Origin of the sequence: Alloalcanivorax gelatiniphagus (genome assembly GCF_005938655.1) — a bacterium.
Classification (GTDB): domain Bacteria; phylum Pseudomonadota; class Gammaproteobacteria; order Pseudomonadales; family Alcanivoracaceae; genus Alloalcanivorax; species Alloalcanivorax gelatiniphagus.
On sequence record NZ_VCQT01000015.1, the window covers coordinates 1 to 51,215 of the forward strand.

Annotated in this window: 33 protein-coding genes; 25 read left to right on the forward strand and 8 right to left on the reverse strand. The window is 65.5% G+C overall.

Going from position 1 to position 51,215, the window contains the following annotated elements:
- Positions 1 to 156: 156 nt before the first annotated feature.
- The 3 genes from FGS76_RS03140 to FGS76_RS03150 are packed head-to-tail and all read right to left on the reverse strand — an operon-like array spanning position 157 to position 6,092.
- A complete protein-coding gene (locus FGS76_RS03140) occupies positions 157 to 1,629 on the reverse strand; it encodes an efflux transporter outer membrane subunit (protein WP_276607920.1) in 1,473 nt (490 codons plus the stop codon).
- Complete coding sequence (locus FGS76_RS03145; RefSeq protein ID WP_138771176.1) at positions 1,626 to 4,775, reverse strand: efflux RND transporter permease subunit; 3,150 nt, start codon at positions 4,773 to 4,775, stop codon at positions 1,626 to 1,628. The genes FGS76_RS03140 and FGS76_RS03145 overlap by 4 nt, the downstream gene beginning before the upstream one ends.
- 27 nt (positions 4,776 to 4,802) lie before the next feature.
- Positions 4,803 to 6,092 carry an efflux RND transporter periplasmic adaptor subunit gene (locus FGS76_RS03150; RefSeq protein WP_138771177.1) on the reverse strand — a complete coding sequence of 430 codons (1,290 nt, stop codon included), beginning with the start codon at positions 6,090 to 6,092 and terminating at the stop codon, positions 4,803 to 4,805.
- A 167-nt stretch (positions 6,093 to 6,259) separates the two neighbouring features.
- On the opposite strand from FGS76_RS03150, the gene FGS76_RS03155 reads away from it, so the two are divergent.
- From FGS76_RS03155 to FGS76_RS03235, 17 genes are all read left to right on the forward strand, one after another.
- Positions 6,260 to 6,910, forward strand: coding sequence for a TetR family transcriptional regulator (locus FGS76_RS03155; RefSeq protein WP_138771178.1), 651 nt, complete (start codon positions 6,260 to 6,262; stop codon positions 6,908 to 6,910).
- A 164-nt stretch (positions 6,911 to 7,074) separates the two neighbouring features.
- Positions 7,075 to 8,277: an acyl-CoA dehydrogenase family protein gene (locus FGS76_RS03160; protein ID WP_138771179.1), complete on the forward strand. Its 1,203-nt coding sequence runs from the start codon at positions 7,075 to 7,077 to the stop codon at positions 8,275 to 8,277.
- A 167-nt stretch (positions 8,278 to 8,444) separates the two neighbouring features.
- Positions 8,445 to 9,209, forward strand: coding sequence for an SDR family NAD(P)-dependent oxidoreductase (locus FGS76_RS03165; protein ID WP_138771180.1), 765 nt, complete (start codon positions 8,445 to 8,447; stop codon positions 9,207 to 9,209).
- A 97-nt stretch (positions 9,210 to 9,306) separates the two neighbouring features.
- Positions 9,307 to 10,362, forward strand: coding sequence for a phosphotransferase family protein (locus tag FGS76_RS03170; RefSeq protein WP_138771181.1), 1,056 nt, complete (start codon positions 9,307 to 9,309; stop codon positions 10,360 to 10,362).
- 105 nt (positions 10,363 to 10,467) lie between these two features.
- On the forward strand, positions 10,468 to 11,265 hold the full coding sequence (surE, locus tag FGS76_RS03175; RefSeq protein WP_138771182.1) for a 5'/3'-nucleotidase SurE: 798 nt from the start codon (positions 10,468 to 10,470) through the stop codon (positions 11,263 to 11,265).
- A gap of 256 nt (positions 11,266 to 11,521) precedes the next feature.
- Positions 11,522 to 13,198, forward strand: a complete 1,677-nt coding sequence (locus FGS76_RS03180; RefSeq protein WP_138771183.1) for a long-chain fatty acid--CoA ligase — start codon at positions 11,522 to 11,524, stop codon at positions 13,196 to 13,198.
- Positions 13,199 to 13,388: 190 nt separating this feature from the next.
- On the forward strand, positions 13,389 to 14,246 hold the full coding sequence (locus FGS76_RS03185; RefSeq protein ID WP_240692394.1) for a branched-chain amino acid ABC transporter permease: 858 nt from the start codon (positions 13,389 to 13,391) through the stop codon (positions 14,244 to 14,246).
- Positions 14,246 to 15,277, forward strand: a complete 1,032-nt coding sequence (locus FGS76_RS03190; RefSeq protein ID WP_138771185.1) for a branched-chain amino acid ABC transporter permease — start codon at positions 14,246 to 14,248, stop codon at positions 15,275 to 15,277. The genes FGS76_RS03185 and FGS76_RS03190 overlap by 1 nt, the downstream gene beginning before the upstream one ends.
- Positions 15,270 to 16,052, forward strand: a complete 783-nt coding sequence (locus FGS76_RS03195) for an ABC transporter ATP-binding protein (protein WP_240692390.1) — start codon at positions 15,270 to 15,272, stop codon at positions 16,050 to 16,052. The genes FGS76_RS03190 and FGS76_RS03195 overlap by 8 nt, the downstream gene beginning before the upstream one ends.
- Positions 16,039 to 16,746, forward strand: a complete 708-nt coding sequence (locus FGS76_RS03200) for an ABC transporter ATP-binding protein (RefSeq protein WP_138771186.1) — start codon at positions 16,039 to 16,041, stop codon at positions 16,744 to 16,746. Before FGS76_RS03195 ends, FGS76_RS03200 begins: the two co-directional genes overlap by 14 nt.
- Before the next feature lie 91 nt (positions 16,747 to 16,837).
- Complete coding sequence (locus FGS76_RS03205; RefSeq protein ID WP_138771187.1) at positions 16,838 to 18,001, forward strand: ABC transporter substrate-binding protein; 1,164 nt, start codon at positions 16,838 to 16,840, stop codon at positions 17,999 to 18,001.
- Between the two features lie 247 nt (positions 18,002 to 18,248).
- Positions 18,249 to 20,333, forward strand: a complete 2,085-nt coding sequence (locus tag FGS76_RS03210; RefSeq protein ID WP_138771188.1) for a 3-hydroxyacyl-CoA dehydrogenase NAD-binding domain-containing protein — start codon at positions 18,249 to 18,251, stop codon at positions 20,331 to 20,333.
- An 85-nt stretch (positions 20,334 to 20,418) separates the two neighbouring features.
- Complete coding sequence (locus FGS76_RS03215; RefSeq protein ID WP_138771189.1) at positions 20,419 to 21,618, forward strand: acyl-CoA dehydrogenase family protein; 1,200 nt, start codon at positions 20,419 to 20,421, stop codon at positions 21,616 to 21,618.
- A 13-nt stretch (positions 21,619 to 21,631) separates the two neighbouring features.
- Entirely contained in the window at positions 21,632 to 22,783 is a 1,152-nt protein-coding gene (locus tag FGS76_RS03220) for an acyl-CoA dehydrogenase family protein (RefSeq protein ID WP_138771190.1), read from the forward strand.
- Between the two features lie 155 nt (positions 22,784 to 22,938).
- The gene (locus FGS76_RS03225; RefSeq protein WP_138771191.1) at positions 22,939 to 23,970 is read left to right on the forward strand and encodes an NADP-dependent oxidoreductase; all 1,032 of its coding nucleotides are present in this window, start codon (positions 22,939 to 22,941) and stop codon (positions 23,968 to 23,970) included.
- 9 nt (positions 23,971 to 23,979) lie between these two features.
- Positions 23,980 to 25,428, forward strand: coding sequence for an MDR family MFS transporter (locus FGS76_RS03230; protein ID WP_138771192.1), 1,449 nt, complete (start codon positions 23,980 to 23,982; stop codon positions 25,426 to 25,428).
- Positions 25,428 to 26,348 carry a ketopantoate reductase family protein gene (locus FGS76_RS03235; RefSeq protein ID WP_138771193.1) on the forward strand — a complete coding sequence of 307 codons (921 nt, stop codon included), beginning with the start codon at positions 25,428 to 25,430 and terminating at the stop codon, positions 26,346 to 26,348. The genes FGS76_RS03230 and FGS76_RS03235 overlap by 1 nt, the downstream gene beginning before the upstream one ends.
- 366 nt (positions 26,349 to 26,714) lie before the next feature.
- On the opposite strand, the gene FGS76_RS03240 is transcribed toward FGS76_RS03235, so the two are convergent.
- Complete coding sequence (locus FGS76_RS03240; RefSeq protein ID WP_138771194.1) at positions 26,715 to 27,470, reverse strand: class II aldolase/adducin family protein; 756 nt, start codon at positions 27,468 to 27,470, stop codon at positions 26,715 to 26,717.
- A 149-nt stretch (positions 27,471 to 27,619) separates the two neighbouring features.
- Complete coding sequence (locus FGS76_RS03245) at positions 27,620 to 28,585, reverse strand: zinc-binding dehydrogenase (protein ID WP_138771195.1); 966 nt, start codon at positions 28,583 to 28,585, stop codon at positions 27,620 to 27,622.
- A 176-nt stretch (positions 28,586 to 28,761) separates the two neighbouring features.
- Between FGS76_RS03245 and FGS76_RS03250 the strand changes: the two genes are divergently transcribed.
- Positions 28,762 to 29,718 (forward strand): MBL fold metallo-hydrolase, encoded by a 957-nt coding sequence (locus FGS76_RS03250; protein ID WP_240692393.1) that lies wholly within the window; start codon positions 28,762 to 28,764, stop codon positions 29,716 to 29,718.
- A gap of 312 nt (positions 29,719 to 30,030) precedes the next feature.
- On the opposite strand, the gene FGS76_RS03255 is transcribed toward FGS76_RS03250, so the two are convergent.
- On the reverse strand, positions 30,031 to 31,182 hold the full coding sequence (locus FGS76_RS03255) for an acyl-CoA dehydrogenase family protein (protein WP_138771197.1): 1,152 nt from the start codon (positions 31,180 to 31,182) through the stop codon (positions 30,031 to 30,033).
- 323 nt (positions 31,183 to 31,505) lie between these two features.
- Here FGS76_RS03255 and FGS76_RS03260 point away from each other — a divergent pair, with 323 nt between their 5' ends.
- Positions 31,506 to 32,711: a 3-oxoadipyl-CoA thiolase gene (locus FGS76_RS03260; protein WP_138771198.1), complete on the forward strand. Its 1,206-nt coding sequence runs from the start codon at positions 31,506 to 31,508 to the stop codon at positions 32,709 to 32,711.
- 70 nt (positions 32,712 to 32,781) lie between these two features.
- Here FGS76_RS03260 and FGS76_RS03265 read toward each other — a convergent pair whose 3' ends face one another.
- Together FGS76_RS03265 and FGS76_RS03270 are read right to left on the reverse strand one after the other, a co-directional pair.
- Complete coding sequence (locus tag FGS76_RS03265) at positions 32,782 to 33,198, reverse strand: GntR family transcriptional regulator (RefSeq protein ID WP_138771199.1); 417 nt, start codon at positions 33,196 to 33,198, stop codon at positions 32,782 to 32,784.
- Positions 33,185 to 33,469, reverse strand: coding sequence for a hypothetical protein (locus FGS76_RS03270; protein WP_138771200.1), 285 nt, complete (start codon positions 33,467 to 33,469; stop codon positions 33,185 to 33,187). Before FGS76_RS03270 ends, FGS76_RS03265 begins: the two co-directional genes overlap by 14 nt.
- A gap of 132 nt (positions 33,470 to 33,601) precedes the next feature.
- Here FGS76_RS03270 and FGS76_RS03275 point away from each other — a divergent pair, with 132 nt between their 5' ends.
- The 6 genes from FGS76_RS03275 (at position 33,602) to FGS76_RS19410 (ending at position 51,089) form a co-directional block, all read left to right on the forward strand.
- Positions 33,602 to 34,402: an AraC family transcriptional regulator gene (locus FGS76_RS03275; RefSeq protein ID WP_138771201.1), complete on the forward strand. Its 801-nt coding sequence runs from the start codon at positions 33,602 to 33,604 to the stop codon at positions 34,400 to 34,402.
- Between the two features lie 71 nt (positions 34,403 to 34,473).
- Positions 34,474 to 34,929 (forward strand): MarR family winged helix-turn-helix transcriptional regulator, encoded by a 456-nt coding sequence (locus FGS76_RS03280; protein ID WP_138771208.1) that lies wholly within the window; start codon positions 34,474 to 34,476, stop codon positions 34,927 to 34,929.
- A 367-nt stretch (positions 34,930 to 35,296) separates the two neighbouring features.
- A complete protein-coding gene (locus FGS76_RS03285; RefSeq protein ID WP_138771202.1) occupies positions 35,297 to 35,725 on the forward strand; it encodes an organic hydroperoxide resistance protein in 429 nt (142 codons plus the stop codon).
- A gap of 119 nt (positions 35,726 to 35,844) precedes the next feature.
- Positions 35,845 to 36,621, forward strand: coding sequence for a sulfate transporter CysZ (gene cysZ / locus FGS76_RS03290; protein WP_138771203.1), 777 nt, complete (start codon positions 35,845 to 35,847; stop codon positions 36,619 to 36,621).
- A gap of 532 nt (positions 36,622 to 37,153) precedes the next feature.
- Positions 37,154 to 38,716: a ShlB/FhaC/HecB family hemolysin secretion/activation protein gene (locus FGS76_RS03295; protein WP_138771204.1), complete on the forward strand. Its 1,563-nt coding sequence runs from the start codon at positions 37,154 to 37,156 to the stop codon at positions 38,714 to 38,716.
- 28 nt (positions 38,717 to 38,744) lie between these two features.
- A complete protein-coding gene (locus FGS76_RS19410; protein ID WP_170214387.1) occupies positions 38,745 to 51,089 on the forward strand; it encodes a two-partner secretion domain-containing protein in 12,345 nt (4,114 codons plus the stop codon).
- The last annotated feature ends 126 nt before the right edge of the window (positions 51,090 to 51,215 follow it).

Below are 51,215 nucleotides of genomic sequence, written 5' to 3' on the forward strand. Positions count from 1 at the left end.
GTGCGATGAACCAAAAAAAAGACGCTATATACCCTGTTGCGCCGCATTTTTCATCGCCAAAGCGGGGCGGAGGGGAGCGCCGATAAAAAAAAGCACCCAATCGGGGTGCCTGGTGGGACAGTCCGCCGCCGGGGCGGGGCGGGCGGGCCGCGGGCGTTAGCCGCGCGGCGCGTCTTGGTTGGCGGTGGCGTGGCCGACCAGGGTGGCCTGGTCGGCCTGCTCGCCGCCGCCCAGGGCCCGATACAGGGTCACCCGATTGGTGAGTTTATTGAGCGTCACCGCCACCCGCTGCTGACGGGCGTCGAGCAGGTTGCGGCGGGCATCCAGCACCGCCAGGTAGTCGTCGGCGCCTTCCCGGTAGCGCGCTTCGGCCAGAGCCAGGGAGCGCTCGGTGGCGGTCACCAGGGCGCTCTGGGCCTGTTCCTCCTGGCTCAGGCTGTTCCGGGCGGCGAGGGCGTCGGCCACTTCCTGGAAGGCGGTCTGGATCGCCTGCTCGTAGCGCGCCACGTTCTGATCGCGGCGCACTTCCGCCACGTCCAGGTTGGCCCGGTTGCGGCCGCCGCTGAAGATCGGCAGGGACACGCTGGGCGAGAATGACCAGGCCTTGGAGCCACCCTCGAACAGACCGGACAGCTCGGCGCTGGCGGTGCCGGCGGAACCGGTCAGGCTGATACGCGGGAAGAACGCCGCCCGCGCCGCGCCGATATTGGCGTTGGCGGCACGCAGTGCGTGTTCCGCGCGCAGAATGTCCGGGCGCTGGCGCAGCACCGAGGAGGACAGGCCGGCGGGCACTTCCGGCAGCACCGCCACGGTGGGGTCATCCAGATCCTCGCCGGCCAGCGCCGGCAGGGGCGCGCCCACCAGCACCGCCAGGGCGTTGCGGTCCGCGTCCACCCGGCGCTGGAAGCGTGCCTGGTTGGCGCGGGCGGTTTCCAGGGCGGCCTCGGCCTGGCGCAGGTCCAGTTCCGAACCCAACCCCAGATCGACGCGGCCGCGCACCAGATCCACGGACTGCTGCTGAGCGCTCAGGGTCTCCTGGCTGATGCGCAGGCTTTCCCGGTCCGCCATCAGCGTTAGCCAGGCGTTGGCCACTTCCGACACCAGGGTGATGCGGGCACTGCGCCGCGCTTCCTCGGTGGCCAGATAGCTTTGCAGCGCCGATTGTTTAAGGCTGCGCACCCGGCCGAACAGATCCAGCTCATAGCTGGCCACGCCCACATTGACCCCGTACTGGCTCTGCACGGTGCTGGCGCCGGTCTGGTTCAGGTCCGCCGGCAGCCGCTGGCGGGCGCCCTCGGCGTTGGCGCTGATCGACGGCAGCAGGGCGGCGCCCTCGATGCGGTAGCGGGCGCGGGCCTCGGCCACGTCCAGCATGGCCAGGCGCAGGTCCCGGTTGTTGTCCAGGGCGGTGTTGATCAGTTGCCGCAGCTGCGGGTCCGGGAACAGGGCCCGCCAGCCCGGCAGCATGACGCCGTCGCCGGGGGCGCCGCTGTCACCCACCGTGGCCGGCACCGGCGAGGCCGGTTGCCGGTAGTCCGGGGCCAGGCTGCAGCCGCCCAGGGCGAGGGCGGCCAGCAGGGGCAGGGTATAGCGGTTCATATGGCCGATGGCTTTACCTTTGCGGCTCATTGCTGTGCCTCCCGGTCCTCCAGCGGAGTGCTGCCGTCTTTCTTGCCGGTCATCGGTATGCCGGAGATGCGGCGTACCAGGGCATAGAACAGCGGGATAAAGAAGATCGCCAGGACCGTGGCCGCCACCACGCCGCCGAACACGCCGGTACCGATCGCGTTGCGGGCGCCGGAGCCGGCGCCGCTGCTCAGCATCAGCGGCGTGACACCGAGACCGAACGCCAGTGAGGTCATCAGAATCGGGCGTAGCCGCATGCGGGTGGCTTCCAGGGTGGCCTTGAGCAGGGAGTAGCCCTGGTCTTCCAGGTCCTTGGCGAACTCGGCGATCAGAATGGCGTTCTTCGCCGACAGCCCCACCGTGGTCAGCAGACCTACCTGGAAGAACACATCGTTGTTGAGGCCACGCAGGGTCGCCGCCAGCACCGCGCCGATCACGCCCAGGGGCACCACCAGCATCACCGCGAACGGAATCGACCAGCTCTCGTAGAGCGCCGCCAGACACAGGAACACCACCAGCAGGGACAGCGCATAGAGCGCCGGTGCCTGGGCGCCGGCCTGCTGCTCCTGGAAGGAGAGGCCGGTCCATTCGAAGCCGAAGCCGTTGGGCAGATCCCGGGCCAGCCGTTCCATGGTGGCCATGGCTTCACCGGTACTGACGCCGGCGGCGGCGTTGCCCTGGATGTTCATGGACGAGACGCCGTTGTAGCGCTGCAGCTGTTGGGGACCGTAGCTCCATTCGCCGTCGGAGAAGGTGTCGAAGGGCACCATCTCGCCGACGCCGTTGCGCACGTACCAGTTGTTGATGTCATCGGGCAGCATGCGGAAGGGCGCGGCGCCCTGCACATACACCCGCTTGACCCGGCCCCGGTCGATGAAGTCGTTCACATAGCTGGAGCCCCAGGCCACCGACAGGGTGTTGTTGATTTCCGCCAGGGGCACGCCCATGGCCTGGGCTTTCTGACGGTCCACCTCGAGATCGTAGGTGGGGGCGTCCGGCAGGCCGTTGAAGCGCACCTGGCTCAGGGTGCCGGCCTGGTTGGCGGCGCCGAGCAGTTGGTTACGCGCCTGCACCAGGGCGTCGTGCCCCTGGCCGCCACGGTCCTGCAGCTGGAAGTTGAAGCCGCCGGAGGTGCCCAGGGCCGGGATCGCCGGTGGGTTGAGCGCGAAGATGATGGCCTCGCGGATCTTCGAGAAATAGCCCATGGAGCGGCCGATGATCTGCTGCACGCCGTCGGTGCTCAGGTCCCGCTCTTCCCAGTCCTTGAGCCGCACGAAAGCAATGCCGGAGTTCTGGCCACGGCCGGCGAAGCTGAACCCGCCCACGGTGAAGATGGAGGTGACCGCGTCTTCCTTGTTCATGTAGTAGTCTTCCATCTTGCCGAGCACGTCCATGGTCTGCCCCAGGGGCGAGCCCACCGGCAGCTGCACCTGGCTGAGCAGGATGCCCTGGTCCTCTTCCGGCAGGAAGGCGCTGGGCAGGCGGCTGAAGGAGAAGCCGAGCACCGCCACGATGGCCACGTAAATCAGCAGATAGCGGCCACGATGGCCGATCATTTTCTCCACCCGGCTCTGGTAGCCGTGGCTGGCACGGTTGAAGTTGCGGTTGAACCAGCCAAAGAAGCCTTTCTTCTCCTCATGCTGGGCCGCGGAGGGCTTGAGCATGGTGGCGCACAGCGCCGGAGTCAGGATCAGCGCCACCAGCACCGACAGGGTCATGGCCGACACGATGGTGATCGAGAACTGGCGGTAGATGGCGCCGGTGGAACCGGGGAAGAACGCCATCGGCACGAACACCGCCGACAGCACCAGGGCAATACCCACCAGGGCGCCGGTGATCTGGTCCATGGACTTGCGGGTGGCCTCCAGCGGCCCCAGGCCGTCTTCTTCCATCACCCGTTCCACGTTCTCCACCACCACGATGGCGTCGTCCACCAGCAAGCCGATGGCCAGCACCATGCCGAACATGGTCAGGGTGTTGACGGTGAACCCGAACGCGAACAGCACCGCGAAGGTACCCAGCAACACCACCGGCACGGCGATGGTGGGAATCAGGGTGGCGCGGAAGTTCTGCAGGAACAGGAACATCACCAGGAACACCAGGGCGATGCCCTCGAACAGGGTCTTCACCACCTCCAGGATGGAAATCTTCACGAACGGCGTGGTGTCGTAGGGGTACGAAATTTCCATGCCTTCCGGGAAGAACTGGCTCAGCTCGTCGAGCCGCGCGCGCACCCGGTCGGCGGTGTCCAGGGCGTTGGCGCCGGACGCCAGGTTGATGCCGATCCCGGACGCCGGCTTGCCGTTGAAGCGGGCGTCGAAGTTGTAGTTTTCCGAGCCGAGTTTTACCTCGGCCACGTCACGCAGCCGTACCCGGGAACCGTCGTTGTTGACGCGCAGCAGGATTTCGCCGAATTGCTCCGGCGTCTCCAACAGGGTCTGAACGATGATCGAGGCGGTGAGCTCCTGGTCTTTCACCGCCGGCTGGCCACCCAACTGGCCACCGGTGACCTGGTTGTTTTGCACCGTGATCGCCTGGATCACATCGGTGGTTGTCAGGTCGTACTGGTTGAGCTTGTTCGGGTCCAGCCACACGCGCATGGCGTACTGGGCGCCGAACAACTGGGTGGTGCCCACCCCTTGCACCCGGCTGAGCGGGTCCTGGACGTTGGCGCCAAGATAGTCCGACAGGTCGGTGCGGCTCATGCTGCCATTGTTGGAGGTGGCGGCCAGCACCATCAGGAAGGAGTCGGACGACTTGCTCACCTGCACGCCCTGTTGCTGCACCACCTGGGGCAGGCGCGGCGTGGCCAGCTGCAGTTTGTTCTGCACCTGGACCTGGGCGATGTCCGGATCGGTGCCGGCGGCGAACGTCAGAGCGATCTGCGCGGTGCCGGTGGAGTCGCTGGTGGAGTCGATGTAGAGCAGGTTATCGATGCCGTTCATCTGCTGCTCGATGACCTGGGTCACCGAGTCTTCCACCGCCTCGGCGGAGGCACCGGGGTAGCTGGCGCGGATGGTCACTTCCGGCGGCGCCACCGTCGGGTATTGCTCCACCGGCAGGTTGTAGATCGACAACGCCCCGGCGAGCATCATGACGATGGCGATCACCCAGGCGAAGATGGGTCGGTCAATAAAGAATCTGGCCATGATTGTCCCTGTTGCGTGGGCGGTCGGTTATTGCGCGTCTTGGCCGGCGTCGTCGCCGGCCTGCTCAGAAGGGGCCTGTTCAGAAGCGCCCTGATCCGGGGCGTTCTGGTCCGCGGCCTTGCTCTCGGCGGGCGCCTTGCCGTCGCCGGAGTCGCCTGCGGAGGCCGCTTTGGCGCCGTCGTCCTGGGCCTCGACGTTGACCGGCTTCACCGGGGCGCCGGGGCGGATCTTCTGCAGGCCTTCCACGATCAGGCGGTCGCCGGCCTTCAGGCCGTCGCGGATCAGCCACTGGTTGCCCACTGCCCGTTCGGTGGTCACCTGCCGTTGTTCAACCTTGTCGTCGGCGCCGATCACCAGGGCGGTGGCGTTGCCGTTGGGGTCCCGGGTGACGCCTTTCTGGGGCACCAGGATGGCATTGCTCATCTCGCCCTGGGGCAGACGGGCGCGCACGAACATGCCCGGCAGCAGATCGCTTTCCGGATTCGGGAACAGGGCGCGCAGGGTCACCGAGCCGGTGCTTTCCTCCACCGCGAACTCGGAGAACTGCAGCACGCCTTCCCGGTCGTAGGAGCTGCCGTCTTCCAGCAGCAGGGTGACACGGGCCTTATCCTCGCCCACCTTCTGCAGGCGGCCGGCTTCCAGGGCGGCGCGCAGCTGCCGCAGGTCCCGGTTGGACTGGGTCAGGTCCACATAGATCGGGTCCAGCTGGCGAATGGTGGCCAGTGCCTGGGCCTGGCTGGCGGTAACCAGAGCACCGGCGGTCACCGAGGAACGGCCGATGCGGCCGCTGATCGGTGCTTCGATGGTGGTGTAGTCCAGATTGATGCGGGCGCTGTCCAGGGCGGCACGGGCGGCGGCCACCTGGGCCTGGTTTTCGCCCAGGGAGGCCTGGGCCTCGTCGTATTCCTGCTGGCTGACCGCTTTCATTTCCAGCAGCCGTTCGAAACGCTGGGCGCGCAGACGGGTGGACTTGAGCGTGGCCTGAGCCCGGGCCAGGTCGGCCTTGGCGCTTTCCACCTGGGCCTGGTAGAGGCTGTCATCGATGCGATAGAGCGGGTCGCCGGCCTCGACTTCCTGACCTTCCTCGAACAGCCGTTCCTCAATGATGCCGTTGACCTGGGGCCGGATTTCCGCCACCTGATAAGGGGTGGTGCGCCCGGGCAGTTCGGTGGTCTGGGTGAAGGCCCGGGGTTGCACGGTAATGAAACCGGCCTCCGGCGGGCCGCCGGCCTGTTGCTGCTGGTTGCCGTCATCACAGGCGGCAAGCACCAGGGAAAAAAGAACAATAAAGGGGAAGGACACCGAACCTCTGCGCATGGAAACCTCGGTTCTATTCGTTCGCGTCTGATTGGAAGCGTTTCAAAGTATGAAGGCTTGGGAGTATACATACATCCAAGAACGTATGTATAGTGGAGCCCATGAAAAAATGGTGTGCGCGGCCCGCTGCCCGCACGCGGCTTATTCGAACCACCCCGAGACCGTATATGGCCAGACGGACCAAGGCGGAAGCGCTGGAAACCCGCGCCCAGATCATCGATGCCGCCGAGCATGTGTTCCATCGCAAAGGCGTGGCGCGCACCTCGCTGAACGATATCGCCCAGGAAGCGGGCGTTTCCCGGGGTGCCATCTATTGGCACTTCAAGAATAAGCACGATGTGTTCGAGGCAATGTTAAGCCGCCACCGCCTGCCCACCGAAACCCTGTCCCAACGCGCCGGAGACCCGGACGAAACCGATCCCCTGGGGCGCCTGCGGGAGGTGCTTGTGGACGCCTTGCAGCGTACCGTCCACGACCCGGGTTACCGCAGGGTATTCGAGATTCTGTTCTATAAATGTGAATTTACCAAGGATACCGACCCGCTGATGTCGCGGGTGCAGGAGAGTTTCCTGGACAGTGCCGCCAAGATGCACCGCACCCTGCGCAACGCCATCGAGCGCGGCCAGTTGCCCACCACCCTCAATGTGGACCGGGCGATTACCCTGTTGCACGTGCAGATGACCGGGCTGCTGTACACCTGGCTGCTGCTGCCGGACAGTTTCGACCTGGAAACCGAAGCCACCGATTTCGTGGACTGCTACATCGCCAGCCTGCGCCAGTGTCCGACCATGTCCGGCGTGCCGGACGGGGAGCACTGAGCCGCTCCCCCGGCGGTGCCCGGTGAATTCAAAACGCCATTCCGATTTATTTGACGATGTGGTCGCGGCGTGCCACATTCTCCCGACATACCAATAAGTATGTCCGCTGGAACCCCCTTCCGGCGGGCCTCGGAACCTATTCCGGAATGACTCTAGGAGAGCCCATGCTGCCCCTTTCCGACCGGGCCCAGGCCCTGCACGACCAGCTCGTCGCTTTTATGGACCAGCACATCTACCCCAACGAGGCGCTTTACGCCGAGCAGATCAACACCGGCGAAAACCGCTGGGCGCCGCCGCCCATCGTCAAGGAACTGAAAAAGAAAGCCAAGGCCGAGGGCCTGTGGAACCTGTTCCTGCCGGAAAGCGAGCTGGGCGCCGGCCTCAACAACTACGACTACGCCCACCTGTGCGAAATCATGGGCCGCAGCGGCATGGCCCCCCAGGTATTCAACTGCGCGGCGCCGGACACCGGCAATATGGAAGTGCTGGCCCGCTACGGCAGCCCGGAACAGCAGGAACAATGGCTCAAGCCCCTGCTGGCCGGCGAGATCCGCTCCTGCTTCTCGATGACCGAACCGGCGGTGGCCTCCTCCGACGCCACCAACATCTGCACCGAGATCAAGCGTGACGGCGACGAGTACGTCATCAACGGCCGCAAGTGGTGGTCGTCCGGCGCCATGTCCACGGACTGCAAGATCGCCATCGTGATGGGCAAGACCGATCCCGAGGCGCCGCGCCATCAGCAGCAGTCCCAGATTCTGGTGCCCCTGGACACCCCCGGCGTGACCATCGAGCGCGCCCTGCACGTGTTCGGCTACGACCACGCGCCCAAGGGCCACGCGGAAATCGTCTACGACAATGTGCGGGTGCCGGTGGGCAACCTGATCCTCGGCGAGGGCCGTGGCTTCGAGATCGCCCAGGGCCGCCTGGGCCCGGGCCGTATTCACCACTGCATGCGTACCATCGGCCTGGCGGAACGGGCCCTGGAAGCCATGTGCCAGCGGGTCGAGGCCCGTGAAGCCTTTGGCCGCAAGCTGTCCCAGTTCGACTCCATCCGCAAGGACATCGCCCGCTCGCGCCTGGAAATCGAACAGGCCCGGCTGATGACCCTGAAGGCGGCGCACATGATGGACACCGTGGGCAACAAGGTGGCCCGCCAGGAAATCGCCATGATCAAGGTGATTGCCCCGGAAATGGCCCTTAAGGTGGTGGATCGGGCGATTCAGGTGCACGGTGCCCTGGGTGTCTGCCAGGACAGCTTCCTGGCCTCCGCCTGGGCCAACCTGCGCACCCTGCGCCTGGCCGACGGCCCGGACGAGGTGCACCTGGACACCATCGCCAAGCTGGAACTGGGGCGGTACCGATAAACACAGTTGCAAGTTGAAAGTTACAAGTTGAAAGGGGTCATGCCGGCCGGCCCGGTTCGAGCGCCGCGGAAAGCGTGGCCGCGGGCACGGCGCGGCAGACCCTGAGTGCCGTACCTCGCGTTGTAACTTTTAACTTTGAACTTTGAACTTCGCCAAGGAGAACAACAATGAGCAAACTGTTCGATCTGACCGGCAAGGTCGCGCTGATCACCGGTTCCACCCGGGGTATTGGTAAATCCATCGCCGAGGAAATGGCCCGGGCCGGCGCCAAGGTAGTGATTTCCAGCCGCAAGCCGGAGCCGTGCCACGAGGTGTGCGAGGCGATCAAGGCGGAAGGTGGCGAGGCCATCGCCGTGCCCTGCAACGTGGGCAAGAAAGAAGACCTGATGAACCTGGTCGACGAAACCCTGGCCGCGTTCGGCAAAATCGATATTCTGGTGTGCAACGCCGCCACCAACCCGGTTTACGGTCCCACCGCCGAACTCACCGACGAGGCCTGGGACAAGATCATGGACACCAACGTCAAGGGCACCTTCTGGCTGTGCAACCGGGTGCTGCCGGAGATGGACAAGAACGGCGGCGGCAATGTGGTGATCATTTCCAGCATCGCCGGCCTGCGCGGCAACACGGTGATCGGCACCTACGGCGTCTCCAAGGCCGCCGAGGCCGCCCTGGCCCGTAACCTGGCGGTGGAGTGGGGCCCGCGCAACATCCGCGTCAACGCCATCGCCCCCGGCCTGGTGCGCACCGACTTCGCCAAGGCGCTCACCGAGGACCCGGAACGCCGCAAACGCGCCGAGGAACGCACCCCGGTACGCCGCATCGGCGAACCGGTGGACATCGCCGGCGTGACCCTGTTCCTGTCCAGCGACGCCAGTGCCTATGTCACCGGCCAGACCATCGTCGCCGACGGCGGCGAAACGATCTGCTAACCAAAGTTGAAAGAAGAAAGTGAAAAGTTGAAAGGATAAAGACCAAGCCGCTTTTTAACTTTTAACTTGTAACTTTCAACTTGTTTTCGAGGTTCTTATGGAAGGTCAACCGGAGATCGTGCCGGTCCTGGACGCTCATCGCATCGACGAGAAGCGCCTGGCCGACTATCTCAAGCAACGGGACCTGCTCGACGGTCCTCTGACGGTGCGCCAGTTTCAGGGCGGCCAGTCCAACCCCACCTATTTGCTGGAAAGCGGCGCGCGGCGCTATGTGTTGCGCAAGAAGCCGCCGGGCAAGGTGCTGCCCTCCGCCCACCAGGTGGACCGGGAATACCGGGTCATGAAAGCCCTGGGCGAGCACAGCCAGGTGCCGGTGCCGGCCATGCACGTGCTGTGCGAGGACGATGGGGTGATCGGCACCAGCTTCTACGTGATGGACTTCGTGCCGGGGCGGGTCTATTCCCACCCGCAGCTGGAAAGTCTGAACAAGGAACACCGGGGCCAGCTCTATCAGGACATGATCGACACCCTGGCGCGGCTGCACCGGGTCGACCACCAGGCCGCCGGCCTGGGGGACTTCGGCCGGCCCCAGGGCTATGTGACCCGTCAGGTGAAGCGCTGGAGCGCCCAGTACGAAGCGTCCAAGACCGACGAGCTGCCGGCCATGGACAATCTGATGGCCTGGCTGGCGGACAATATTCCCGACGACGACAGCGCCGCCATCGCCCACGGCGACTTCCGCCTGGGCAACCTGCTGGTGGACAATCAGCAACCGCGGGTGGTGGCGGTGCTGGATTGGGAGCTGGCCACCATTGGCCATCCGCTGGCGGACCTGGCCTACTGCTGTCTGCCCTACCATCTGCCCCACGGGGTGAATGGGGTGCGCGGCCTGGACGGCCTGGACCTGACCGCCCGGGGCATTCCCGACGAACACACCCTGCTGGAGCGCTACTGCGAGAGCGCCGGCCGTGACGGCATCAACGACTGGCCGGTGTTCCTGGCCTTCGCCCTGTTCCGCACCGCGGCGATTCTGCAAGGCGTCCACGCCCGCGCGCTGCAGGGCAACGCCAGCAACCGGGATGCCCTGGAAGTGGGCAAACGCGCCGGCCTGATGGCCGAACGGGGCTGGCAGATCGCCCGGGCACATAGATGAAACGTTAATGAAGCATTGTAGGAGCAGCTTCAGCCGCGATGGTTTGGGCGTTGTCCACCTATCGCGGCTGAAGCCGCTCCTACGGTGATTGACATGAGGTCGGTAATGAAAACGTTCCGCAAGATCCTGGTCACCAACGACGATGGCATCGACGCCCCCGGTCTGCGGGTGGCCGAGGCGGTGGCCGCCGAGCTGGCCGACGAAGTGTGGACGGTGGCGCCGGAGCATGACCAGAGCGGGGTGGGGCAGGGCATCTCCCTGCACACGCCGCTGCGCGTGTACCACCACGGTGAGCGGCGCTTCGCGGTGTCCGGCACGCCGGCGGACTGCGTGATGTTCGCCCTGGCCGAGTGGTTCGCCGAGGAGGCGCCGGACCTGGTGCTGTCCGGGGTCAACTGCGGGGCCAACCTGAGCGATTCGGTGATGTACTCGGGCACCGTGGGCGCGGTGCTGGCGGCGGCCCACCTGGGGCTGCCGGGCATTGCCCTGAGCCAGGCGTTCGTCGGTGACCGGGAGGCCATCGACTACACGCCCACCGAGCGCCATTCGGCGGCGCTGATCCGCGAACTGTGGGCCGCCGGCGCCGACCGGGACGGCTATCAGCGGGCCTGCTGGAACCTGAACTTCCCGGACCGGCCGGTGGCGGAACTGCGCGGCAGCCGTTTCACCCGGCAGATCGGCGGCGGCATCGCCGGCCCGCGCCTGGTGCATGGCACCGACGGGCGCGGCCTGACCTACCACTGGCTGTCCTTTGAGCGCCGGCCGGGCAGCATCGAACACCCGCAATCCGATGTGGTGGCACTGCGCGACGGCTTCGTCTCGGTGATGCCGCTGCAGCCCACCCGGTGCGACGACGCCCTGGCGGATCACTATTGGGAGCAGGGCGAACGGCCGCTGCCTTGATCGCCGGGCGGCCGTCCGTTTTGCGAAATGATATTCCAAAATAATATTGACGGTCCCGGGAGGCCATGTCAGATTGGCTGCCTGCCCGCGTTCCGGGCGTCGGTTTTTTCACGCCCGCCGGCCGGTATCACCATGCCGGCCGGCGGCGTATTTTGATAGCTTAATCTCACAGCTGATTCCACAGCTGATTTCTACAACAAGGGCGCGGCCTGGTTCGCGCCGTGAAACGGTATGACTTTTTAGGGAGAGTACAGGCATGTTCGATCGGCATTTTGCCGTCTGGCCGGATGGGGCCCCCCATCATCTGACCCTGCCGGAAACCAGCCTTTACGAGAATCTGGCGATTTCCGCCCTTCGTTACCCGAACGAAAACGCCATCATTTACTACGATCGGCCGATTACCTACCGGGCACTGAAGGACGAGGTGGACGCGCTGGCCGGCCAGCTCGAGCATCTGGGCGTGGAGAAGGGTGATCGCGTGCTGCTGTTCATGCAGAACGCGCCGCAGTTCATCATCGGTTACTACGCGATCCTGCGTGCCAACGCCATCGTGGTGCCGATCAACCCGATGAACCGCACCGCCGAGCTGGAACATTATCTGGAAGACACCCAGGCCGCCGTTTGCCTGTGCGGTCAGGAAGTGTTCGGGCAGATCGAATCGCTGATCGGCCATGAACGCCTGCGCCATGTGATCGTGGCCGCCTACGGCGAGTACGCCGCCACCGACACCGACCTGGAGCTGCCCGCCGAAGTGCGCGCCGCCGCCCAGCCGGTGAGCGGTGAGGGGGTGATCTCCTGGCGCGCCGCCCTGGACGCCGGCTATCGCCCCGGCGATCTGCTGGTGGGCGCCGACGATCTGGCCGTGTTCCCCTACAGTTCCGGCACCACCGGCGCGCCCAAGGGCTGCATGCACACCCACCGCTCGGTGATGGCCACCTGCGTGCACGGCGCCGCCTGGCGGCCCGGCGGCGGCCGCGAGGGCGTGACCCTGGCGACCCTGCCGTACTTCCATGTGACCGGCATGCAGGGCGCCATGAACAGCCCGATCTTCCAGGGCTCCTGCATCGTGCTGATGACCCGCTGGGACCGCCGCACCGCCGCCAAGCTGATCGAACGCTACCGGGTCACCAGCTGGACCAACATCGTCACCATGGCCATCGATCTGCTGTCCGACCCGGACGTGGAATCGTTTGACCTGTCCAGCCTGCAGAACATCGGCGGCGGCGGCGCCGCCATGCCGGAGGCGGTGTCCGACAAGCTGTTCAATCTCACCGGCCTGCGCTACATCGAAGGGTACGGCCTGTCCGAGACCATCGCCGCCACCCACATCAACCCGGCGGATCACCCCAAGAAGCAGTGCCTGGGCATTCCGGTGTTCGACACCGACTCGCGCATCATCAACGAGGAAACCGGTGAGGAACTGGGCGTCGGTGAAGTGGGCGAGATCGTCTCCAACGGCCCGCAGGTATTCCAGGGCTACTGGAACCGTCCCGAGGAAACCAAAAAAGCCTTTATCGATCTGGACGGCAAACGCTTTTTCCGCACCGGCGACATGGGTTACTACGACGAGCAGGGTTATTTCTTCATCGTCGACCGGGTTAAACGGATGATCAACGCCTCCGGTTTTAAAGTTTGGCCGGCGGAGGTCGAAAGTCTTATGTACCGTCACCCGGCGATTCAGGAGAGCTGCGTGATTTCCGCCCCCCACGAGCGCCGCGGCGAAACCGTCAAAGCCTGCGTGGTGCTGACCGCCGCCGAAAAAGGCAAGGTCTCCGAGGAGGACATCATCGACTGGTGCAAGGAGCAGATGGCCGCCTATAAGGTACCGCAGATCGTTGAATTCCGTGATGAACTGCCGCGCTCGCCCACCGGCAAGGTAATGTGGCGCTCGTTGCAGGAAGCGGAGTGGGAGGCCCACAAAAAGCAGGCGTAAAGTCCGCATAACGAAACTTTATTTTAAAATATTGACGCCGATGCTGGCCGCTGCTAGCGTCGTTGGCGGTTTTTAGTGAGCCGCTTTTAATCACAAGAAAAACGAAATCGTAACGATGCGGCCCGGACGACGGGACTTCCGGACGGGCCGCGCGGCGATTTCATAACAACGAGGAGTTCGAGCCTTGGACGTGTTTCTGCAGCAAGCGCTGAATGGCCTGACGCTGGGTAGCATCTACGGGCTGGTGGCCCTGGGGCTGACACTGGTTTACGGCATTCTGCACGTTCCCAATTTCGCCCATGGCGCGCTGTACATGGTGGGCGCCTACGTCAGCTATTTCATCATGGTCGAACACGGCCTCAACTACTGGGTGGCCATGGCCGGCGCCGGGATAGTGGTGGCGGCGCTCTCGGTACTGTGTGAGCGGCTGGTGTTCCACCCCCTGCGGCATTCGCCGCCAATCCACGACAAAATCGCCGCCATCGGTATTCTGCTGTTTCTGGAAGCCGTGGTGCAGATGCATTGGGGTGCCGACTTCCGTCGCATGCCCACCCCCTACACCGAGATTTACCATTTCGGTTCCCTGACCCTGCCGGCCCAGCGTTTGCTGATCATCATCGGTGCCTTCTCGCTGATGGGTGCCTTGCACCTGTATCTGAAGAAGACCATGACCGGTTCCACCATCATTGCCATGGCGCAGAACCGGGAAGGTGCTTTCCTGGTCGGTATCGATGCCAACCGGGTGGCGATGATGACCTTCGCCATCGCCGGTTTCCTGGCGGCGGTGGGCGCCACCCTGTTCGCGCCGATCAACCTGGTGTACCCGGCCATGGGCCACCTGGTGATCATGAAAGCCTTCGTGATCATCATTCTGGGCGGCATGGGCAGCATCCCCGGTGCCATCGTCGGTGGTCTGATCATCGGCTTCGCCGAGGCGCTGGGCGGTTACTACCTGTCCGGCACCTACAAGGACCTGATCGCCTTCGTGCTGTTGGTGGCCATCCTGTCCATTAAACCCACCGGCCTGTTCTCCAAGGGGGTGCGCTAATGGATCGCATCATGAATTTCTTCGCCAGCCCGGCCATGAAAATCGTGCTGATCGCCGCCGGCATCCTGTTCCCCCTGGTGGCCACCAGTGAATACCAGATCTATGTGATGGCGCTGGCCTTTATCTGGGCCATCGCCGTGTACGGCCTGAACATCATCACCGGCTACTGCGGCCAGCTGAACCTGGCCCATGGCGGCTTCTTCGCCATCGGCGCCTACGCGGTGGGGCTGCTCACCGTGGATTACGGCTGGGCGTTCTGGCCGGCGTTCATCGCCGCCGGTGTGATCGGTGCCTTCCTGGGCTTCCTGGTGGGGGTGGTGTCGCTGCGCCTGAAGGAGCATTACTTCGCCATCTTCACCCTGTGCGTGGGCTTCATCATCTTCCTGCTGATCGAGAAATGGGAAGAAGTCACCCACGGTACCCTGGGGGTGATCAGCATCGCGCCGCCGGAGGGTTTCGGCCTGGTGGACTTCACCGAAACCATCCCGTTCTACTACCTGGTGCTGTTTTTCCTGGTGCTGGCGATCTGGTTGATCAGCCGCATTTCCCGCTCCCTGGTGGGGCGCACCTTCCTGGCCATCCGCATCAGTGACGATCTGGCCCAGTCCCTGGGCATCAACCTGATGCGCAACAAGGTACTGGCGTTCGTGCTGTCCACCACCTATGCCGGCCTGGCCGGTGCCCTGCTGGCCGGCGTGGTGCGCTTTATCGGCCCGGACCTGGCGGAAATCACCCACACCTTCGACGTCATCACCTACCTGCTGGTGGGCGGCATCGGCACCCTGATGGGCCCGCTGGTGGGGACCCTGCTGATCACCTGGATCACCCAGGCGGTGCAGTCCTTCGAGGAGTACCGGATGATCGTGTTCGGTCCGCTGCTGGTGCTGCTGGTGATCTTCATGCCCCGTGGCATTGTCGGCACCTTCCTGACCTGGCGCGGCCGTCGTCTGGCCAGCCGCGCCCCGGCCAAACACAGCGCGTCCCGCGTCGAGAAGAAAAAGAACCAGGAGGAGGCCGGTACCCATGGCTGAGCATCCGCTGCTGAAAATCAGCAATCTGACCAAGCGCTTCGGCGGTCTCGCCGCCGTCAATGACGTCAGCGTTACCTTCGAGGCCGGCAAGATCAACGCCATCATCGGGCCCAACGGCGCCGGCAAGACCACCTTCTTCAACCTGGTGGCCGGCGCCATGCCGCCCAGCGAGGGCAGCATCGAATTCCAGGGCATGGACGTGACCGGCATGTCCCCGGACCGCATCGCCCGGCTGGGCATCGCCCGTACTTTCCAGACCACCATGCTGTTCGATCAGTCCACGGTGCTGGACAACCTGATCGTTGGCCACCGGCTGCGTACCCAATCGCGGCTGTGGGACGTGATCATCAACTCCAAGCGCCTGCGCGACGAAGAGAAGAAGTGCCGCGCCCGCGCCGAGGAAGTGCTGGATTTCGTCGGCCTGTCCCACCTGGGCAACCGCTATATCCTCGACATCAGTCAGGAAGAGCGTAAGCGGGTGGCGTTCGCCCTGGCCATGGCCACCGACCCGGAACTGGTGCTGCTGGACGAACCGGCCGGCGGCATCAACCCGGAGGAAACCGAGAACCTGGCCGCGCTGATCCGCAAGATGGTGGCGCACGGTATCAGCGTCTGCCTGATCGAGCACAAGATGGACATGATCATGAGCCTGGCGGACAAGATCATGGTGCTCGACCACGGTGAAAAAATCGCCGAGGGCACGCCGGAACAGATCAAGAACGATCCGGTGGTGATCGAAGCCTATCTGGGGAGTGACGAAGATGTTGAAGCTTGAGAACGTTGACGCCTGCTACGAAGGCTTCAAGGCCCTGGATGGCGTTTCCATGAACGTGGAAGCCGGCGAACTGGTGGTACTGCTGGGCGCCAACGGCGCCGGCAAGTCCACCCTGTTCAACACCATCAGCGGCCTGCTCAAGGCCAGCGCCGGGCGTATCAGCCTCAATGGCCAGGACGTCACCGGCAAGAAACCCTCGTCGCTGGTGCAGGCCGGCGTGGTGCAATGTCCGGAAGGGCGCAAGCTGTTTCCGGAAATGTCGGTGCTGAAAAATCTCATGCTGGGTGGCTACGTGCACCGGCGTGATCGGGCCGGCATGAAAAAAACATTGGACCATGTGCTTGAAATGTTCCCGATTTTAAACGACAAAAAGGATGATGCGGCGGGCTCCCTCAGTGGCGGCCAGCAGCAGATGGTGGCCATCGGTCGCGCCCTGATGGGCCGTCCCAAGCTGCTGATGCTGGATGAGCCGTCCCTGGGCCTGGCCCCGCTGGTGGTCAAGCAGGTGTTCGGCGCCGTGCAGGCCATCAACCGCGAGGGCACCACGGTGCTGCTGGCGGAGCAGAACGCCTTCGCGGCCCTGAAGATCGCCACCCGCGCCTATGTGATCGAGAACGGTCGCCTGGTGATGGAAGGGGACCGCGAGGCCATGCTCGGCAATGAGGCGGTACGCAAGGCGTACATCGGCGCCTGACCCGGGCCGGCGTAACTGATCCGAGTCAACGCGAAAGCACTTCAATTCACACAACAATACCCTGACAAAAACAATGGGAGAGAACAGCATCATGACATTGACCCGAACCTTTCGACGCCTGGCGGCAGCCAGCGCCGTGGCCCTGGCCCTGGGCGGCGTGGCCCACGCCGAGGAAGTCACCATCGGTTTCACCGGCCCGCTCAGCGGCGGTGCCGCTCTGTACGGTGAAAACACCGTGGAAGGCCTGCGCATGGCCGCCAACGAGATCAACGAGGCCGGCGGTTTCGACGTGGATGGTGAGAACTACACCATCAAGATCGAAGCCCTGGACGACAAGTATTCACCCAGCCAGGCGGCGGTGAACGGCAAGCGGCTGGTGCAGCAGTACAAGGCGCCGATCATCTTCACCCCGCACTCCGGCGGCACCTTCGCCCTGCAGGCGTTCAATGAGCGCGACGGCTTCCTGGTAATGTCCTACACCTCGGTGCCGGCGGTGACCGCCAAGGGCAACAAGCTGACCGTCAAGATTCCGCCGAACTTCACTGACTACCTGGTGCCGTTCGCCCGAATCACCATGGACCGCTTCGGCAAGAATCTGGCGGTGGCCAACGCCACCCACGACTACGCCAAGTACTGGACCAAGGAATTCGTGCCGGTATGGCGCAAGATGGGCGGTGAAGTGGTTGCCACCAACCCGATGGACTACAACAAGTCCGCGGACTACTACACCGGCGTCAGCAAGGTGCTGGCGGACAAGCCGGACGTGATGTTCGTGGGCGGTGCCTCCGAGCCCACCGGTCTGGTGGTGCGTCAGGCCCGTGAGCTGGGCTTCAAGGGCGGTTTCGTGATCATGGACCAGGCCAAGATCGATGAAGTGGCCAAGGTATCCGGTGGTCTGGACTCCCTGGAAGGTTCCGTGGGCGTGGTGCCCCTGGCCAACTACAACACCCCGGGCGCGGAGCGTTTCGTGAAACTCTGGAAAGAGAAGCACGACGGCGTGGCCACCTCGGAAACCGCCTACCACTACTTCGCCATGTACCTGGTGATGCACGCCATGCAGGAAGCCGGTTCCGTGGACGACCCGGTGGCCATCCGCGCCGCCATCCCGGAAGCGCTGAAGGACGTGGATCCCAAGCACAACCCCTATGACGTGACCGCCATCACCGACGACGGCAACCTGGGCGCTGAGCCGCAGATCGCCGAAGTGAAGGACGGTAAAGTGATGATCCGCGAAACCCGGGACTACAAAGAGTAAGTCGCCACCCGATAGTGGAAATCAGGAGGGCACCCGGTCGGGTGCCCTTTTTGATTGGCCTGTAGGAGCGGCTTCAGCCGCGAACCGGCGACCGTCCGCTAGATAAAACCAAATTTCAAATTATTGATAAAAGGCCCGTTTTTCCTATACTGGAGGGCCTGCACGTTAACCGTTTTCAAGGCCACCGGAGACGCCGGAAACATGGCGAAAAAAGACATTTCCGGGGCCTTCCGCTGAAGGAGGCATCATGAGCGAGGTAGTCAGCTACCGTCTGGAAGGCGACATCGGCGTCATCAGTGTTAATTATCCGCCGGTAAACGCCCTGGGTCAGGGCGTGCGCCAGGGGCTGACCGAGTGTCTGCGCCAGGGGCTTCAGGACGACCAGGCCAAGGCCCTGGTGGTGATCGGCGAAGGCCGCACCTTCCCCGCCGGCGCCGACATCCGTGAATTCGGCAAGCCGCCCCAGGGCCCGGCCCTGCCCGACGTGGTCGCCGAGTACGAGGCCAGCGACAAGCTGGTGGTGGCCGCCATCCACGGCACCGCTCTGGGCGGCGGTCTGGAAGTGGCGCTGGGCTGCGATTACCGGGTGGCGCTGGACTCCGCCAAGGTGGGCCTGCCGGAAGTGAAGCTGGGCATTCTGCCCGGCGCCGGTGGCACCCAGCGCCTGCCGCGCCTGATCGGCGCGCAGAAAGCCCTGGAAGTGATCGTTTCCGGCAACCCGGTGAAAGCCAAGGACGCCCTGGCCCTGGGCATCGTCGACGAGATCGTCAGCGGTGACCTGCTGGAAGGCGCCCTGGCCTATGCCCGCAAGCTGGCCGCCGACAACGCGCCGCTGCGTCGCATCCGCGATCTGCAGGCCCAGAAGGAAGACCCGGACCTGTTCAGCAACTTCGAAAAATCCATCGCCCGCAAACAGCGCGGCTTCAAGGCCCCCTTCCACTGCATTAAGGCGGTGCAGGCGGCGGTGGAGCTGCCCTTCGACGAGGGCATGAAGCGTGAGCGCGAACTGTTCGGCGAACTGCTGGTAAGCCCGGAATCCCGCGCCCAGCGCCATGTGTTCTTCGCCGAGCGGGAAGTGGCCAAGGTGCCCGGCCTGGCCAAGGACACCCCCAAACGCGAGATCAACCAGGTGGCGGTGATCGGCGCCGGCACCATGGGCGGCGGTATCGCCATGAACTTCGCCAACGCCGGCATCCCGGTGAAAATCCTGGAAGTGAAGGAAGAGGCGCTGGAGAAAGGCATCGCGGTGATCCGCAAGAACTACGAGAACACCGCCAAGAAGGGCCGCATCACCACCCAGCAGGTGGAAGATCGCATGGCGCTGATCCAGCCCACCCTGAGCTACGACGACCTGTCCGACGTGGACCTGGTGATCGAAGCGGTGTTCGAGAACATGGACGTGAAGAAAGCCGTGTTCAGCGAGCTGGATCGGGTCTGCAAGAAGGGCGCGATCCTGGCCACCAACACCTCCACCCTGGACGTGGACCGCATCGCCGCCTTCACCCAGCGTCCCGAGGACGTGATGGGCATGCACTTCTTCAGCCCGGCCAACGTGATGAAGCTGCTGGAGAACGTGCGCGGCGAGAAGACCGCCGATGACGTGATCGCCACCGTCATGGACCTGAGCCGCCGCATCGGCAAGGTCGGCGTGCTAGTAGGCGTGTGCCACGGCTTCGTCGGCAACCGCATGCTGCACAAGCGTCAGGCGGAAGCCGTGCAACTGGTTAACGAAGGTGCCAGCCCCGCCCAGGTGGACAAGGTGCTGTTCGATCTGGGCTTCCCGATGGGCCCGTTCGCCATGTCCGACCTGGCCGGTATGGACGTGGGTTACCGCATCCGCGAAGAGCTGCGTAAGGAAGATCCCGACAACGCGCCGCCGCGTAACTGGACCGATGAACTGGTGGAGCAGGGCCGTCTGGGCCAAAAAACCCAGGCCGGCGTATTCGACTACAAGGAGGGCGACCGTACCCCGGTGCCTTCATCCGAAGTTGACGCCCTGATCGCCAAATTCCGCCAAGAGCAAGGCATTCAGTCCCGTGACGTCAGCGACCAGGAAATCCTGGAGCGCTGCATGTATGTGATGGTCAATGAAGGCGCCAAGATCCTGGAGGAGGGCATCGCCGCCCGCCCGCTGGACGTGGACGTGATCTGGATCTACGGCTACGGCTTCCCGGTGTATCGTGGGGGCGTGCTGTTCTGGGCCGACTCCGTGGGCCTCAAGACCATCTATGACAAGGTGAGCCAGTTCCACAAGGAAACCGGCGACGATGTATGGAAGCCGGCGGCGCTGCTCGAGAAGCTGGCCAATGAGGGCAAAGGCTTTTACGGCTGAGCCCGCTCATCGCGGCTGAAGCCGCTCCTGCGGAGTTCCGGGCAGGAGCGGCTTCAGCCGCGACCACGGCATTAGAGAGGACATTATGGATATTAACTACACCCCGGAAGAGCGCGCGTTCCGCGACGAAGTGCGCGGCTTCCTGAAGGACAAGCTGCCGGCGGATATCTCCCGCAAGGTGAAAGAACACAAGCGCCTGGGCAAGGAAGACACGGTCCGCTGGCAGAAGATTCTCAACGAGCAGGGCTGGCTGGCCCTGCACTGGCCGAAAGAGCACGGCGGCACCGGCTGGAGCCCGATCCAGAAGCACATCTTCGAGGAAGAGTGCGCGGAAGCCGGCGCGCCCACCGTGCTGCCGTTCGGCGTCAACATGGTCGCCCCGGTGATCATCAAGTTCGGCACCCAGGAACAGAAGGATTATTACCTGCCGCGCATCCTGCGCAGCGACGACTGGTGGTGCCAGGGCTACTCCGAGCCCGGCGCCGGTTCCGACCTGGCCGGCCTGAAGACCCGCGCGGTGCGCGAAGGCGATCACTACATCGTCAACGGTCAGAAGACCTGGACCACCCTGGGCCAGCACGCCAACATGATTTTCTGCCTGGTGCGCACCGACCCGGACGCCAAGAAACAGGAAGGCATCTCCTTCCTGCTCATCGACATGGAGAAAAGCGAGGGCATCACCGTGCGCCCGCTGATCACCCTGGACGGCGAGCACGAAGTGAACGAAGTGTTCTTCGACAACGTCAAGGTGCCGGTGGAGAACCTGGTCGGCGAGGAGAACAAGGGCTGGACCTGCGCCAAGTACCTGCTCACCTTCGAGCGTACCGGCATCGCCGGTGTCGGTTCTTCCAAGGCTGCTTTGGCGCACCTCAAGCAGGTGGCCCGCGAGCAGACCGTCAACGGCAAGCCGTTGATTGAGGAACCGCACTTCCGCGCCCGCCTGGCGGACGTGGAAATGGAGCTGATGTCCCTGGAAATGACCAACCTGCGCACCGTGGCGGCCGCCGAGGCCGGTGGCGTGCCCGGCGCGGAAAGCTCCTTCCTGAAGATCATGGGCACCGAACTGCGCCAGGAGATCACCGATCTGTTCCGCCGCGCCGCCGGTCCCCACGCTCTGCCGTTCCTCCCCGAGGAACTGGCCGGTGACTTCGAGGGCCCCTATGTGGGACCGGAGTTCGCCGCCTCCGTGGCCAGCCGTTACTTCAACTTCCGCAAGCTCTCCATCTTTGGGGGCTCCAACGAAATTCAGAAGAACATCATCTCCAAGATGATCCTCGGACTGTAAGGAGTCGACGAACATGGATTTCAAACTTAGCGACGAGCAGCGCATGCTCGAAGAGACCGTGGGTCGTCTGGTCCGTGACACCTATACCTTCGACGCGCGCAACAAGATTCTCGAGTCCGAGCAGGGCTTCAGCACCGACATGTGGAACCAGTTCGCCGAGCTCGGCCTGCTGGGCGTGCCGTTCTCCGAGGAAGCCGGTGGCTTCAACGGCGGCGGCCCGGAGCTGATGGTGGTGGCCGAGGGCTTCGGCCGTGGTCTGGTGGTGGAACCCTACCTGGCCACCGTGGTGCTGTCCGGCACCCTGATCGACAAGCTGGGCAACGACGCCCAGAAAGAGCAATGGGTGAGCGCCATCATCGGCGGCGAAACCCGTTTCGCCCTGGCCGCCTACGAGCCGCGGGGTCGCTATGACCACACCGTGGTCGAGACCAGCGCCAAGAAAGACGGCGACGGCTATGTGATCAACGGCGAAAAAGCCGTGGTTCTGCACGGCGACAGCGCCGACCAGCTGGTGGTGATCGCCCGCACCGGCGGCGACAGCGACGCCCGCGACGGCCTCAGTGCCTTTATCGTCGACGCCAACGCCGACGGCGTGAGCCGCAAGGGTTACGCCACCATCGACGGCCTGCACGCCGCCGAGATCACCCTGAGCAACGTCAAGGTCGGCGCCGACGCGCTGCTGGGCGAGGAAGGCAAGGCCATCGACGCTCTGGAAGCGAGCCTGGACCTGGCCCTGATCACCCTGTGCGCGGAAGCCGCCGGCGCCATGGAAGTGGCCTGCGACCAGACCCTGGACTACATCAAGGAACGCCAGCAGTTCGGCGTGCCGATCGGCAAATTCCAGGCCCTGCAGCACCGCATGGTGGAAATGCGCATGGAGCTGGAAAAAGTACGTTCCATCACCATGCTGGCGGCCTGCAGCCTGGACGCCCCGGCGGACCTGCGCAAGAAACGCATCTCCGCGGCCAAGGCCCAGGTCGGCAAGTCCGGCCGCAAGGTGGCCGAGGAAGCGATCCAGCTGTTCGGCGGCATGGGCATGATGGAAGAAACCGCGGTTTCCCATTACGCCAAGCGCATCGTGATGATCGACCACTGGTTCGGCGACCGGGAATACCATCTGGGTATTCTGGAAACGCTGATCGACGTGGACGACCACGCGGCGTAACCGGAAAGGGCGGCCCGCGGGCCGCCCTTTTTGGTTGAAAGTTCCCCGTAGGAGCGACTTCAGTCGCGATTGCCACGGCGATCAACCGCTTGATCGTGACTGAAGTCGCTCCTACGGGGCGCCATATCAAAAATAATTTTCCGGGAGAGTTCGCAATGACCGTTAACCGCCAGATCATTCTCGCCAAACGTCCGGTCGGCATGCCCGACGACAGCAACCTGAAACTGCAGGATGGCACCGTTCCCGAGGTGGGCGAAGGTCAGGTACTGGTACGCACCATCTATCTGTCCCTGGACCCCTACATGCGCGGCCGCATGAGCGCCGCCAAATCCTACTCCGCCAGCGTGGAAGAAGGCGCCGTGATGGAAGGCGCCACCGTGGGCCAGGTGGTGGAATCGCGCAGCGGCGATTTCAAGCAGGGCGACTATGTACTGTGCCCGGGTGGCTGGCAGGAATACTCCGTCAACAACCCGAAAATGATGCGCAAACTCGACCCGGCCCAGGCGCCGATCAGCACCGCCGTGGGCGTGCTCGGCATGCCCGGCTTCACCGCCTATGTGGGCCTGGATGAAATCGGCAAGCCGCAGAAAGGCGAAACCGTGGTGGTGTCCGCCGCCGCCGGTGCGGTGGGTCAGGTGGTCGGTCAGATCGCCAAGATTCAGGGCTGCCGCGTGGTCGGCGTGGCCGGCGCCGAGGACAAGTGCAAGCACGTGGTAGAAGCCTATGGCTTCGATGCCTGCGTGAACTACAAGGACGCGGACTTCCGCGACCAGCTCAAGCAAGCCTGCCCCAACGGCATCGACGTCTACTTCGAGAACGTGGGCGGCGAGACCTTCGACGCGGTGATGGAGCTGGTCAACGACTTCGCCCGTATTCCGGTGTGCGGCCGTATCGCCCACTACAACGACACCGAGCAGCCCCAGGGCCCGGACCGTCTGCCCGGCTTCATGGGCAAGGTGCTGGTCAAGCGTCTGCTGCTCAAGGGCTTTATCCAGTTCGATTACGCCCACCGTGGCCCGGACTTCCAGCGCGACATGGGCGCCTGGATCCGCGACGGCAAGGTCAAGTACCAGGAAGACCTGGTGGACGGCCTGGAAAACGCGGTCAGCGCCTTCCAGGGTCTGTTGCAGGGCAAAAACCGGGGCAAGCTGCTGATTCGCGTCAGCGACGACCCGACCCTGAAGTAAGGGTCCTCCATGTCCGACAATCCGGCCGTGGCGCTCCTGTTCGAGCGCCATGGGCCACGCTATCGATGGTTCGCCACCGTCACGGTGATGCTCGGCACCCTGTCCGTGGTGCTCGCCGCCACCATCATCAATGTGGCGGTGCCATCGATCATGGCCCAATACGCTCTGGCCCAGGATCAGGTGCACTGGCTCGCCACCGGTTTTCTGGCGGCGATGACCGTGGGCATGCTGCTCAATGCCTGGGCGGTGGCCCGTTTCGGGTCGCGCCAGGCGTTCCTGCTGGCCATGGGCATTTTCATCGTTGCCTCCCTGGTGGGCGGGTTCGCCGACAGCTTCACCGTGCTGGTGCTGGCGCGGGTGGTGCAGGGGGTGATGGCCGGCATGATCCAGCCGCTGGCCATGATCACCATTTTCCAGGTGTTCCCGTTGCACAAGCGGGGCCAGGCCATGGGCATCTATGGCATGGGCGTGATCCTGGGCCCGGCCATCGCGCCGGCCCTGGGCGGCGTGCTGGTGGACGCCTGGTCCTGGCGCGCCACCTTCTTCGTGGTGTTGCCGGCCTGTGCCCTGGCCATGGCCCTGGGCCGTGCCTTTCTGCCCAACCACCGGGAAGCGCAGGCGCCACGGCTGGACTGGGCCGGCCTGGCCCTGCTCAGCCTGGGCCTCACCGCCACTTTGTGGGCGATGGCGTCCGGCCTGCGGCGTGGCTGGCTGGAGCCCTGGCTGTTGAGCGCCTTGATCGGTGGTCCGCTACTGTTGATCGCCTTCGTGGCCTGGCAACGGCGCGCCCGGCATCCGCTGTTTGATCTGCGGGTGTTCGCCACCCCCGGATTCGGCGGCGGCTTCCTGCTGTCCATGGCCATCGGCGCCGGCGTGTTCGCCTCCACCTACCTGTTCCCGCTGTACTTCCAGCAGGTGTCCGGGTTCAGCGCCTCGGCCTCCGGGCTGATGCTGATGCCCGCCGGCCTGGCGATGGCGTTTATCTTCCCGTTCGTGGGCTACCTTACCGACCGCATGCCGCTCACCGGTCTGGTGGCCGCCGGCCTGCTGTTCTTTATCGCCAGCATGGTTCTGATGCGCGCCGCCGACCCGACCACCGCCGGTGTCTGGCTGGTGACCTGGGCGGTGCTGGCGCGGCTGGCCATGGGCCTGATGATGCCGCCGGTGACCACCGGCAGCCTGATGATGTTGCCGCCGGCGCTGATTTCCCAGGGCTCCGGCATCATCAACTTCGGCCGCCAGATCGGTGGCGCCCTGGGCATCAACCTGTGCGCCATCTGCGTACAATTCTTTTCCGACCGGTACTGGCAGGCTTACCCGGAGGCCGGGCACCCCCGCGCCTTTGAAGTGGGCTTCGACGATGCCTATCTGATGCTCTTCATTGTCTTTGTTCTTGGTTTCCTTCCCCTGCGCGCCCTGCGCCGGGGGGAGCGACGTATGCACGCGGAGAAATCCTGATGACCGATTCACAACCCCACGCTTTGATTATCGGCGCCGGCGCCATCGGCAGTTTTTACGGTGCCATCCTCAAGCGCGCCGGTTGCACCGTGAGCGTCGTGGTGCGCTCCGAGTACGACGCCGTCAAGGAAAACGGCTTCCAATTCGAAAGCCCCCTGGGGGATATCTCCTGGGCCCCGGATTACCTCTACAAGGACGGCGACAAGCCGGACGCGGTTCCGGATTATGTGATTCTCGCCACCAAGGTGCTGCCCGACAGCGACCGGGTCGCTCTGGTCAAACCCTGGGTGGGCGAGGGCACCCGCATCGTGTTGATCCAGAATGGCCTGGATATCGAACGGGAACTGGCGGACGCCTACCCGAACAACCCGGTGATCAGCTGCCTGGCGTTCGTGGCGGTGAGCCGCCAGGGCCCGGGCCGCATCAAGCACAACGCCTACGGCCGCCTGGTGATGGGCCGTTTCCCCCAGGGCGCCGACGCCCACTGCGAGGCATTGCGGGACCTGTTCGTGGCCGGCGGCATCGACATCAAACTGGCCGACGATGTGGTCCGCGAGCGCTGGCTCAAGTGCGTCTGGAACACGCCGTTCAACCCGCTCTCTGTGCTCGCCAACGGCGCCGACACCCTGACCATGCTGGATGCGCCCGGTGGCGAGAAACTGGTGCGTGAACTGATGGATGAGGTGATGGCCACCGCCGCCGCCGACGGCTATCCGTTGCCCCCGCAGCTGCCGGACAGCAACATCGAAGGCACCCGCAAAATGCCGGCTTACAAGAACAGCATGGCGCTGGATTATCTGAATGGCCGCGCCATCGAACTGGACGCCATTCTCGGCAACGTGGTCGCCATCGCCCAGAAGCACGGGGTGGCCGTACCGCGTTTGGAAACCATGCTGGCGGCGCTGCGCATGCGCGCCTGAGGTAGGGCGGGGGTCGCGGCTGAAGTCGCTCCTGCGGGGGGCTTTTGGGGTCGCGACTGAAGTCGCTCCTACTGGGGCTGTGGGGTCGCGACTGAAGTCGCTCCTACGGGAGCTTGTGGGATCGCGGCTGAAGTCGCTCCTGCGGGGGTTTTCGGGCGCGGTTGAAGCCGCTCCTACGGGAGCTTGTGGGATCGCGACTGAAGTCGCTCCTACGGGGCCTTTGGGGGTCGCGGCTGAAACCGCTCCTGCGGGGGCTTGTGGGATCGCGACTGAAGTCGCTCCTACGAGGCCTTTGGGGGGCGCGGTTGAAGCCGCTCCTACGGGGATCTTGTAGGAGCGACTTCAGTCGCGATCAACGGCCTCGGATCAGGTCGCGTAATCGCTACCAATCCGCTCCAGCTTGCGCAGCAGCGCCGGCCAGGTCAGCTTGCTGGCCATGCCCAGCTGCTGGGATTGCTCGGCGGTGGTGTCCAGAGCCTGCTGGGACGGCAGGTAGGGTTCGCCCTGGCCCAGCGTGCGTACCTGGATCTCGGCGGCCTTCATCAGGAAATACATGTAGGTGAAGGCTTCGCCCACGTTGCGGCCCACGCTCAGGGTGCCGTGGTTGCGCAGCAGCATCATGTTCTTGTCGCCCAGATCCCGGATCAGCCGTTCGCGCTCGTCCAGGTTCAGGGCCACGCCCTCATAATCGTGGAAGCTCAGGTGCTGCAGGCACAGCATGGCGGTCTGGCTGAGCGGCAGCAGGCCGTCCTTGTGGGCGCTCACCGCCACCCCGTCCGGGGCGTGCAGGTGCAGCACCGCGCCGGCTTCCTCACGGGCCATGTGCACGGCGCTGTGGATGGTGAAGCCGGCCGGGTTGACCCGGTTGGTGGCGCCCGGGTCGACGATCTCGCCGTCCCGATCCACCTTCACCAGGGACGACGCGGTGATTTCGTCGAACAACATGCCGTAGGGGTTGATCAGGAAATGGTGCTCCGGCCCGGGCACGCGGGCGGACAGATGGGTGAACACCAGGTCCTCCCAATCGTACAGCGCCACCAGGCGGTAGGCGGCGGCCAGGTCCTTACGAACCTCCCACTCTTCCTGACTCATGGTGCTCTGGCGAGCGGTTGCTTCGGTCATTGCGGCACCTCGTTTGTTGTGAAATAGTGTTTCATTAATATAACAACAGTATTGAAGTTATGGGAAATCCGGCCACAAGCCCCAGGCGACAAGCCGCCAGCAGAGGGAGATCCCTGACCTGCTTGCAGCCTGCGGCTTGTCGCTTGCGGCTAGTCGTTCACCAGCACCCGTTTGCCGCTGAACGCGTCTTCCGCCATGTGCTTGTGCGCCGCTTGCGCGTCGCTGAACGGGAAGCTTTTCAGGGGCAGGGGTTTGAGACGGCCGTTGGCGAACAGCGGCGCCAGCCGGTCGTTGAAGATCTCGGCGATGGCGATGCGTTTTTCCAGCGGCTGGCTGCGCATGGTCATGGCCATCATGGTCGGCCGGCGGGCGATCAGCGCGCGCAGGTTCAGCTCGGTGGTGGCGCCGCCCAGGGCGCTGAGCATCACCAGCTTGCCCTCGATGCGCAGACCTTTCAGCAGGTTCTTCCAGTCCGGGCCCACCATATCCAGGATCACCGCCACGCCCTCGCCGGTGATCTCCAGCAGCCGGTCGGGCAGGTTGTCGTCTTCCAGCACGGCTTCCAGCAGGCCCATCTCCCGGGCACTGGCCAGATTGTCCAGGTCACGGCTGGTGCCGATGGGGCGCGCGCCCAGGACGTTGGCCAGCTGGGTGGCGGCCAGGCCCACGCCGGCGGTGGCCGGGCGGATCAGGCACCATTGGCCCGGTTGCAGGCCGCCTTCCAGAAACAGCCCCCGGTAGGCGGTAAGAAACGCCTCGGGGATGGTAGCGCCGGTGGCGAAGTCCAGTTCGTCGGGCAGCGTCAGGGTCTCCCGTTCGTGGACCACCAGTTGCTCGGAATAGGCGGCGCTGGGGATCAGCCCCATCACCCGGTCGCCCACTTGCCGGCCCATGACGCCGTCACCCACCGCGTCGATGACGCCGGCGTATTCCAGCCCCGGCACGCTGTTGTCGAAGCCCGGCGGCGCCGGGTAAAGGCCCTGGGTCTGCATGATGTCGGCGCGGTTCACGCCCACCGCGCGCACCGCCACGCGGACCTGGCCGGTGCCGGGTTCAAGTGCCTCGCGTTGTTCCAGTTTCAGAGTGTGGTCGTCTTGAATGCGCCACGCTTGCATGGTGTTTCTCCCAGCCAAACCGGGCGGCGATGCCGCCCTGGTCAAGTTCATGTTGTCGCGCGCGCCGGGATCGCCGGGCGCGCGCCCAGAAAGAGTGTCCCGGTATGAGCTCAGCGCTTCAATATCCTTTCACCGAGCCACCCGCGGCCGGCCACCGTGTTCAAGTGGCGCCCGGCGTGTATTGGTTGCACTTCCCGCTGCCGTTCTCCCTCGACCACATCAACCTGTGGCTGCTCGAGGATGGCGACGGCTGGACCCTGGTGGACACCGGCTTCGGCTCCCGCGCCACCCGGGATCTGTGGCGCGCCGCCTTCGACAGCGCCCTGGACGGGCGCCCGATCCGGCGCATCCTGGTGACCCATTACCACCCGGATCACATCGGCCAGGCCGCCTGGCTGGCCACTCACTTCCAGGCCCCGGTCTGGATGACCCGGGGTGAGTGGGCGCTTACCCAGCGCCTGCAGGCCGCCAGCGACCAGGAGGTGGCGGACGGCTTCCGTGGCCTGTTTGGCCGTCACGGCCTGGGCGAGGCGGAGCTGGCCACCCTGGCCGGTCGCGGCAACGGCTACCGCAAGGTAATGCCGGAGCTGCCGCCGACGCCGGTGATCATCGCCGAAGGCGACACCGTGACCATCAACGGCGACACCTGGCGGGTGCACATCGGCCGGGGCCACGCCCCGGAACATGCCTGCCTGTACCGGGAGCGGGACCATCTGCTGATCAGCGGTGACCAGGTGTTGCCCACCATCTCCAGCAACCTCACCGTGCGCGCCAACCTGCCGGACGAGGACCCGGTCACCGAGTTCGTCGATTCCCTGCGCGCCCTGCGTGCGGCGCTGCCGGCGGACACCCTGGTATTACCGGCCCACGGCCTGCCGTTCCGTGGCCTGCACCAGCGCATCGACGACCTTTGCGCCCACCACGACGAGCAGCTCGATGCCGCCCAGGCGGCCTGCGACCAACGGCCGCTCACCGCCTTTGATCTGTTGCCGGTGCTGTTCAAGCGCGAGCTGGACAGCCACCAGCTGATGTTCGCCATGGGCGAGAGCATCGCCCACCTCAACTGCCTGCACGCCCTCGGCCGGGTACGGCGCGAAGAGCGCGATGGATGCCTCTATCACATCGCGGTCTAGCATACCGGTCGGTATGGCCGGGGCATTGTATAAATTGGCTGGGAGGAGGGGGAGGTCAGTTGAAAGTTGAAAGTTGAAAGTTGAAACGCGCGGGAGGGTAAGGGAAGCCGCGAGGCGGGGTGCCCGCGTGGGGAAGCGGGCCGCAAGCTTCGAGGCGCAAGCTACAAGCCGCGCGCAGCGCTCGTCGGCCGAAGGCCGCGGGAAAGCCCCCGCGGCCACGACCTTTCAACTTGTAACTTTGAACTTTGAACTGGCCGTCGCCGGCACGGCGCCGCAGCCACAAACCGCGCGCTTGCAGCTTGCAGCTCGGTGCTACCGCGCGTCGCGGACCATGCCTCGGGCGATCACGATCTGCTGGATCTGGGTGGTGCCTTCGTAGATCCGGAACAGACGCACGTCACGGTAGAAGCGTTCCACCGCGTATTCGGCCATGTAGCCGGCGCCACCGTGGATCTGCACCGCCCGGTCGGCCACCCGGCCCACCATTTCCGCGCAGAACAGCTTGCAGCAGGAGGCGTCGAGGCTGACGTTCTTGCCGGCGTCCTTGCTGCGCGCCGCTTCCAGTACCATGGAACGGCCGGCGAAGGCTTCGGCGCGGGAGTCGGCCAGCATCGCCTGGATCAGCTGATGGTCGGCCAGGGGCTGACCGAACTGCTTGCGTTCCATGGCGTATTTCAGCGCGTCCTCGATCAGTCGCTCGGCCACGCCCACGCACACCGCGGAGATGTGCAGGCGGCCCCGGTCGAGCACCTTCATGGCGGTCTTGAAGCCCTGGCCTTCCTTGCCGCCGATGATGTTCTCGGCGGGCACCCGGCAGTTGTCGAAGGTGATGTCGCAGACGTGGGCGCCTTTCTGGCCCATCTTCACGTCCGGCTTGCCACGGATCAGGCCGGGGGTATCGCCTTCCACGATAAAGGCGGTGATGCCGCCGGCGCCCTTGTTGTCCGGGTCGGTGCGCGCCATCACCGTGTACAGGCCGGCTTCCGGGCCATTGGTGATGTAGCGCTTGGTGCCGTTCAGCACATAGTGGTCGCCGTCCTTGTCCGCCCGGGTTTTCAGGCTGGCGGCGTCGGAGCCCACGTCGGGCTCGGTGAGGCAGAACGAGCCGATCACTTCGCCGGTGGCGAGCTTGGGCACGTACTTGCGCTTCTGTTCCTCGGTGCCGTCGATCAGGATGCCCTGGGCGCCGATGCCGTTATTGGTGCCGAACAGGGAGCGGAACGCCGGCGAGGTATGGCCGATCTCGAAGGCCACCAGGGCTTCCTCTTCCATGGTCAGGCCGAGACCGCCGTACTCTTCCGGAATGGACAGGCCGAACAGGCCCATTTCCTTCATTTCGTTGGCGATGTCTTCGGGGATAGCATCGTTTTCCGCCACGGTCTGCTCCGCCGGAATCAGGCGGTCGCGCACGAAACGGCCGATGGTGTCGACGAGTTGGTTGAGCACTTCCTGGTCGCGAATCATGGGGTTCTTCTGTCTTATTGGTTAATCTGGAGGCTGGCTGGTCCGGAGGCATGACCGGTGGGTCGCCGGCGGCTTGCATCGCACTCTGTCACGACCTATTCTTGCCGTCAAGTTTCGGAATGATGTTCCGCTATGCGGACTGATGTGCGAACTAACAGCGCCTGGCGGCGCAGTTGAAAGTTGAAAGTTAAAAGTTGAAAGCGCGGTTGGAGCTTCGGGCCCACGGGCCGCTCTTCGCCGCGCATCCGGTCGCCGGCATAAAGGCACGCAGTCGTGCCGCCCTTTTAACTTTCAACTTTTAACTTTTAACTCAGGATTTTTCCATGCTCGACGCCTACATCTATGACGGCCTGCGCACTCCCTTTGGTCGCCATGCCGGCGCGCTTGCGCCGGTGCGCCCCGACGATCTGCTGGCCGGGGTGATCCGCGCCCTGATCGCCCGTAATCCGTTCGCCCCGGAAGACTTCGAGGACCTGGTGGCCGGCAACACCAACCAGGCCGGTGAAGACGCCCGCAACCTGGCCCGCCACGCCGGCCTGCTGGCCGGCCTGCCGGAATCGGTGGCCGGTCTCACCGTCAACCGTCTGTGCGGCAGCGGCCTGGCCGCCACCCTGGACGCGGCGCGCATGGTCACCGTGGACGAAGGCCAGCTGGTGATCGCCGCTGGCGCTGAGTCCATGAGCCGCGCGCCCTTCGTCATGGCCAAGGCGGAATCGCCCTACAGCCGCAACATGCCCATGTACGACAGCACCATCGGCGCTCGTTTCCCCAACCCGGCCATCGAGAAGCAGTTCGGTGCCGACACCATGCCCCAGACCGCCCAGAACGTGGCCGCCGAACTGGGCATCAGCCGCGAGCAGGCGGACGCCTACGCCGCCCAGTCCCAGCGCCGCTATGAAGCGGCCCGCGCCGATGGCTTTTTCCAGGGCGAAATCCAGCCGGTGGAAGTGCCCCAGGGCCGTAAGAAACCGCCGCTGTCCGTGTCCGAGGACGAGCACCCGCGCCCGGGCACCGATGTGGAAAAGCTGTCCAAGCTGCCGGCCATCGTCGAAGGCGGTGTGATCACCGCCGGTAACGCCTCCGGCGTTAACGACGGCGCCGGCGCCCTGATCATCGGCTCCCGCGCCGCCGGCGAAAAAGCCGGCATCGCCCCGCGCGCCCGCATCATCGCCGGCGGCGTGGCCGGCGTGCCGCCGCGCATCATGGGCCTGGGCCCGGTGGGTGCCTGCCGCAAGGTGCTGGACCGCGCCGGCCTGACCCTGGCCGACATGGACGTAATCGAAATCAACGAGGCGTTCGCCGCCCAGGTGCTGGGCTGCTGCAAACAGCTCGGCCTGGAAGGCGACGATGAGCGCCTCAACCCCAACGGCGGCGCCATCGCCGTGGGTCACCCGCTGGGTGCCTCCGGCACCCGCCTGGCGCTCACCGCCCTGCGTCAGCTCGAGCGCATCGACGGCCGCTACGCCCTGGTAAGCCTGTGCATCGGCGTGGGGCAGGGCGTTGCCATGCTGATCGAGCGCCTGCGCTAAGCCGCCGCCGGAGGGATGATCGCGACTGAAGTCGCTCCTACATTGACCGCATCCCACTGTAGGAGCGACTTCAGTCGCGATCCACTCCATGGCCATCAAGGAACGCCCGCGCCAGGGCGTCCGCTTCCCCTGCACTGGCCACGATCCGCAGCGGCACCTTGAACAGGCCCGCCAGGGCGGCGCTCTGTGTTCGCATCATCAGGCGCCGGGTGGTATCCGGCTCCACTCCCACCATGCCCCGGCAGCGGCGCGCCAACGCGTCCCGGTTGCGCTTCATCCATAGGGTGCGCCGTTTACGGTCCTCATGGGCTTCCCGGTGTTCGCCCTGGAGGGCGGCCACCACCATCACGAACGGGGCCGGTTGCCCGATCAACGCCTCCATCTCCGCCTCCCAGCGCGCCGCGTAACCCTCCGGCAGCCCCTCGGGCATCAATCGCACCAGGGGAAAGTCGGCCACATCGTGCACCTGAAAGTCATTCGGATTCATGGTCCGCCTCCCGGTCGCCGTGGGCGGCCTTCAGCCAGGCCCGCAGGGCCGGGTCCCGGACTTCGAGAAACTCGAACAGTCCCAGGGCACGCAGCGCTGGCAGCAGCTCGCTCAAGTGCCGTTCCGCCCGCTGCCGCTGGTCGATTTCCGTTTCCGGGTCCAGCCACAGGCGGGCATTTGCCAGGAAGGCGCCCACGGACCCCTTGCGGATCACCGTGCCGTCTATTTCCAGGCTGTTCTGTTGATCGGGAAGAATATCGTTGGCTCGCATCGTCGTTTCCTTCAGTCGTGTCAGTTGGGGCCGGGAACCGGGGTGCGATCCAGACTAGTCCCGAGCGCTTGACTGAAATACCATATAAATGCCATTCAATATCGGAAATGCGCCAACATGAGCTGGACACAGATGTCCCCGACCGGGGGCAGCGGCACTTTCCCGGCCGTCCAGGGCCCTCTGCTGGCCCGCATCTGGGACAAATCCCAGGCCAGCCGGGAGGCCCGCGCCGCCGGCGTGCATCAACACCGGGAAGGGCAGCTCTGCGGCGCCACGGAGGGGCTGTTGACCGTGCACACCGGAGACACCCGGTGGGCGGTCCCCGCTCTGCACGCCATCTGGATTCCGCCAGGCCAGGAGCACGGCATCGATCCCCACGGGCAGTTCGACGGCTGGGCCATGCTGATCAACGAAGCGCTGTGCCAGGGGTTGCCGGCGGAACCCTGTATCCTGCGCGTGTCCGGCCTGCTTATGGAGGCGGTGAAACGGGTGGCCGGTTGGGATGAACGGACCTGGACGCCGGACCGGGACCCGCTGGTGGCGGTGATCGCCGCTGAAATTCGTGCTCTACCGGATGCGCCCCTGGGGTTGGTCATGCCCCGGGACCCGAGGCTGGCGCGCATCGCCCACGCCTTGCTGCGCGACCCGGCGGACCGGCGCGGCCAGGCCGAATGGGCAGACTGGGCCGGCCTGTCGCCGCGCACCCTGTCACGGCGTTTTCCCCAGGAAACCGGGTTGGGATTTCAGGCCTGGCGCCAACGCGCCCGTCTGCTGCGCGCCCTGGAACACCTGGCGGCGGGTCTGCCGGTGACCACCGTGGCCCTGGAGTGCGGCTACCAGACCACCAGCGCTTTCATCGAGGCGTTCGGCCAGGTCTTCGGTATGACGCCGGGCCGCTGGCGGGGGCAGGGCGGTTTGGCGGGGCAAGGTTGAAGCCGTTCCCGCGATGCGCCTGCCGGGGTTTTGCTTGCTATTAAATAGCACGCTATGTAATCATGCTCGCCATGACTGACGACACCGACAACCCGGACTCCCTGCTGCGGCTCGACCTGCAGCTCTGCTTCGCGCTGTATTCCACCCAGCTGGCCATGACCAAGGTCTACCGCAAGCTGCTGCGCGAGCTGGACCTGACCTACCCGCAATATCTGGTGATGATGGTGCTGTGGGAGCGCGACGGCCAGTCGGTGTCCGGCATTGGCGAGCGCCTGTTTCTGGATTCCGCCACCCTGACGCCGTTGCTGAAACGGCTGGAGAGCGCCGGCCTGCTGCAACGCCGGCGGGCCGCCGAGGATGAGCGGCGGGTGGAGGTGCATCTTACCGACGCCGGCCGGGCCCTGCGCCAGCGGGCGGAGGCGGTGCCGGAGGCGGTGGCCTGTGCCAGCCACTGCGATCCGGACGAATTGCGCGCCCTGAAAGCACAGTTGGAAGATCTGCGCGACAGCCTTACCGGGAGGTCCTGAGCGGCTGGCGGGCTGAGCGTCGCTGCGGTGGATCGCGACTGAAGTCGCTCCTACAGCGGGGTCTGGCAAAGTCGGTCCCGCCACGGGCCCCGGCGAGGCCGATCCGGCGGTGGGGTCGGGCAAGGTCGACCCACGGCTAGGTCCGGGAAGGTCGATCCGACGGCTGGGTCCGGCGAGGCCGATCCCACTGCAGGGCCGGGCAAGGTCGTCCCACGGCGTGGCCTGGCAAGGTCGGTCACACGGCGTGGCCTGGCGAGTGTAGGTGTAGGAGCGACTTCAGTCGCGATCCGCCCTAGGGCGGCAAACCACAAACAATTAAATAGCACACGATTATATCGTGCAAAATCAACCAAGCGGAGAAAGACTCATGAGCACCGAAAAAACCCTGTATCAAGCCGAAGCCCGTGTCACCGGTGGCCGCGACGGCCGGGTCACCAGCAGCGACAAACAGCTGGATCTGCAACTGACCATCCCCAAGGCCCTGGGTGGCCCCGGCGGCGATGGCACCAACCCGGAACAGCTGTTCGCCGCCGGCTATTCCGCCTGCTTCCTCAGCGCCCTGAAGCTGGTGGCCAGCCAGGCCAAGGTGAAGCTGTCCGATGAAACCCACATCAGCGCCAAGGTGGCGATCCTCCAGGACGGTGAGGCTTTCAGTTTGGCGGTGACCCTGGCGGTGACGCTGCCCGGTCTGGAAGAGGACGACGCCAAGGCGCTGGTGGATAAGGCCCATCAGGTGTGCCCGTACTCCAACGCCACCCGTGGCAACATTCCGGTGGATCTGGAAGTTTACGTCTGATCCGGTGTCCGGGACCCGCGTCTTCGCGGGGAGGGGGATCGGGCACTGGCCTCGGCGTGCGGCGATGCTAGAATCGGCCCGCATTCCCTGAAAACCGTATCCGCCGAAACGAGGTCGCCGTGTCCCAGATCACCCGCGCGTTGGACTATCTCAAGCAAGGCCTGACTCTGGCCCGCAGCCCCGGGCTGCGGCCCTATGTGATCGTGCCGATGGTGTTCAACGTGCTGGTGTTCGGCGGCCTCTATTACCTGTCCGGCCAGTGGATCGCCGGCTGGATCGCCGACGCCACCGCCGGCTGGAACTTCGACGGCAACCTCAGCTTCCTTAACGGCGCCATCAGTTTTCTGGTCGGTGCCGCGGTGGTGCTGGTGTGGATTCTGTTGCTGGGGTTGCTGGCCAGCGTGTTCACCCTGGGGGTGCAACTGCTGGCCGCGCCCTTCATGGGCTTTCTGTCGGAAAAGGTGGATGTGCGCATCAGTGGCCGGCCGATGCCGGAGGAGTCCATCGGCGCCATGACGGTGCGGGTATTCAAGCGCGAGTTGCGCAAGACCTGGTACTGGCTGTGGCGGGCGGTGCTGATTCTGCTGGTGGTGCTGGTGATCTACTTCATCCCGGTGGTCAATGTGCTGGCGTCGGCGGTGTGGTTTCTGTGGTCCGGCTGGTTGCTGGGTATGCAGTATATTGACTACGCCGCCGACAACCGCCAGGTGCCGTTCACGGTGATGCTGGAACGTCTCAAGACCAAGCGCTGGCTGGTGCTCACCTTCGGCTCGGTGATCCTGGGCCTGACCATGCTGCCGCTGGTCAACCTGGTGATCATGCCGGTGGCGGTGATTGCCGGCACTCTGGTGTGGGTGCACGAGCTGGCGGATGAACCGGTGCCGCGACGGGACTAAGCATCGCGGCGTTCATCATTTGGGATTTCTTTGCCTGTTCCTTGTTTTTTTTTCTAATAATAAAAGCTGAGCCCCGAGGCGCCACGCGAAGCGTTCGGGTTGGGTGATCCCGCCGTTTTCTTATTACTGCATATCGTTTCTTCGTTCCCTCTCCTGAAACAGTCGCTGAAGGGTTGTGAACCCCCGGGAAAGCCGGGCAACAGCCGTCTAATGATTTAGGCTTAAAATCCCCTAAGGCTGCGAAAATTTAGTGATCTAAGCTCATTGTAAAAGGTCAACTATTGTAAATAAATGCACGTTGACCGTTGTGTTCCTGTGAAATAGATTCGCCGAATTGTGAACTCGTTCCTTGAATGAAAGAGTTTGCAGCCGGTCTTCGGACCAGGGGGTGAGAACAACGATCGGAGCCATGAACTCCGACCGGGGATAGCAAAAAATACGGGGGAAGGGACCTAAAACCGCCACCCGGGGTGCGTCCGCACCGTGCTCTCCATCTCGATCCTTTTATCGACGGGTTTTTCGGGATGTATCAATGAGCAGTCAATCCGGTTTCTTGCGTATCGCACTTTTGGCCCTGGCGCTGGCCTTCCATGTCGGCCCGGCCCGGGCGCAAAGCGCGCCGCCTCAGGTGGTGGTCAACGGCGTCACCTTCCAGGGTAACTACACCTACACCGCCTCCGATCTGTCCGGGCTGATCGCCTCGGAAATCGGCAAACCCATGACGCTCAAGGACATCCAGAGCCTGGCCGCCAAGGTGGAGGCGTTCTACCACGACGCCGGCTACCCGCTGGTCAAGGTGGTGGTGCCGCAGCAGACCTTCGCCGACGGCACGCCGGTGAAACTGGTGGTGCTGGAAGGCCAGCTGGGTGAGATCCGCATCGAAGGCAATCAGCGCTACGCCTCCCGGCGCATCCTCGATGCCCTGGCCGCCGCCGACGTGCACCGCGATGAGCCGGTGCGACTGGATCGGGTGGAACGGGCCCTGACCCGCCTCAACCGTCAATCCGGCATCGAAGCCGCCGCCGCCCTCAAACCCGGCGCCCGCCAGGGCTACACCGACCTGATCATCAAGGTCGAGGAAGCGCCGCGCGTCACCGGCGCTCTGGAACTGAACAACTACGGCAGCAAGGACACCGGTCGCTACCGGGTGGTGCCGTCCATCACCCTGCAGAACCTGACCGGCCGGGGCGACAACGCCAACCTGATCGGCATGCAGTCCATCGGCGACGGCGACGCCTGGTTCGCCTACGCGGATTACGTAACGCCGGTGAACGCTCGCGGTACCAGCGTCCAGGTGTACGGCTCCACCGGCAACGTCAACGTGGGCCGGGACTTCGAGGTGCTGGAAGTGGAAGGCGACAGCACCGGCCTCGGGGTCGGTGTGTTGCAGGACCAGATCCTGTCCGCGCGCAGCGTGCTGACCTACAGCGCCTGGCTGGAAGGCACCGATCTGGATCAGGACATGCTCGGCGTGCGCATCGCCCAGGACCGCATCCGCAAGCTGCGGGTGGGCGTGGCTCTGGACCGCACCGACCTGTCCGGCCGCAGCCTGATGTCGGTGGACCTGCACCACGGCCTGGGCGAAAGCCTGGGCGGCATGGACGACAACTCCACGCTGTCCAGCCGCGCCTTCGCCGGCGCCGACAACGACTTCACCAAGGTCACCCTGGACCTGGCCCGCATCCAGCGCCTTAACGCGCGCACCCTGCTGATCCCGCGCCTGTACGGCCAGTACGCCTTCGACCCGCTGGTGTCCAGCGAGCAGTGGGCCATCGGTGGCGCCAATTCCGTGAAAGGCCACCCGCCGTCGATCTATTCCGGCGACAGCGGCTTCACCGCCTCCCTGGAGGCGCGCTATGACCTGTTCGCCGACGATTCCCGCTACCAACTGATCGGCCAGCTCAGCCATGGCCGTCTGTACATCAAGAAGCCGTTCTACGACCAGGACGATGAACAGGACATCTCCGGCGTCAGCCTGGGTCTGCTTGCACGGCCCTGGAAACCCATCGAGGTGCGCCTGGATTGGGGGCTGCCGCTGGGCACCGAAACCGGTGACAACAATTATTTCTACGCTCAAGCACGCTACCGCTTCTGAGCGCCACCACTTTTACGGGTAACGAATCATGGCACGGAATAAAAAACGCAATGCTTCAGTGGCGGTCGCCGTATCGGTTTCAGTGTTCGGCTTCAGCGGCGCGGTCCAAGCCGGCCCCACTGGCGGTGAGGTGGTGCGGGGGGATGCCTCGATCACGCCGAACGGCGTGGAGACCATTATCAACCAGCTGTCCAACAAGGCGGTGATCAACTGGAACGACTTCAGCATTGATCCCGGCGAGCTGGTCAAATTCATCCACCAGGCCAACAGCGATGTGACCCTTAACCGGGTCACCGGCGGCACCGTGTCCCAGATCAAGGGCGCGCTCACCGCCAACGGCAACATCTTCCTGATCAACCCCAACGGCATCGTGTTCGGCGCCAGCGCCGAGATCGACGTGGCCGGCCTGCTGGCCACCACCTTCGACATCGCCGATCAGGACTTCATGGACGGCAAGCTCAACTTCAGCGGCGAGCTGATGAACAACGCGTCCATCACCAACCAGGGCGAGATCAAGGTCGGCAACGGCGGCTTCGTCTACCTGATCGCTCCCAATGTGGAAAACACCGGCCACATCATTGCCAACGTGGGCCGCGTGACCCTGGCCAATGACGGCTCCTACGACATCGATCTGACCGGCAACGGGCTGGTCACTTTTTCGGTGACCGACGCGGACCTGAGCGGCGCCACCGGCAGCGTCAAGAACGGCCCGGGCGGTAAAATCGAAGCCGGCCATGTGTTGCTCTCCGGCAGCCAGAAAGACGCGGTGGTGTCCTCCGTGGTCAACCAGGGTGATATCACCGCCGCCACCGAACTGACCATGGCCGGCGACGACCTGGAACAATCCGGGACCATCACCGCGGCGGCCTCCACCCTGGAGGCGGACAACGCCATTGTTTCCAACGGTGGTTCCATCAGCGGTGGCTCCACGACCCTCAAGGCGGGCACCGGCATCGGCGCCGCCGGCGCCGTGCACACCGACGTGGACGACCTGGCGGTGAGCAGCGAGAGCGGCGCCATCCGCGTCAACGAGGCCGATGAACTCGACAGCCTGAGCATCACCACCGGCGACAACGCCGAAGTGAACTTCACCCAGGCTGGCACCGATCCGGTAACCGGCGACCCGGTGCAGGACGCCGTCAGCGTCCAGTTCAACGGGCAAACGCTGAGCGCCAGCCGCGATACCGTGAAAACCGATCTGGACTTTACCCACGGCGACGGCGGCGTGACCCTGTCCGGCGTTAACGTGGAGGGGGACCTGAGCGTCACCGCCGCCGGCAACATCGTCGGTAATGGCAACCTGGACACCGCCGCCAGCGGCGAGCACGTGACGCTGACCACCACCGTGGACGGTGCCACCATCGGCGCCGAAAACAATGCCCTGCGCATCGACGCGGACACCCTGCGCGCCGAAGCCCAAAAAGGCCACGTAGTGATCACCGACACCGGCGGCGATCTGACCCTGGAACGGGTCAGCACCGGTGACAACAGCGTCGAAGCCGGCCTGCGTGCCCTGATCACCGCGGAAAAAGGCGACCTGCGCGGCAGCGATGGCGCCGAACCCAACGTGGAAGCCTGGGCCACCAATCTGAAAGCGGACGGGGCCATCGGCAACACCGGCCAGGCGGTGACCACCGCCGTGGACGTGCTCTCCGCGTCCACCCAGGACGGTGGCATTTACGTGGACGATCAGGACGGTGAGCTGGTGCTTGGCAAGATCAGCGCCGGCGAACGCATCAGCCAGGGCGGCCTGCCCACCTCGTCCACCGGCATCAGCAACGCCGACGGCAACATTACGCTGAGCAACGGCGCCACCGGCAGCCACGACGTGGTGATCGGCGCCGACGACAATATCGTCATCGGTGACACCGTCTCCGCCACCGACCAGCTGACCATGCTGTCCCGAGGCGGCGGTCTCTACAACGGCGGCGACACCGCCATCCTTACCGGTCGCTACGTGTATCTGCAGGCCGCGGATCGCATCGGCCAGAGTGGCGGCGCCCTGAAAACCCAGAGCAACAGCCTGAACGCCAACTCCGGCGGCAACGGCGTTTATCTGACCGAGAACAATGGCCTGAATGCCGCTGCCATTCGCTCCCATGGCGAGAACGCCAAGGTGGAACTGGAAGCCACGGTGGGCGACGTGGTGCTGGGCCTGGTGGAGGTTCAGGACGGCGACGCCTCGGTGATCAGCCAGGGCGGCAACATTCGCGGCGACGGCGGTGCGCCGCTGAACGTGAGCGCCAATCACCTGACCCTGGACGCGGACGGCGCCATCGGCAGCTCGGTGCAGGCGTTGGCCACCAAGGTGGACAGCCTCACCACCATCACCGGCACCAGCCTGGCCGGCACCTATGTGGCCAACACCGGCCTGCTGTCGAGCCTGGATGCCACCACCCTGGGCGGCAATGTGTCGGTGACCGACGACGCTGGCGGCGTCACCTTCAACCGCGCCAACGAACACCTGGCGGTGCAGCGCAGCGGCGGCGAAGGGCTGGACCTGGCCTTCAACAACGGGGCCGGCAACCTGATCGTGGAAGGCGTTGATCTGAGCGGTCATCAGGTGGACCTGAGCGCCAGTGGTCGTATCGGCGACGGCGGCGGCGTGCTGGCCGCCGACGGCCTGACACTGGCCGCCGGCGACGACATCGACCTGACCACCGACGCCAACCGCATCGACGCTACCACCCGCGACGGTGACATCGACCTGGATAACCGTGGCGAGGGTCCCCTCGCCCTGAACGCCGCCGCCGGCGGCGCCGACCGCGACCTGACCGTCAGCCATCAAGGTGATCTGAATCTGGGTCAGGTGTCCGCGGACGGCCTGATCAGCCTCACCGCCACCGGCGCTCTCAACGGCGACGGCGAAAACACCGCCATCACCGGCAAGGACGTGAAACTGGACGCCGGCAGCATCGGCAGCGACAGCCGTGACCTTTCCACCGCTATCACCGGCAGGCTGTCCATGCTCTCCGACGGCCACGTCTACGTGACCAACGTGGGCGCCCTGAGCATGCTGGACGGGGAGGCCGGTGGTGACATCGACTTCACCCAGTCCGGTAACACCGTGCTGGGCAAGCTGTCCAGCGGCGGCAGCGTGACCTTCAAGGCCACCGGCCGGGTCAGCGACGGTAACGGTGACGACGACAACATCGTCGCCGAAGATCTGACCCTGGACGCCCTGCAAGTGGGCGCCGCCGATGGCGTCGTGGACGCGCTGGAAATCCGCGTCGACGAACTGGTGGTCGACGCCCGCAACGGCGGCATCTATCTGCGCAACAAAAAAGCCGGCCCGCTGGACCTGATCCGGGCCCGCGCCGCCGGCGGCGATGTGAACATCGACACCGCCAGCACCATGAACCTGGGCACCGTGACCTCCGCCGGTGGCAACGTCACCCTGACCAGTGGCGGCGCCATCAACGACGCCCGCCCGGACGGCGCCAGCGAGGCCAATGTGGTGGCCCGCAAGGTGGACCTGCGTGCCCAGCAAGGCGTCGGCAACACCGGCGCCCTGGTGCTGGACGTGGACCAGATGTCGGTGAGCGGCGGCAATGGCGACGTCAACGCCGCCAGCCCCGGTGCCGTGGAAGTGGACGCCGACAGCCTGGTGGGCAAGGGCGCCGGCGGCGTCACCATCGTGGCCGCGTCAATCACCGTGCTCGACAACAACGGCGGCATCCTGGTGATGGACGGTGGCAAGCTGGTGCTGACCGCCACCAACGGCAACATCGTGTTCCTGAATCAGGACGACACCATTCGCCTGCCCGGCGGTGGCAGCATCACCCTGACCGCCCGCGGCGACACCACCAATGAGGGCTACAACGGCAATATCATCGCCGGCAACCTGATCACCGAAGACGGCGGCAACATCACCCTGGACGCCGACCACAACGTGACCCTGGGCATGCTGGACGCCGGCAGCCACGGCGACGTCTATGTGATCGCCCGTGATGGCGTAATCCTGGACGGCAACGGCGTCGACCAGAACGTACGCGGCGACCACGTCACCCTGATCGGCAATACCCCCAGCCAACGTGACGCGGAAATCGACCGCGAAACCGCCATCGCCGACTACGCCGCCCGGTTGGCGGAGCTGAACGCCAAGGTCCTGCAGCTGCAGACCCTGCAGCAGCAGCTGGAGTCTTACCTCGCCGCGCTCAACTCGGCGATCGTCAGCAAGAACATCTCCCAGCAGAACCTGGCCAGCGCCCAGCGCACCGCCGACCGTCTCAGCAACCAGCTGGACAGCGCCAGCAGCGCCCTGGACAACCTCAACCGCATTGTGTCCGTGGCCCAGGCGGCGGTGGATGGTGTTTCCCTGGCCGCCGGCGCGGCCCAGGCCATTCCGTTCAGCGGTGACGGCGGTTCCGATGCGGTGTTCCAGGGCCTGAGCCTGGCCCTGTCCATCGCGCAAATCGCAGTGGATGAATACGACCGCAACGTGGTCTCGCCCCTGGCGGACGAGGTTAATGACGCGCTGAACGACCTGGACGTGGCCAAGAGCTCCTACCAGGACGCGATCACCAACGTGGATACCTGGACCAGACTGCGCGATACCACCCAGGTGTCCCGGGACATGACGGACCATTCCGTGTTCAAGGCCACCGCCGCCCGCGACGCCAGCGAGCTGCTGCGCAAGCAGTCCATCGCCGCCTACGACCAGGCCACCGATATCGACATGTCCGCCGCCAAGCCGCTGGGCATCGAGGCCAACCGCCTGGATATGGGCACCAGCAGCGGCCGGGCTCTCAACACCGCTGTGTACCTGGACTCCACCGGCAATCTGGGCCTCGGCGACATTAAATCCGTGGGCGAGATCCGTGCCGAAAACGTGGCCGGCAACATCAGCGTGGTGGGCGACGTGGTCAGTCCGACGCTGATCTCTCTGCAGGCCGACGGCGCGGTACGCGGCATCGGGGGTACCTGGGTGAACGGTGAATGGGTGCCGTCGGTGGGTACCCTGCACGCCCCGGCCATTGCCGTGCGCGCCGAGCAGGGCGTCGCCAACCAAGAGGACTCGCTGTACACCGACACCAATGAAATCGCCATCGACGCCGGCGACGGCGACGCCTTCGTGATCAACGACAACGGCGGCGACGAGCTGGTGCTGGGCACCGTGGACGGCCTCAGCGGTCTCACCGCCGCCGGCGACATGGGTCTGCGCAACAACGGCGACCTGCGCCTGAAAACCCAGATCATCGACACCGACGTGACCGCCGACAGCGACACCTATCTGATGGCCCAGGGCGGCGCCATCATCGATGACAACGGCGACACCCTGAACGTCACCGGCGGCGATCTGTACTTCCGCGCCGACGGCCAGGTGGAACTGGACACCCAGGTGGACCGCGTGGTCGAAGGCCGCACCAGCGACGGCGACGTGCTGCTGCGCGAGCGCGACGACCTGGCGCTGATCGCCCTGGAAACCCTGAACGGCGACATCGATGTCACCGCCGGCGGCAACCTGACCGTTTATGAACTGGCCGCCGCCGGCGACAGCGCCACCATCCGCCTGAACGCGAAAGGCCGCATCGACGACGACCAGGACAACGACACCGGCATCGTCGCCAAGCGTCTTGAACTGACCGCCGGCGACAGCATCGGTGCCACCGGCAGCGTCACCCAGCGTGGTCTGGACACCGCCGTGGACGTGGTTACCGCCGACGCCAAGGGCGAGGTCAATATTCACGACCAGGACGACCTGGACGTGGAGAAAGTCACCACCACCACCGGCAATGTCACCGTCACCAGTGCCGCCGGCGACCTGCATCTCGGCGAAGTGCGCACCAACGGCGAGGGCGGCAACATCACCCTGGAGGCCGACGGTGCCATCGACGCCCTCAACGAGGCGGACGACACCCCGGAACTGTACGCCGACCAGCTGGCCCTGCGTGCCGGCAATGGCATCGGCACCGCCGACCAGTCCCTGCTGATCGAAACCGGTGCCCTGGAAGCGGACGCCGGTGACGGCGGCCTCTACCTGTTCAACCAGAACCGTGACCTCACCGTGGGTGGTGTCACCCCGAACCTGGGCCTGCCCGGTCTCACCGGCCTGGACGCCAACGGCGACCTGCATCTGACCGTGGCCGACGGCGCCCTCACCGTGAACGAGGCGGTGACCCAGACCGGTGAAGGCGACACCCGCCTGAGCAGCGGCAAGGGCCAACTGCTCAAGGCGGACGTGGCCGCCGCCGGCGATCTCACCTTCACCGCCACCACCGGCGACATCACCGCCGTCAACGGCGTGCAACTGACCAGCGGCGGCGATCTGTCCGCCACCGCCACCGAGGGCGGCGTCAGCCTGGTGGAGAACAGCCACGCCCAGGCCGACGGTGACCTGACCCTGAAAGGCGGCACCACGGTGTCGCTCAACAGCGCCAGCGTCGAAGCCGGCGGTGATCTGACCATGACCGGCGAGAACGGCAACGTGACCCTGGTCAGCAGCCAGGCCACCGGTGCCGATGATGTGACCCTTACCGCCGGCCAGAGCATTACCCTGTCCGGCTTTTCCACCCTCACCGCCACCAACGGTGCCCTGGACGCCACCGCCACCGGGGGTAGCGTCACCCTGGTGGGGAACAGCCGCGCGCAAGCCGCCGGTGATCTGTCCCTGAAAGGCGGCGACTCGGTGTCGCTCAACGACTCCAGCGTCGAAGCCGGCGCTGATCTGACGCTGACCGGTGAAAACGGCAACGTGACCCTGGCCAACAGCCAGGCCACCGGTGCTGATGACGTGACCCTCACCGCCGGCCAGACCATCTCCCTGTCCAGCCTCTCCTCCCTCACCGCCACCAACGGTGCCCTGGACGCCACCGCCACCGGGGGTAGCGTCACCCTGGTGGGGAACAGCCGCGCGCAAGCCGCCGGTGATCTGACCCTGAAAGGCGGCGACTCGGTGTCGCTCAACGACTCCAGCGTCGAAGCCGGCGCTGATCTGACGCTGACCGGCGAAAACGGCAACGTGACCCTGGCCAACAGCCAGGCCACCGGTAACGACGACGTAACCGTCACCGCCGGCCAGAACGTTACCTTGTCCAGCTTTTCCACCCTCACCGCCACCGGCGGCGCCCTGGACGCCACCGCCACCGGCGGCAACCTGGAGCTGAATGGCAACAGCAGGGCTACCGCCGCCACTACCCTGGATCTGTGGGCCGGCAATCAGGTGTCCCTGAACAGCGCCACCGCGCAGTCCGGCGGGGACATGACGGTGACCGCCGACAACGGCAACGTACAGTTCAACAACAGCCGCGCCGCCACCGAAGGCGCGCAAACCGTCAGCGCCGGCGGCAGTGTGCTGCTGACCCAATCGCAGCTGCACACCGAAACCGACGGCGATATGACGGTGACCGCCACCAACGGCGACATCAGCCTCAACAACAGCCAGATGCTGGCCGGTGGTGCCTTCGACGGCCAGGCCGGCGGCGACGCCGGGCTCATCCAGAGTCTGATCAGCGCCGGCGGCTCCACGGACCCGGAAGCGGACCCCGCTGATGGCACTCTTGATCTGGACGCCGGCGGCAATGTGCGTCTGACCCAGGGCAGCACCATCACCGGCACCGGCGACACCCATGTGGGCGCCGAGGACGGCGAGCTGCTGGTGGTCGACAGTGGCAAGATCCTGTCCGACGGCAACATCGATCTGAAGGCGGGCACCAACGCCATTTTCAACACCGGAAGTGCGGTGGCCGAGCAGGATCTCAAGCTCACCGCCGGCAACAACGTGATCGTCTCCGGCGCGGGCCGACTCACCGCCACCGGAGGCGACCTGACCGCCACCGCCGAGGGCGGCAACCTGGAATTCACCCAGAACAGCGGTGCCACCGCCGGCGGCGACCTGTCGCTCACCGCCGACGGGCAGATGCAGCTGACCAACGCCTTCGCCAACGCCGGCGCGGACCTGGCGCTGACCGCGCGCCAGGGTTCGCTGCGCATGACCAGCAGCAACGCCACCGCCGGTGGCAAGGTGGACGCCAGCGCCGGCCAGGACCTGCAAATGTCCGGGGGCTCCACGCTGATTGCCAACGGTGGCACGCTCAACGCCACCGCCACCAATGGCACTCTCAACCTCAGCCAGAGCAGCCGCGCCTCCGGTACCGACGACGTTACCCTGCGCGCCGGCACCGATCTGTCCCTGAATAGCGCCAGCGTGGAATCCCTGGACCAGGACTTGAGCCTCACCGCCGATACCGGCAGCGTGACCCTGGTCACCAGCCAGGCCACCGCCCAGGGTGATGCCACCGTGACCGCCGGTCAGAACCTGTCGCTGTCCGCCGGTTCCACGCTCACCGCCACCGACGGCAACCTGGGCCTCACCGCCAGCGAGGGTGAGCTGAGCGTCAGCCAGTCCTCAGAGCTGACCGCCGGCAACGATCTGACCGGTAAAGCCGGCACCAATATGGCTTTCACCACCGGAGCCAGAGTGAACGCGGGCGATAACCTGGACCTGGACGCGGGTAACCACCTCACCGCCGAGGACAGCCAGGTGCGCGCCGAAGGCGACGCCGCCCTGACCGCCACCGACGGCAACCTGACGGTGACCCGCGCCACGGTCACCGCCGGCGGTTTCCTGGACGGCGACGCCGGCCAGGGCATTCTGCTGACCGCCGCCACCCTGGCCAGCGGCCGCCCGGCCGTGGTACCGCCTTTTGCGCCGTTTGCGCCGACTGCCGCCGACAACCTGGACCTGACCCTGAACGCGGGCAGTGGTGACATCGCCCTGTCCCAGGCCAGTGTGGTGGAGTCCGCCGGGGCCCTGGTGATGGACAGCGAAGAAGGCAACGTCAGCCTCACCAATAATAGCCGGGCCACCGCGGTCACCGACGCCACCATCGGCGCCGGCGGCGGCGTCAGCCTGGCGCAAGGCTCGCGCCTGGAAGCCACCACCGGCGACCTGGAGGTGACCGCCACCGACGGGGACTTCACCGCCCGCGACGGCTCCGAGCTGCGTGCCGGCGGCGACTTCACCGGCAACGCCGGCGGCGACCTGGCCTTCACCAACGGTGCCCGCGCCGAGGCCGACGGTGACCTGGACCTGGACGCCGCTGACAATATGACCATCCAGGACGCCACCGTGCGCGCCGACGGCGACGCCGCCCTGACCGCCGCCAGCGGCGATCTGGCGGTGACCCGCTCCACGGTCAGCGCCGGCGGCTTCCTGGACGGCGATGCCGGCGGGGCGCTGACCCTGACCGCCGCCACCCTGGGCAGCGGCGAGACTGAAATCCGCCGCCTGGCGCCCCTGGAACCGGGCAGCGTGGACCTGACCCTGAACGCCGGCAGCGGTGATCTGACCCTCACCGACAATAGCCGCGTCAACTCCGCCGGGGCCCTGGTGCTGGGCAGCGACGAAGGCAGCGTGGTGCTTACCAGGGGCAGCCGTGCGCAAGCGGCCACCGACGCCACCCTCACCGCGGCCACCGATGTGAGCGTCAACCTCAGCTCGTCGGTGGAAGCCGGCGAGGGCGACCTGACCCTCACCGCCACCGACGGAGACCTGAGCGTCACCAGCGGCGGTTCGCTGGTCGCCGGCAACGACCTCACCGGCACCGCCGGCCAGAACGTGACCCTGGACCAATCCACCGCCGATGCCGGTGGCGATCTGTCCCTGGACGCGCAGGGCGCGGACCTGACCCTGACCAACAGCAGGGCCACCGCCGCCACCGATCTGGACCTGCGGGCCAAGGGCGACCTCACCGTGGACCACTCCGAGGTGCGGGCCACCGACGGCGATATGAGCCTTACCGCCAGTGACGGTGATCTCGCCGTGCGTCAGGACAGCACCCTGACCGCCGGCAATGATCTCACCGCCGACGCCGGCAACGACCTCAGCATCGCCGACACCACGGTGCGCGCTGAAGGAGCCCTGGGCCTGACCGCCGGTGAAGAAGGCGACCTGTCCCTGACCCGCGCCAACGTCACCGCCGGCGGCGTGCTCACCGGCTCAGCCGGTGGTGCGGGTACCCTGACCGGCACCACCCTGACCAGCGGCGACGCGCTGAATGCCGACCCGGCGAACCTGAGCCTGAATGTCGGCGGTGACCTGACCATCACCAATGGCACCCGCGTTACCGCCAGCGACTCGCTCACCCTGAGCAGCGCTGACGGCGCCGTACAGGTGGACGGTGTCAGCGCTCTGCAAGCCGACCGGGACGTGACCGTCACCGCCGGCACCGATGTTCGCTTCGACGACGCCAGCCTGGACGCCCTGAACGGCAACGCCCGGGTCACCGCCTCCGACGGCGATCTGACCCTGGCCAACGGCGCCAACCTGACCGCCGGCGCCGACCTGGACGCCAACGCCGGTGGCAAGATCACCATGGACGCCAGCAGCGCCATGAACAGCGGCGCCGACCTGACCCTGAAGGCCGGTGACGATGTGGCCCTGTCCACCCTGCGCGCCGGTGGCGACGTGTCCGTGACCAGCGAGGAGGGCGGCATTCAGGCCGACCCGGGCATTGCCGAGCACATCCACGGCGACAACCTGTTCCTGTCCGCGGCCAAGAGCATCGGTTCCTCGCTCAGCGGCCTGAAGACCCGCGTGACCAACCTCTACGCCACCATCACCGGCAGCGGTGATCTGCACCTGGAGGACCTGGACGCCAACGGGCTTACCGTGAAGGACAGCAGCCTGGCCGACGGCGACGCCCACCTGCGCGCCGGCGGTGACCTGACCCTCGACGCCCTGGCGGTGAACGGTGACGCGGTGCTCGACAGCGCCGGCCGCCTGGCCACCAGCGTCAACGGCACCCTGAGCGCCGATGATCTGCAGGGCCGTGCCGTTAACGGCATCGATCTGACCTCGGAACTGGGCAGTGCCTCCCTGGCGGTGACCGGCACCGGCGACATCCAGCTGGACAACCAGGGTGACCTGCGTCTGGACCAGGCCGGCACCGCCGACGGCGACATCACCGTGGGTACCGTCGGTGACCTGGGCATTGGCCAGGTCGACGCGAACACCCATGACGTGGCTCTGACCGCCTCCGGTGCCATCGCCACCGACGGCGCCGGCGAGATCGACGGCCGTTACGTGGCGCTGCGCGCCGGCCAGGGCATCGGCGGCCTGCCGCAAAGCGAAAACCTGGACGACCTGTTGACCCTGCGGGCCGAGCGCATCGACGCGCTCAGCGACGCCGGCGACATCATCCTGCGTCAGCAGGGTCCGGTGTTCATCCGCCAGGCCCGCACCGGTGACGGCCGTGTCGGCGTGCTGGTGGAAGGCGGCGATGCCACCCTGGGCGATATCCACGCCGATGGCGACGTGACCCTGATGGCCCAGGACGGTGCACTGCTGGACGACAACGACTCTTCCACCCGCGTCAGCGGCGCCGCGGTGTCGCTGAGCGGCCGTGACGGTATCGGCACCGACACGGTGGCCATCTCCACCCGCGCGGAACGGCTGCGGGCGGAGGCGGACACCGGTGTCATCAACGTGGAAGAGCAGGACGGCCTGGCCGGCCTGGACGCCACCATCAACAACGGCGACATCCGCGTGCGCACGCTGACCGGTAACCTGACCGTCAACGAAGTGCAGGCCCTGGCCCCCGGCAACGCGGTGATGCTGTCCGCGGTGGCCGGCGCCATCCTGGACGGCAACGCCGAGGCCAACAACATCGTGGCCGCTCTGCTGGAACTGACCGCCGCCACCGGCATCGCCCGCGCCAGCGACCCGCTGGACGTGGATGTACAGACCCTGGGCGCCACCGGCGGCAGCGGCGGTGTGTACATCAACAACCGGGGCACCGGTCCGCTCACCCTCACCGGCCTCACCGGCCAGGGAGGCCTGGGCCTGACCACCGGCGGCGACCTGGACCTCACCGGTGACCTGAACGGCCGCCGCGTGGACCTGAGCGCCGGCGGCAACCTGACCCAGCATGGCCTTATCAGCGGCACCGATGGGGTCAGCGTCAGCGGCAACGGCAACGTGACCATGGTCACCGGCGCGGAAACCCAAAGCAGCGGCCAGGTGCACTACCGGGCCGGTCAGACCCTGGCGGTGGACCGTATCCACACCACCACCGGGCTGGGCGGCGGCACCGTGATCCTGGAAGGCCGCAACCTGGTCAGCAACGCCCCCACGCCGGGCTCCATCCGCGCCGGGCAGGTGAACGTGCGCGTGACCAACAACCCCGACAGCGACCGGGTTTACGAGATGGTCGACACCACCAACGGCAAGGCGCGGGTGTTCCTCAATGACCGCACCCTGGGCGGCAAGGTGGTGGAAGACTCCCAGTACGTGGCCGACCTGACGCACCCGCAAAGCGTCGCCACCACGGGCCCGGTGTTCAACCCGTTCGAAGGCTTCCAACCGCAAACCGCCAGCCGGGGCTTCCAACCCGTCGCCGGCGACGACGGCGAGTGGCGCTACGAGCCCTGATACACACCTTCCACCCCATCCAAAGCCCGGCCTCGCGCCGGGCTTTTTTTAGGTTCATCGCGGATTCCCGGGAAAGGCGGCTTTGATCTTGAGGAAGAAGTAGTCGCTGTCCCGGTAGCCGTAAGC

Excerpts from the sequence above, each read along its gene's own strand:
- FGS76_RS03145 (WP_138771176.1), bottom strand. The coding sequence starts at position 4,775 with ATGGCCAGATTCTTTATTGACCGACCCATCTTCGCCTGGGTGATCGCC.
- FGS76_RS03195 (WP_240692390.1), top strand. The coding sequence starts at position 15,270 with ATGGCTGAGCATCCGCTGCTGAAAATCAGCAATCTGACCAAGCGCTTC.
- FGS76_RS19410 (WP_170214387.1), top strand. The coding sequence starts at position 38,745 with ATGGCACGGAATAAAAAACGCAATGCTTCAGTGGCGGTCGCCGTATCG.
- FGS76_RS03295 (WP_138771204.1), top strand. The coding sequence starts at position 37,154 with ATGAGCAGTCAATCCGGTTTCTTGCGTATCGCACTTTTGGCCCTGGCG.
- FGS76_RS03260 (WP_138771198.1), top strand. The coding sequence starts at position 31,506 with ATGCTCGACGCCTACATCTATGACGGCCTGCGCACTCCCTTTGGTCGC.
- FGS76_RS03140 (WP_276607920.1), bottom strand. The coding sequence starts at position 1,629 with ATGAGCCGCAAAGGTAAAGCCATCGGCCATATGAACCGCTATACCCTG.
- FGS76_RS03160 (WP_138771179.1), top strand. The coding sequence starts at position 7,075 with ATGCTGCCCCTTTCCGACCGGGCCCAGGCCCTGCACGACCAGCTCGTC.
- FGS76_RS03215 (WP_138771189.1), top strand. The coding sequence starts at position 20,419 with ATGGATATTAACTACACCCCGGAAGAGCGCGCGTTCCGCGACGAAGTG.
- surE (WP_138771182.1), top strand. The coding sequence starts at position 10,468 with ATGAAAACGTTCCGCAAGATCCTGGTCACCAACGACGATGGCATCGAC.
- FGS76_RS03205 (WP_138771187.1), top strand. The coding sequence starts at position 16,838 with ATGACATTGACCCGAACCTTTCGACGCCTGGCGGCAGCCAGCGCCGTG.
- FGS76_RS03280 (WP_138771208.1), top strand. The coding sequence starts at position 34,474 with ATGACTGACGACACCGACAACCCGGACTCCCTGCTGCGGCTCGACCTG.
- FGS76_RS03170 (WP_138771181.1), top strand. The coding sequence starts at position 9,307 with ATGGAAGGTCAACCGGAGATCGTGCCGGTCCTGGACGCTCATCGCATC.
- FGS76_RS03265 (WP_138771199.1), bottom strand. The coding sequence starts at position 33,198 with ATGAATCCGAATGACTTTCAGGTGCACGATGTGGCCGACTTTCCCCTG.
- FGS76_RS03240 (WP_138771194.1), bottom strand. The coding sequence starts at position 27,470 with ATGACCGAAGCAACCGCTCGCCAGAGCACCATGAGTCAGGAAGAGTGG.
- FGS76_RS03275 (WP_138771201.1), top strand. The coding sequence starts at position 33,602 with ATGTCCCCGACCGGGGGCAGCGGCACTTTCCCGGCCGTCCAGGGCCCT.
- FGS76_RS03245 (WP_138771195.1), bottom strand. The coding sequence starts at position 28,585 with ATGCAAGCGTGGCGCATTCAAGACGACCACACTCTGAAACTGGAACAA.
- FGS76_RS03235 (WP_138771193.1), top strand. The coding sequence starts at position 25,428 with ATGACCGATTCACAACCCCACGCTTTGATTATCGGCGCCGGCGCCATC.
- FGS76_RS03155 (WP_138771178.1), top strand. The coding sequence starts at position 6,260 with ATGGCCAGACGGACCAAGGCGGAAGCGCTGGAAACCCGCGCCCAGATC.
- FGS76_RS03210 (WP_138771188.1), top strand. The coding sequence starts at position 18,249 with ATGAGCGAGGTAGTCAGCTACCGTCTGGAAGGCGACATCGGCGTCATC.
- FGS76_RS03165 (WP_138771180.1), top strand. The coding sequence starts at position 8,445 with ATGAGCAAACTGTTCGATCTGACCGGCAAGGTCGCGCTGATCACCGGT.
- FGS76_RS03255 (WP_138771197.1), bottom strand. The coding sequence starts at position 31,182 with ATGATTCGCGACCAGGAAGTGCTCAACCAACTCGTCGACACCATCGGC.
- FGS76_RS03150 (WP_138771177.1), bottom strand. The coding sequence starts at position 6,092 with ATGCGCAGAGGTTCGGTGTCCTTCCCCTTTATTGTTCTTTTTTCCCTG.
- FGS76_RS03190 (WP_138771185.1), top strand. The coding sequence starts at position 14,246 with ATGGATCGCATCATGAATTTCTTCGCCAGCCCGGCCATGAAAATCGTG.
- FGS76_RS03200 (WP_138771186.1), top strand. The coding sequence starts at position 16,039 with ATGTTGAAGCTTGAGAACGTTGACGCCTGCTACGAAGGCTTCAAGGCC.
- FGS76_RS03230 (WP_138771192.1), top strand. The coding sequence starts at position 23,980 with ATGTCCGACAATCCGGCCGTGGCGCTCCTGTTCGAGCGCCATGGGCCA.
- FGS76_RS03285 (WP_138771202.1), top strand. The coding sequence starts at position 35,297 with ATGAGCACCGAAAAAACCCTGTATCAAGCCGAAGCCCGTGTCACCGGT.
- FGS76_RS03225 (WP_138771191.1), top strand. The coding sequence starts at position 22,939 with ATGACCGTTAACCGCCAGATCATTCTCGCCAAACGTCCGGTCGGCATG.
- FGS76_RS03270 (WP_138771200.1), bottom strand. The coding sequence starts at position 33,469 with ATGCGAGCCAACGATATTCTTCCCGATCAACAGAACAGCCTGGAAATA.
- FGS76_RS03180 (WP_138771183.1), top strand. The coding sequence starts at position 11,522 with ATGTTCGATCGGCATTTTGCCGTCTGGCCGGATGGGGCCCCCCATCAT.
- FGS76_RS03220 (WP_138771190.1), top strand. The coding sequence starts at position 21,632 with ATGGATTTCAAACTTAGCGACGAGCAGCGCATGCTCGAAGAGACCGTG.